51 protein-coding genes and 1 pseudogene (2 of these 52 cut by a window edge) are annotated in these 55,586 nt (G+C 68.3%); 31 read left to right on the top strand and 21 right to left on the bottom strand.

Annotated elements, in window-relative coordinates; all coding sequences use genetic code 11:
• The 5 genes in view from ACZ5PO_RS35345 to ACZ5PO_RS35325 are tightly spaced (at most 52 nt apart) and all read left to right on the top strand, a layout consistent with a single transcriptional unit that may run on beyond the window.
• Positions 1 to 1,189: the 3' portion of an amino acid ABC transporter substrate-binding protein gene (locus ACZ5PO_RS35345; protein ID WP_464187405.1), read on the top strand. Its footprint begins 11 nt before the window's first position; 1,189 of the gene's 1,200 nt are visible here — the last part of the coding sequence; the start codon falls outside the window, past its left edge; the stop codon is at positions 1,187 to 1,189.
• Between the two features lie 52 nt (positions 1,190 to 1,241).
• A complete protein-coding gene (locus ACZ5PO_RS35340) occupies positions 1,242 to 2,099 on the top strand; it encodes a branched-chain amino acid ABC transporter permease (RefSeq protein ID WP_464187404.1) in 858 nt (285 codons plus the stop codon).
• Positions 2,096 to 3,079: a branched-chain amino acid ABC transporter permease gene (locus tag ACZ5PO_RS35335; RefSeq protein ID WP_464187403.1), complete on the top strand. Its 984-nt coding sequence runs from the start codon at positions 2,096 to 2,098 to the stop codon at positions 3,077 to 3,079. The genes ACZ5PO_RS35340 and ACZ5PO_RS35335 overlap by 4 nt, the downstream gene beginning before the upstream one ends.
• On the top strand, positions 3,076 to 3,831 hold the full coding sequence (locus ACZ5PO_RS35330; RefSeq protein WP_464187402.1) for an ABC transporter ATP-binding protein: 756 nt from the start codon (positions 3,076 to 3,078) through the stop codon (positions 3,829 to 3,831). Before ACZ5PO_RS35335 ends, ACZ5PO_RS35330 begins: the two co-directional genes overlap by 4 nt.
• A 40-nt stretch (positions 3,832 to 3,871) precedes the next feature.
• Positions 3,872 to 4,339 carry a CoxG family protein gene (locus ACZ5PO_RS35325; RefSeq protein ID WP_464187401.1) on the top strand — a complete coding sequence of 156 codons (468 nt, stop codon included), beginning with the start codon at positions 3,872 to 3,874 and terminating at the stop codon, positions 4,337 to 4,339.
• Positions 4,340 to 4,369: 30 nt separating this feature from the next.
• On the opposite strand, the gene ACZ5PO_RS35320 is transcribed toward ACZ5PO_RS35325, so the two are convergent.
• Positions 4,370 to 5,260 (bottom strand): LysR substrate-binding domain-containing protein, encoded by an 891-nt coding sequence (locus ACZ5PO_RS35320; protein ID WP_464187400.1) that lies wholly within the window; start codon positions 5,258 to 5,260, stop codon positions 4,370 to 4,372.
• Positions 5,261 to 5,358: 98 nt separating this feature from the next.
• Between ACZ5PO_RS35320 and ACZ5PO_RS35315 the strand changes: the two genes are divergently transcribed.
• Complete coding sequence (locus tag ACZ5PO_RS35315) at positions 5,359 to 6,552, top strand: MFS transporter (RefSeq protein WP_464187399.1); 1,194 nt, start codon at positions 5,359 to 5,361, stop codon at positions 6,550 to 6,552.
• A gap of 12 nt (positions 6,553 to 6,564) precedes the next feature.
• On the opposite strand, the gene tcuB is transcribed toward ACZ5PO_RS35315, so the two are convergent.
• Entirely contained in the window at positions 6,565 to 7,716 is a 1,152-nt protein-coding gene (gene tcuB, locus ACZ5PO_RS35310; RefSeq protein WP_464187398.1) for a tricarballylate utilization 4Fe-4S protein TcuB, read from the bottom strand.
• Positions 7,717 to 7,811: 95 nt separating this feature from the next.
• On the opposite strand from tcuB, the gene ACZ5PO_RS35305 reads away from it, so the two are divergent.
• On the top strand, positions 7,812 to 8,516 hold the full coding sequence (locus tag ACZ5PO_RS35305; protein ID WP_464187396.1) for a GntR family transcriptional regulator: 705 nt from the start codon (positions 7,812 to 7,814) through the stop codon (positions 8,514 to 8,516).
• Positions 8,517 to 8,535: 19 nt separating this feature from the next.
• Here the strand turns inward: ACZ5PO_RS35305 and tcuA are convergent, their stop codons facing one another.
• From tcuA to ACZ5PO_RS35280, 5 genes are all read right to left on the bottom strand, one after another.
• Positions 8,536 to 9,939: an FAD-dependent tricarballylate dehydrogenase TcuA gene (tcuA, locus tag ACZ5PO_RS35300; protein ID WP_464187395.1), complete on the bottom strand. Its 1,404-nt coding sequence runs from the start codon at positions 9,937 to 9,939 to the stop codon at positions 8,536 to 8,538.
• Between the two features lie 170 nt (positions 9,940 to 10,109).
• A complete protein-coding gene (locus ACZ5PO_RS35295) occupies positions 10,110 to 10,592 on the bottom strand; it encodes a DUF417 family protein (protein ID WP_464187394.1) in 483 nt (160 codons plus the stop codon).
• A gap of 61 nt (positions 10,593 to 10,653) precedes the next feature.
• On the bottom strand, positions 10,654 to 11,730 hold the full coding sequence (gene ribB / locus ACZ5PO_RS35290; protein ID WP_464187393.1) for a 3,4-dihydroxy-2-butanone-4-phosphate synthase: 1,077 nt from the start codon (positions 11,728 to 11,730) through the stop codon (positions 10,654 to 10,656).
• A gap of 114 nt (positions 11,731 to 11,844) precedes the next feature.
• On the bottom strand, positions 11,845 to 12,951 hold the full coding sequence (gene aroC / locus ACZ5PO_RS35285) for a chorismate synthase (protein ID WP_464187392.1): 1,107 nt from the start codon (positions 12,949 to 12,951) through the stop codon (positions 11,845 to 11,847).
• Positions 12,952 to 12,994: 43 nt separating this feature from the next.
• Complete coding sequence (locus tag ACZ5PO_RS35280; RefSeq protein ID WP_464187391.1) at positions 12,995 to 13,930, bottom strand: LysR family transcriptional regulator; 936 nt, start codon at positions 13,928 to 13,930, stop codon at positions 12,995 to 12,997.
• A gap of 128 nt (positions 13,931 to 14,058) precedes the next feature.
• On the opposite strand from ACZ5PO_RS35280, the gene ACZ5PO_RS35275 reads away from it, so the two are divergent.
• The gene (locus ACZ5PO_RS35275; protein ID WP_464187390.1) at positions 14,059 to 15,270 is read left to right on the top strand and encodes an ABC transporter substrate-binding protein; all 1,212 of its coding nucleotides are present in this window, start codon (positions 14,059 to 14,061) and stop codon (positions 15,268 to 15,270) included.
• Between the two features lie 230 nt (positions 15,271 to 15,500).
• On the opposite strand, the gene ACZ5PO_RS35270 is transcribed toward ACZ5PO_RS35275, so the two are convergent.
• From ACZ5PO_RS35270 to fabI, 4 genes are all read right to left on the bottom strand, one after another.
• Complete coding sequence (locus ACZ5PO_RS35270) at positions 15,501 to 15,779, bottom strand: hypothetical protein (RefSeq protein ID WP_464187388.1); 279 nt, start codon at positions 15,777 to 15,779, stop codon at positions 15,501 to 15,503.
• Positions 15,780 to 15,964: 185 nt separating this feature from the next.
• Complete coding sequence (locus tag ACZ5PO_RS35265) at positions 15,965 to 20,047, bottom strand: Pls/PosA family non-ribosomal peptide synthetase (RefSeq protein WP_464187387.1); 4,083 nt, start codon at positions 20,045 to 20,047, stop codon at positions 15,965 to 15,967.
• A gap of 576 nt (positions 20,048 to 20,623) precedes the next feature.
• Positions 20,624 to 21,244 (bottom strand): histidine phosphatase family protein, encoded by a 621-nt coding sequence (locus ACZ5PO_RS35260; RefSeq protein WP_464187386.1) that lies wholly within the window; start codon positions 21,242 to 21,244, stop codon positions 20,624 to 20,626.
• Positions 21,241 to 22,071, bottom strand: a complete 831-nt coding sequence (fabI, locus tag ACZ5PO_RS35255; RefSeq protein ID WP_464187385.1) for an enoyl-ACP reductase FabI — start codon at positions 22,069 to 22,071, stop codon at positions 21,241 to 21,243. The genes ACZ5PO_RS35260 and fabI overlap by 4 nt, the downstream gene beginning before the upstream one ends.
• A gap of 190 nt (positions 22,072 to 22,261) precedes the next feature.
• Here fabI and ACZ5PO_RS35250 point away from each other — a divergent pair, with 190 nt between their 5' ends.
• From ACZ5PO_RS35250 to ACZ5PO_RS35235, 4 genes and pseudogenes are all read left to right on the top strand, one after another.
• Entirely contained in the window at positions 22,262 to 24,190 is a 1,929-nt protein-coding gene (locus ACZ5PO_RS35250; protein ID WP_464187384.1) for a potassium transporter Kup, read from the top strand.
• A gap of 162 nt (positions 24,191 to 24,352) precedes the next feature.
• Positions 24,353 to 24,592: a ribbon-helix-helix domain-containing protein gene (locus ACZ5PO_RS35245; protein WP_464187383.1), complete on the top strand. Its 240-nt coding sequence runs from the start codon at positions 24,353 to 24,355 to the stop codon at positions 24,590 to 24,592.
• Positions 24,589 to 24,923 (top strand): annotated as a pseudogene (locus tag ACZ5PO_RS35240) (type II toxin-antitoxin system RelE/ParE family toxin). The gene ACZ5PO_RS35245 and the pseudogene ACZ5PO_RS35240 overlap by 4 nt, the downstream one beginning before the upstream one ends.
• Positions 24,924 to 25,336: 413 nt before the next feature.
• The gene (locus ACZ5PO_RS35235; RefSeq protein ID WP_464187382.1) at positions 25,337 to 25,570 is read left to right on the top strand and encodes a hypothetical protein; all 234 of its coding nucleotides are present in this window, start codon (positions 25,337 to 25,339) and stop codon (positions 25,568 to 25,570) included.
• Between the two features lie 18 nt (positions 25,571 to 25,588).
• Here the strand turns inward: ACZ5PO_RS35235 and ACZ5PO_RS35230 are convergent, their stop codons facing one another.
• The 6 genes from ACZ5PO_RS35230 to pdxH form a co-directional block, all read right to left on the bottom strand.
• Complete coding sequence (locus ACZ5PO_RS35230) at positions 25,589 to 26,002, bottom strand: hypothetical protein (RefSeq protein ID WP_464187381.1); 414 nt, start codon at positions 26,000 to 26,002, stop codon at positions 25,589 to 25,591.
• Positions 26,003 to 26,337: 335 nt separating this feature from the next.
• Positions 26,338 to 26,592 carry a hypothetical protein gene (locus ACZ5PO_RS35225; RefSeq protein ID WP_464187380.1) on the bottom strand — a complete coding sequence of 85 codons (255 nt, stop codon included), beginning with the start codon at positions 26,590 to 26,592 and terminating at the stop codon, positions 26,338 to 26,340.
• A 173-nt stretch (positions 26,593 to 26,765) separates the two neighbouring features.
• Entirely contained in the window at positions 26,766 to 27,281 is a 516-nt protein-coding gene (locus ACZ5PO_RS35220) for a TIGR02301 family protein (RefSeq protein ID WP_464187378.1), read from the bottom strand.
• A complete protein-coding gene (locus ACZ5PO_RS35215) occupies positions 27,278 to 27,760 on the bottom strand; it encodes an NUDIX hydrolase (RefSeq protein ID WP_464187377.1) in 483 nt (160 codons plus the stop codon). The genes ACZ5PO_RS35220 and ACZ5PO_RS35215 overlap by 4 nt, the downstream gene beginning before the upstream one ends.
• Complete coding sequence (locus ACZ5PO_RS35210) at positions 27,760 to 28,512, bottom strand: SDR family NAD(P)-dependent oxidoreductase (protein WP_464187376.1); 753 nt, start codon at positions 28,510 to 28,512, stop codon at positions 27,760 to 27,762. The genes ACZ5PO_RS35215 and ACZ5PO_RS35210 overlap by 1 nt, the downstream gene beginning before the upstream one ends.
• 269 nt (positions 28,513 to 28,781) lie before the next feature.
• On the bottom strand, positions 28,782 to 29,405 hold the full coding sequence (gene pdxH / locus ACZ5PO_RS35205) for a pyridoxamine 5'-phosphate oxidase (RefSeq protein ID WP_464197160.1): 624 nt from the start codon (positions 29,403 to 29,405) through the stop codon (positions 28,782 to 28,784).
• A gap of 35 nt (positions 29,406 to 29,440) precedes the next feature.
• On the opposite strand from pdxH, the gene ACZ5PO_RS35200 reads away from it, so the two are divergent.
• Positions 29,441 to 29,926, top strand: a complete 486-nt coding sequence (locus ACZ5PO_RS35200) for an RT0821/Lpp0805 family surface protein (protein ID WP_464187375.1) — start codon at positions 29,441 to 29,443, stop codon at positions 29,924 to 29,926.
• Positions 29,927 to 30,487: 561 nt separating this feature from the next.
• Positions 30,488 to 31,396 (top strand): DnaJ C-terminal domain-containing protein, encoded by a 909-nt coding sequence (locus ACZ5PO_RS35195; RefSeq protein WP_464187374.1) that lies wholly within the window; start codon positions 30,488 to 30,490, stop codon positions 31,394 to 31,396.
• 62 nt (positions 31,397 to 31,458) lie between these two features.
• Here the strand turns inward: ACZ5PO_RS35195 and ACZ5PO_RS35190 are convergent, their stop codons facing one another.
• Positions 31,459 to 32,007 (bottom strand): hypothetical protein, encoded by a 549-nt coding sequence (locus tag ACZ5PO_RS35190; protein ID WP_464187373.1) that lies wholly within the window; start codon positions 32,005 to 32,007, stop codon positions 31,459 to 31,461.
• 337 nt (positions 32,008 to 32,344) lie between these two features.
• Here ACZ5PO_RS35190 and ACZ5PO_RS35185 point away from each other — a divergent pair, with 337 nt between their 5' ends.
• On the top strand, positions 32,345 to 33,970 hold the full coding sequence (locus ACZ5PO_RS35185; protein ID WP_464187372.1) for an AMP-binding protein: 1,626 nt from the start codon (positions 32,345 to 32,347) through the stop codon (positions 33,968 to 33,970).
• 62 nt (positions 33,971 to 34,032) lie between these two features.
• On the top strand, positions 34,033 to 34,884 hold the full coding sequence (locus tag ACZ5PO_RS35180) for an SMP-30/gluconolactonase/LRE family protein (RefSeq protein WP_464187371.1): 852 nt from the start codon (positions 34,033 to 34,035) through the stop codon (positions 34,882 to 34,884).
• Here the strand turns inward: ACZ5PO_RS35180 and ACZ5PO_RS35175 are convergent, their stop codons facing one another.
• Positions 34,885 to 35,835, bottom strand: a complete 951-nt coding sequence (locus ACZ5PO_RS35175) for a LysR family transcriptional regulator (RefSeq protein ID WP_464187370.1) — start codon at positions 35,833 to 35,835, stop codon at positions 34,885 to 34,887.
• Between the two features lie 134 nt (positions 35,836 to 35,969).
• On the opposite strand from ACZ5PO_RS35175, the gene ACZ5PO_RS35170 reads away from it, so the two are divergent.
• From ACZ5PO_RS35170 to ACZ5PO_RS35130, 9 genes are all read left to right on the top strand, one after another.
• Positions 35,970 to 36,848 carry an MBL fold metallo-hydrolase gene (locus tag ACZ5PO_RS35170; RefSeq protein ID WP_464187369.1) on the top strand — a complete coding sequence of 293 codons (879 nt, stop codon included), beginning with the start codon at positions 35,970 to 35,972 and terminating at the stop codon, positions 36,846 to 36,848.
• Between the two features lie 47 nt (positions 36,849 to 36,895).
• Positions 36,896 to 38,110, top strand: a complete 1,215-nt coding sequence (locus ACZ5PO_RS35165) for an ABC transporter substrate-binding protein (protein WP_464187368.1) — start codon at positions 36,896 to 36,898, stop codon at positions 38,108 to 38,110.
• A gap of 11 nt (positions 38,111 to 38,121) precedes the next feature.
• Positions 38,122 to 39,150 (top strand): alpha/beta hydrolase, encoded by a 1,029-nt coding sequence (locus ACZ5PO_RS35160; RefSeq protein ID WP_464187367.1) that lies wholly within the window; start codon positions 38,122 to 38,124, stop codon positions 39,148 to 39,150.
• Positions 39,151 to 39,379: 229 nt separating this feature from the next.
• Entirely contained in the window at positions 39,380 to 39,709 is a 330-nt protein-coding gene (locus tag ACZ5PO_RS35155) for a hypothetical protein (protein ID WP_464187366.1), read from the top strand.
• A gap of 242 nt (positions 39,710 to 39,951) precedes the next feature.
• Complete coding sequence (locus ACZ5PO_RS35150; protein ID WP_464187365.1) at positions 39,952 to 40,200, top strand: hypothetical protein; 249 nt, start codon at positions 39,952 to 39,954, stop codon at positions 40,198 to 40,200.
• A gap of 462 nt (positions 40,201 to 40,662) precedes the next feature.
• On the top strand, positions 40,663 to 41,127 hold the full coding sequence (locus tag ACZ5PO_RS35145; RefSeq protein WP_464187364.1) for a hypothetical protein: 465 nt from the start codon (positions 40,663 to 40,665) through the stop codon (positions 41,125 to 41,127).
• Between the two features lie 21 nt (positions 41,128 to 41,148).
• A complete protein-coding gene (locus tag ACZ5PO_RS35140) occupies positions 41,149 to 42,459 on the top strand; it encodes an efflux RND transporter periplasmic adaptor subunit (protein WP_464187363.1) in 1,311 nt (436 codons plus the stop codon).
• 3 nt (positions 42,460 to 42,462) lie between these two features.
• Positions 42,463 to 45,771, top strand: a complete 3,309-nt coding sequence (locus ACZ5PO_RS35135; protein ID WP_464187361.1) for an efflux RND transporter permease subunit — start codon at positions 42,463 to 42,465, stop codon at positions 45,769 to 45,771.
• Between the two features lie 404 nt (positions 45,772 to 46,175).
• The gene (locus ACZ5PO_RS35130) at positions 46,176 to 46,628 is read left to right on the top strand and encodes a hypothetical protein (RefSeq protein ID WP_464187360.1); all 453 of its coding nucleotides are present in this window, start codon (positions 46,176 to 46,178) and stop codon (positions 46,626 to 46,628) included.
• A 75-nt stretch (positions 46,629 to 46,703) separates the two neighbouring features.
• Here the strand turns inward: ACZ5PO_RS35130 and ACZ5PO_RS35125 are convergent, their stop codons facing one another.
• The gene (locus tag ACZ5PO_RS35125) at positions 46,704 to 47,243 is read right to left on the bottom strand and encodes a DUF2867 domain-containing protein (protein ID WP_464187359.1); all 540 of its coding nucleotides are present in this window, start codon (positions 47,241 to 47,243) and stop codon (positions 46,704 to 46,706) included.
• Positions 47,244 to 47,640: 397 nt separating this feature from the next.
• Here ACZ5PO_RS35125 and ACZ5PO_RS35120 point away from each other — a divergent pair, with 397 nt between their 5' ends.
• The 5 genes from ACZ5PO_RS35120 to ACZ5PO_RS35100 all read left to right on the top strand — a co-directional run bounded on the left by ACZ5PO_RS35120 (position 47,641) and on the right by ACZ5PO_RS35100 (position 53,335).
• Positions 47,641 to 48,132, top strand: a complete 492-nt coding sequence (locus ACZ5PO_RS35120; protein ID WP_464187358.1) for a hypothetical protein — start codon at positions 47,641 to 47,643, stop codon at positions 48,130 to 48,132.
• A 343-nt stretch (positions 48,133 to 48,475) separates the two neighbouring features.
• Positions 48,476 to 49,792 (top strand): hemolysin family protein, encoded by a 1,317-nt coding sequence (locus tag ACZ5PO_RS35115; protein WP_464187357.1) that lies wholly within the window; start codon positions 48,476 to 48,478, stop codon positions 49,790 to 49,792.
• 623 nt (positions 49,793 to 50,415) lie between these two features.
• Positions 50,416 to 51,234, top strand: a complete 819-nt coding sequence (locus ACZ5PO_RS35110) for a chromate resistance protein ChrB domain-containing protein (RefSeq protein WP_464187356.1) — start codon at positions 50,416 to 50,418, stop codon at positions 51,232 to 51,234.
• 11 nt (positions 51,235 to 51,245) lie between these two features.
• A complete protein-coding gene (gene chrA, locus ACZ5PO_RS35105; protein ID WP_464187355.1) occupies positions 51,246 to 52,649 on the top strand; it encodes a chromate efflux transporter in 1,404 nt (467 codons plus the stop codon).
• 287 nt (positions 52,650 to 52,936) lie between these two features.
• Positions 52,937 to 53,335, top strand: a complete 399-nt coding sequence (locus ACZ5PO_RS35100) for a hypothetical protein (protein ID WP_464187354.1) — start codon at positions 52,937 to 52,939, stop codon at positions 53,333 to 53,335.
• A 107-nt stretch (positions 53,336 to 53,442) separates the two neighbouring features.
• Here ACZ5PO_RS35100 and ACZ5PO_RS35095 read toward each other — a convergent pair whose 3' ends face one another.
• Complete coding sequence (locus ACZ5PO_RS35095; protein ID WP_464187353.1) at positions 53,443 to 54,990, bottom strand: acyl-CoA synthetase; 1,548 nt, start codon at positions 54,988 to 54,990, stop codon at positions 53,443 to 53,445.
• A 215-nt stretch (positions 54,991 to 55,205) separates the two neighbouring features.
• On the opposite strand from ACZ5PO_RS35095, the gene ACZ5PO_RS35090 reads away from it, so the two are divergent.
• A protein-coding gene (locus ACZ5PO_RS35090; protein WP_464187352.1) for an MOSC domain-containing protein crosses the window boundary here: on the top strand, positions 55,206 to 55,586 show its 5' end (the start). 468 nt of this gene lie beyond the right edge of the window; 381 of the gene's 849 nt are visible here — the first part of the coding sequence; its start codon is at positions 55,206 to 55,208; its stop codon lies beyond the right edge, outside the window.

Below are 55,586 nucleotides of genomic sequence, written 5' to 3'. Positions count from 1 at the left end.
CACGATGTTGATACTGGCCGCCGGCACCGCGCTCATGGCCGCCGCACCCGCCTGGTCGCAGGAGGTCATCCGCTTCGGCGCGCCGCTCGCCCTCACCGGGCCGCTCGCCGACGCCGGCCACAAGTCCAAGCAAGGGTACGATATTTGCGTCGATGCCCTGAACGCCAAGGGCGGCGTCGACGTCGGCGGCAAGAAGATGAAAGTCGAGCTGGTCGAATACGACTACCAGAGCGAGACCAACCGCGCCGTGCAGATCGTCCAGCGCCTGGTCAACGTGGACAAGGTACCGTTCCTGTTCTCGCCCTACGGTTCCGGCGACACCAAGGCGACGGCGGCGGTGGCTGAACGCTACGGCGTGCCGATGGTGGCGGCGGCGGCCGCGACCAAGAGCATCTTCGACCAGAATTTCAAGAACCTGTTCGGCGTGCTCTTCCCGAACGACATGATCACGGAAGCCGAGGTGGCCTACTATAAGAAGCATGCGCCCGACGTGAAGACCGTCGCCGTGCTGGCCCTGAACAGCCTGTTTCCCAAGGGCATCGCCGGCGAGCTCGTCACCAGCGCCAAGAAGGCCGGCCTGGACGTCGTCTACAACAGCATCTACTCGCCCGACACGACGGATTTCTCCAATGTCCTCACGCAGATCAAGGCGCTCAAGCCGGATTGGATCTATGTGACCGGATATACGCAGGATCTGATCCTCGTCCGCCGGCAGATGAACGACCTCGGGCTCGCGGCGAAGATCGTCACCATGACGGCCGGCCCCTCCTATCCCGAATACAAGGATAACCTGAAGGGGCTCGCCGAGAACATCACCACCAATTCATGGTGGCACCAGAACGCCGACTACAAGGACGCCTTCCTGTTCGGCTCGTCGCTCAAGTACAATGAAATGTTCAACCAGAAATACAAGCGCGACGCGACTTATCTGGAAGCCGCGGCGACAGTGTCGTGCGAGGTTCTGGCCATCGCCATCGAGGAGGCCAAGTCGCTCGCCCCCGACGCGGTGCGCAAGGTGCTGCACGAGAAGACATTCGACACCTTCTACGGCCCGATCCACTTCGGCGCGCTCGGCCAGAACGACGTCAACGCCGCCCTGGTCATGCAGATCCAGAACGACAAGCTGCTGGTGCTCGCGCCCGAGAAGCTGAAGCAGGGCGACCTCGCCCTCGGCGTGCCGAAGACGTGAGCGGGCGGTCCGAGATGCCACTGCGCGGCGCAACGGAACTGGAGCGAGCGCCATGATCGGCCAGTACATCGTCAACGGCATCCTGATGGGCGGGCTCTACGCCTGCCTGGCGGTCGGGTTCTCCCTGGTGTGGGGCGTGCTCAACGTCGTGAACATGCTGCATGGCTCGATGGTGGTGCTCGGCGCCTACATCTGCATCGTCTGTGTGCAGCAGCTGGGGTGGCCGCTCTATGCGGTCATTCCGCTCGCCTGCGCGGTCATGTTCGTCTTCGGCTACGCCGTCCAGCGGGGGCTGATCAACCGCGTGGTGGGGCAGCCGATCCTGATGACGCTGACGCTGACGTTCGGCCTGGAGCTGATCGTCAACAACGTTATCATCCAGGTCTTCACCGCCACGCCCCGTTCGCTCATCACCGACCTGGGCGCGGTCGAGTTCCTGGGTGCGCGCATTCCCACGGTGCGCATCGGCGGCATGCTGATGGCGGGGCTGCTGACGCTGCTGCTGTTCTGGCTGCTGCGCCATTCCAAGATGGGCCGTGCCATCGTCGCCGTGCGCATGGATCGCCATGCCGCCGCGCTGATGGGCATCCGCATCCCGCAGATCTATGCCGTCACCTTCGGCATCGGCGCGCTGATGGCGGGCGCCGCCGGCTGCGCCATCGCCCTGGTATACCCGGTGACGCCGATGATGAGCGGCGTCTTCCTGGGCAAAGCCTTTGTGATCTGCGTGCTGGGCGGCCTGGGCAGCGTCGCCGGCGCCATCATCGGCGGCCTGGTGCTCGGCATCGTCGAAGGCATCGGCACGCTGTCGCTCGGCCCGCAATGGGCGAACTCGGTGGGCTTCCTGCTGATGATGGCCGTGATCATCCTGCTGCCCAGCGGCCTGGCCGGGAAGAGGGGCTACGAATGATCGTCGATCGCGCAGCGCTCCTCAAGCTCGTCGTCGGGCTCGCCATCTTTGCCGCCGGCGCCCTGATGGCGCTGCAGCTCGACAACTACCAGCTCCAGGTCGGCACCTCGCTCGCCATGCTGTGCGTGCTCTGCTGGGCCTGGAACCTGGTCGGCGGCTACATGGGCTACCCGTCCCTCGCCACCATCGCCTTCTTCGGCATCGGCGCCTACGTCGACGCGGTGGCCCAGACGCAGGGACTGTCGATCTACTTGGCCTGGCTTTGTGCTGCGCTGGGCGGCGGCGTCATGGCCCTCCTCGTCGGCGTGCCGCTGCTGCGCCTCAAGGGCCATTACTTCGCCATCGGCACCATCGCGATGGTCGAAGTCTGCCGGGAGATCGCCAACAACTGGGAGGCGGTGACCGGTGGCGCGGTCGGGCTGAACCTGCCGCTGCTGCCGGGGAGCCCCGAGCTCGTCGGACGCTTCTTCTTCCTGGCGATGGTCGGGCTGGCGCTGATCGCCTTCCTGGTGACCTTCGTCGTCGACCGCAGCCGGCTCGGCTTCGGCCTGCGCTGCATCCGGCAGAACGAGCAGGCCGCGATCATGGTCGGCGTCAACGTGCTCGGCTACAAGGTGCTGGCCTTCGTGATCTCCGGCATGCTCTGTGCCGCGGCAGGCAGTATCTACGCCTCGATGGTGGCCTTCATCGAGCCCAAGGACGCCTTCAACCTGATCATGACCATCGAGATCCCGGTGATGGTGATGCTGGGCGGCCTGGGCACGCTTTTCGGCCCGCTGGTCGGTGGCGTCTTCTACGTGCTGCTGAAGGAGTTCGTCTGGGCGAACTTCATCAACTGGCACAGTGGACTTCTGGGCATCATCATCGTGGCGGTCATCTACTTCCTGCCCGCCGGCATCTTCGGTACCCGATGGTCGAAGCTGTTGAAGCTGCCGGCTCGACAGGGACGGCGCAGCGAGAGCGCGGGGCAGGCGGTATGAACAGCGACACGCCCATCATGGAGCTCCGCAACGTCTCGCGCGTGTTCGGCGGCATTCGCGCCGTCGACGACGTCAGCCTGACGTTCCGTACGGGCGAGATCGTGGGTCTGATCGGCCCGAACGGCGCCGGTAAGACCACGCTGGTCAATCTCATCTCCGGCTTCCTGCCGGTGAGCAGCGGACGCATCACCTACCAGGGGGAGCCCCTGACCGGGAGGAAGCCGCACCTGATCGCCCGCAGCGGCATCGCCCGCACGTTCCAGATCGTGCAGCCGTTCGTGCAGATGACGGTGCTGGAGAATGTCATGGCCGGCGCCGTCTACGCCGGCCGGCTGAGCATGCGCGAGGCCGAGGGCAAGGCGCGCGAATGCCTCGACTTCACCGGCCTGGCACCGTTCGCCGACTTTCCGGCGTCGGAGCTGGCGCTGGCCAACCGCAAGCGGCTGGAGCTCGCCAAGAGCCTGGCCATGAACCCGCGCATCCTCATGCTGGACGAGGTGAACGCCGGACTGAACTCGTCGGAGATCGACCAGGCCGTCGGCATGATCAAGCGCATCGCGGCCCGCGGCATTACCATCATCGTGATCGAGCACCTGATGCGTGTGGTCTCGGCGCTGGCGCCGCGCGTGGTGGTGCTCCATCACGGCGCGGTGGTGGGCGATGGCCCGACGGCCGATGTCCTGGCTGACCCCAAGGTGGTCGAAGCCTACCTGGGCAATCGCTTCGCCGAGCGGTTCAGGGCGAGCGCCTGAGCGACCGCGCAATTCCCGCTTTTCAGACCGGAGTCGTCCAATGGCTTTCACCATGCAGGGGGAGTTTGCGCTGCCCGCCGACCGTCGGACCGTCTGGGACAAGCTCAACGACCCCGAGGTCCTGAAGGCCTGCATCCCCGGTTGCGAGCGCCTGGAGAAGATCGGCGACGACGCTTTCAGCGCGTCGATCAAGATCAAGGTCGGGCCGGTCAGCGCGACGTTCAAAGGCAGCGTCACGCTGTCGGACATCGACCCGCCCAACGGCTACCGGATCTCCGGCCAGGGGGAGGGCGGGGTCGCCGGCTTCGCCAAAGGCGGCGCGCAGGTGAGCCTCAAGGACGCATCCGACGGAGGGCCGGGCTGCGTGCTCGTCTACGCGGTGGACGCCAACGTCGGCGGCCGCATCGCGCAGCTGGGCGGCCGGCTCATCGACGGTGTGGCCAAGAAGACCGCCGACCAGTTCTTCTCCAACTTCGCAGCCGCGGTGGGCGCCGGTCCGGCAGCCTGACCTCGGCGGTCAGAGGCATGTGCTGGAGCATCAGCCGGCGCCCTCCGTCACCAGCCAGTCGATGAAGGCTGCCAGCGACGAGGTCTTGTCCGCGTCGAAAGGAACCAGCGCGACGTAGCCGGTCCTCGGCACCCGGATGTCGGGGAACGGGGCCACGAGGCGCCTGCTCGCCACGTCGTCGGCGAGCACCGGCAGCGGCCCGACGCCGAGCCCGAGGCCGTCCTTCGTCGCCTGCAGCGTGACGAAGAAGTGGTCGAACATACGCCGGCGCTGGGCCGCCATGTGAGACAGGCCGGCGCGGTCGAGCCAGTCGTCCCAATCGCCCGGCCGTGTCTCCGTGGCGAGCAGCACGTGTCCCGCGACGTCTGCCGGCGCTTGCACCGGACGGTGGTCGAACAAGGCCGGGCTCATGATCAGCGTGTCCGCCTCACCGAGGAAAGACACGGCGCGGTGCTGCGGCCACGCCTCCTGCTCCGCCGATCCCCGCCGCACGGCAACGTCGAAGCCGCCGCGCAGCTCGTCGTGCAGCGTCGTCGTGGTGGTGACCGCCACTTCGACCTCAGGCCGCTCGCCGTGGAAGCGCTCCAGGCGCGGGATGAGCCAGCGCATGGCGAACGTCGATGGGGCGCTGACGCGCAGGATGCGGCGCGGGTCCAGGCGTCCGCAGGCCTCGGCGGCCGCGGTCATGCGGTCGAACGACAGGCTGATCTCGGCGGCGAAAGCGCGTGCCGCCGGCGTCGCCGCCATGCGCCGGCCGGCCCGTACGAACAGGCGCTGGCCAAGCCAGCTCTCCAGGGCGGCGATCTGCCGGCTGACGGCTCCGTGGGTGAGGCCGAGCTCCGCACCGGCGGCGGCGTAGCTGCCGGTGCGGGCTGCGACCTCGAAGATGCGAAGGGCATTGAGGGGTGGGAGGCGGCGCATAGGATCCGTGAGGAAATCAGACAGGTTGCGTGACGCAAGCCACTCTATTCGACAAAAACTCACGATCGTAGGGTTCGTCCACAAGGATGGGCCATCGTATGCACAGCACGGACACGGACGCTTCATTGCTGCCGCAGAGCAGGTCGCTCTCGCCGCAGCGACGCAGTCTCACCGGCGCGTGCGTGGCCCATGCGGTCCACGACGGCTACACGGATCAGCTCTACGTGCTGCTGCCGATCTGGCAGGCGGAGTTCGGCCTGTCCTACGCCGGCCTCGCCGTCGTCCGCGCCCTGTATTTCGGCACCATGGGCGGGCTGCAGGTTCCGGCCGACCGGATAGCCCGCCGGCTCGGCGCCCGCACGGCTTTGGCGCTGGCGACGTTCGTCGCGGCCGCCGGATACCTGGTGGTGGCGCTGCCGGCCGGCTTCGCGGGCTTGTGCGTGGGACTGGTCCTGGCCGGCGTCGGCTCGAGCGTCCAGCACCCGCGGGCATCGCTGCTGGTGACGCAGGCATACGGGGACGCCGCGCGAGCGCCGCTGGGGGTCTACAATTTCGCCGGCGATCTCGGCAAGGCCGTCTTTCCTGCCACGGCGGCGCTGCTCGTGACTTGTGTGGCCTGGAGGTCGGTCGTCGGTCTCATGGCCGGCGTGGGACTGGCGGTCGCCGTCGTCCTGCTGGCCCTCGTGCCGCAGCAGCCCCGCATGGCGCCGCCGGAGCAGGCGCAGGTGTCCGGCGGCCCGGGCGGCGGCGCGGGATTCGGCTTGCTCTTCGCCATCGGCGCGCTCGATACGGCGGTGCGCATGGGCTACCTGCTGTTCCTGCCGTTCCTGCTCCAGGCGCGCGGCGGCGCGGAGGCGACCGTCGGGCTGGGCCTGGCCCTGCTCTTCATCGGCGGAGCGCTCGGCAAGGCGGCCTGCGGCTGGCTCGGGCAGCGTCTGGGTGTCGTGTGGACGGTGATCACCACGGAAGCCGTCACCGCGCTGCTGATCATCGTTACCCTGGCGCTGCCGCTGGCGCCGCTGCTCGTCGTTCTGCCGCTGCTCGGCATTGCGCTGAACGGTACGTCGTCGGTGCTCTACGGGACGGTTCCCGAGTTGGCGCCGAAGGGCGACGTCGGCCGCGGCTTCGCGCTGTTCTACACGGGCGTCATCGGCGCCGGCGGGCTGGCGCCGATCGCCTACGGCGTCATTGCCGATCATGCGAGCCAGGCTCTCGGCGTCGTGGCGTCGGCCCTCACGGCCGTCGCCATCGTCCCCCTCGTCCTGGCGCTACGGCCGATGCTGAGGACGTGAGCGCTCGGACGGTCAGGCCGTGGCCTTGGTCCGGGTGTCGGCCGCGGGCTCTGCGGTCGCCTGCTCGAGCGTCCTGCGCTCCATGGCGTAGCGGACGAGAGCGGCGAAGCGGTAGAGCCCGTGGACGAACTTGCCGTAGGGCATGGTGACGAAGAAGCCGAAGACGAAGCCCAGGTGCACGGCGAGCATGGTGCCCATCGCCGGCGTCGCCCGCAGCACCAGCAGCGCCAGCCCGGTCAGCGAAGTGAAGAACAGCATGGCGAGGAACGCCACATCCATGCCGGCCTTCGATGCGTCGGCCAGCATCGGATCGCGGCGCCATTTGGCGTGCAGCAGGCCCGCCGGGCCGACGAGGAGACCGAGGCCGCCGAGCGTGCCCAGGACGACCGGCAGGTCCCACCACGGATAGGGCGCGGGGCGCCCGAGCAGGTAGGCGTAGAGCGTCGCGACGCTGGTGGCGGCGAAGCACAGCAGGAAGCCGTAGAAGGTGAAGTGGTGGTAGAGGCGCCGCCGGTCGCGCGGGCGCTCGTCCTCGTTCATGCAGCCGACGCCGCCGCCGTCGAGATAGCGCAGCCGGCCGGCATCCTTCATGGCCTGCCACAGCGAGAGGCCGTCCGGCAGGGCGGTGCCGCTTGCTGCCATATCCCGCCAGAAGGCGCGCAGGCCCATGGCCAGGGCGATGATGGCGTAGAGAAAGGCCGCGCCGAAGATGGCGACCATCATGTCGTGCGGCATGATGCGGTAGAAGGCGCCTTCGCCCACATGGCTGGCGAACATCACGTCCGGCCCCCGGATCGCCATGAAGCCGATCAGGTAGGCGGCGACCGCCAGCACGGCAACCAGTGCGATGGCCAGGCCGTTCCTGGCGAAGGCCCCGGCGAAGACGGACGGCCAGACGTATCGTGCGTAGGATTGCGTCCGCACCTGCGCCAGCGTCCTGGGTACGTTGACGTTGAAGGCGTGCGGCGGCGAGAACTGGCAGTCGTAGTAACAGGCGCCGCAGCTGTGGCAGAGGTTGGCGAGGTAGTTCAGGTCGCCGTCGTGGAACGCCCGCCGCATCTCCATGGCGGGGAAGACGGCGCACAGGCCCTCGCAATAGCGGCAGGAGTTGCAGATCGTCATCAGCCGCTCTGCCTCGCGAAGCGCTTCGGTCTGCAGGGCCATCGAAGATTCCTTCATCGGTTTGCGTTGCATGCGTCTGCGTGCAGACGTATGCAGCGATCGACACGGAGCGCCGATCGTTGCCGGGGGAGGGTGAGGTGGTTCAGGACAGGCCGGTCGACATGCCCGCCAGCGGCGGCGAGGCGGCGTGGCCATCGGCGCCCGACGACGCGCTCTCGCGCGCCGAGTGGGCGTATCGATCCCTGCGCGAGGGTATCCGGCTCGGCCATTGGCGCCGCGGCGAGCGGCTGCGGGAGGAGACGGTGGCCAAGGCGCTCGGCGTCAGCCGGACGCCGGTGCGCGAGGCGTTGTTGCGGCTGCAGGCAAGCGGCCTGCTCGAGGTGACGGCCGCCGGCCTCGTCGTGGCGACCATCAGCCGGCCGCAGACGCTCGAGCTCTACGCCATGCGCGAGATCCTGGAGGGGTCGGCGGCGCGCTTTGCCGCGCAGCACGCGTCGCCGAGCGAGATCGCCAGCCTCAGGCAGCTGGGCGCCACGTTCGCCGGCGCCGTGGGCGATCCCGGCCGCCTTGCGGCGGTCAACCGGCAGTTCCATGGCGCCGTACAGGACGCCGCCCACAACCGCTACCTGGTGCGCACCCTCGAGGAGCTGAACGATTCGCTGGCCTTGCTGCCAGGCACGACGTTCCAGCTGCCCGAGCGCGTCGCCGCGGCCATCACCGAGCACCAGGGCATCATCGCGGCGATCGAGAGCCGGGACCCGGATGCGGCCGAGCAGGCGGCGCGCACCCACATCCGCCGCGCCCAGCAGGCGCGCCTGGAGCTGATGCAACGCTTCGGCTGAGGCGCTCCGCCATGCCATCTCAGTTGCGCATGGAGGCTGCAGCGCCTTCGCCGGCGGTCTTGCCGAACACGCTGCCGATGGTCATGCCGATGCCGGCCGCATAGCCGCGCCCGAGCACGTTGCCGGCCATGATCTCGCCGGCGGCGAACATGTTGGCCGCCGGCCGGCCGTCGGTCATGATCATGCGGGCGTCGCGGTTCACGCGCACCCCGAGGTAGGTGAAGGTGATCCCGGGCCGCACCGGATAGGCGTAGAAGGGGGCCGTGTCGATGGCCCGCGCCCAATGGGTCTTCGGCGGCGTCAGTCCGGCGGTGCGGCAATCGTCCAGCACCGTGTGGTCGAAGCTGCCGCCGGGCACGATGGCGCCGTTGAAGCTCTGCACCGTTTCGGTGAGCTTCGCCGGATCGAGCCCCAGCTTTGCCGCTAGCTCGCCGACGCTGTCGGCGGCGATCGGCGGGTAGAGCGACGGCATGAACGAGGTCAGCGATTTGGCGTCGAAGACGATGTAGGCGATCTGGTCGGGCTGGGCGGCGACGAGACGCCCCCAGATGGCGTAGCGCTTGGGCCAGAAGTCCTCGCCCTCGTCGTAGAAGCGCTCGGCATTGCCGTTGACGACGATGCCGAACACGACGCAGTCGAGGCGGGTGATGATGCCGCCGTCGTACTTGGGGGCGCGCGCATCGATCGCCACCGCATGGCACTGGGTCGGGTCGCCCACCTCCTGCACGCCGCGCCCGAGCAGCAGGCGCAGCATCGTACCGCGGTTGTAGGGCGTGCCGCGGATCAGGAAGTTCTCGGCGACTTCACCCCAGTATTGCTTGAGCCACGCGATGTTGGCCTCGAAGCCGCCCGCCGCCGCGACCAGAGCCTTGGCGCGAACCTCGCGAGCGCTGCCGTCGGCCTTCTTCACCTGCGCGGCCAGGAACATGCCGTCCTCGATCTGGAGATCGATCACCTCGGCGTCGTAGGCCACCTCCACCCCGAGATTCTCTGCCGTCAGGTAGAGGGCGTTGAGCATCGAGCGGCCGCCGCCGAGGAAGAACGAGTTCGTCCGCCCGAGGCTGAGCGTGCCGCCGAGCGACGGCTGGAAGCGCACGCCCTGCTCGGTGATCCAGCTCAGCATGTCCTTGGACCGCGCGATCATGAAGCGCGCCAGTTCCTCGTCGGTCTGACCCTGGGTGACCCGCTGCAGGTCGTCCCAGAACTCGTCTTCCGTGTAGGGGCCGGTGAGATGGGCGGTGGCGCTGTCGTGGGCGCAGCGCATGTTGCGCGTGTGGCGGGTATTGCCGCCGCGGTAGAAGCGCGGCGCAGCCTCCAGCACGAGGACCGAGGCGCCGGCGCGGCGCGCACTGATCGCCGCGCACAGGGCCGCGTTGCCGCCGCCGACGACCAGGACATCCCAGTGGCGCTCGGCCTTCGTCATCGTTCACCCTCTGCATCACATGCGAACGCATGCAGTTGTATACAGAGACAGCGCCGAAGTCACCAGGCCATTTCGCCGGCAGGGTCGGCCCGCTGCGCACGGGAGGCTGGACCGAGGCTCGCCGCGATGCCCGTCGGCTAGCAGTACGGTCCGCCATCCCGCGGGAGAGGTCAGGTGCGGCCGGCGGTCTGGCGCTGCAGCGCCTCGCCGAGCACGACGAGGGAGATGCCGAGCAGGGCGACGTCCTTGATGATGAACTGTCCCAAGGCGTTGAGCCACGGGAAGCCGCCTGATTCGGCGTCCCAGATCGGCAACGCCAGAAGGATGGACAGCGTCACGGCGAACGTGCCGGCGCCGAGCGCGCCCGCCGCGATGCCGGCGAGCGGCCAGCGCAGCGAAGCGACGAACAGCGCCGCCGTCGCGACCTCGACCACGCCGAGGAGATACGACGCGCCAGCCGCGCCAAGGAGCGCCGGCAGCCACGCGAGCCACGGCGTGCCGCTCAGCAGCGGCTCGACGCCGTCGATCTCGCTCTGCGTAAACTTCGAGATGCCGATGAGGAAGAGGGGCAGGCAGACGCCGGCGAGCGCTATGCCGCGGCCGACGCGGCGGGCCAGGCGCCCCAGGGTCGCGATCGCGGCATCGGCTGCCATGCGTCACCCCCCATGTCTGCCCGGCCCATGGCGCCCGGCGTCCGGAGGGGCGCCTGGGCCTTTACGATTCCAGATGCTCGGTGCGCACGATCTCGATGCCGAAGCCGGCGAGGCCGACGAAGGCGCGTGGCGTCGACGACAGATGGACGATCGAGGAAACGCCGAGGTCCCTGAGGATCTGGGCGCCGAGGCCGACCTCGCGCCACAGCTGGGAGCGCACCGCTTCCGAGTTCGAGCCGCCTTCGCTCGGCACGGCGATCGGAACGCCGGCCGTGCCGTCGCGCAGATAGACCAGCACGCCACGGCCCTCGCGGGAGAAGCGCTTCAAGGCGCGGTGCACGACGGATGGGCCGAGGACATCGGTGACCACGTGGGCGCGGTGCAGGCGCGCCGGCACTTCCGTGCCGTCGCCGATGTTGCCCATGACGAACGCGAAGTGCTGCACCGGGTCGAACGAGGTCATGTAAGCGTGGCCGACCATCGGGCCCCACTCGGTGTCGACATGGAAGGTGTTGACGCGCTCCACCAGCTTCTCGCGCGCCTGGCGGTAGGCGATGAGGTCGGCGACCGATATGCGCTTCAGCTGGTGCTTCTCGGCAAAGGCTTCGATCTGCGGGCCCTTCATGACGGTGCCGTCGTCATTGGCCAATTCGCAGATGACGCCGACCGGGGGCAGGTTGGCGAGCTTGCACAGGTCGACCGCCGCCTCGGTGTGGCCGGAGCGCATCAGCACGCCGCCGTCGCGGGCAATCAGCGGGAAGACGTGGCCGGGGCGGACGAAGTCGGCCGGCCCCATGTTGTTGTTGGCGAGCGCCCGCACCGTGGAGGCGCGCTGCTCGGCGGAGATGCCCGTGGTGAGCCCGTGCTTGACGTCGACGGTGATGGTGAAGGCGGTGCCGAGCGGGGCGTCGTTGGCCGCCACCATCGGATCGAGCCGGAGCCGGCGCGCTTCTTCCAGGCTCAGCGGCGCGCAGACGATGCCGCAGGTGTTGCGGATGATGAAGGCCATCTTCTCCTGGGTGCACAGGGAGGCGGCGCAGACGAGATCGCCCTCGTTCTCGCGATCGTCGTCATCGGTGACGATGACGATCTCGCCGCGGCCGATGGCTTCGATGGCTTCGGTCACCGTGTGGGACATATGAGATCCAATCCCGATGGACAGCGCGCGTGTGCTCGACATGATGTTCCTGTTCAGCTTTTGCCTGTTTCAGTTCTTGCCTGTTTCAATTCATGGCATCGGCGTTCTGGAACGTCATGGCCAGGTTCGAATAGCGCCAGTTTGGCCCCTATGGCGGAGATAATGATCGGCGAGGACGCAGGCAACCATAGCTTCGCCGACCGGGACGGCGCGCAGCCCCACGCAGGGATCATGGCGGCCCTTGGTCAGGATGTCGGTCTCGTGGCCCTGGCGGTCGACCGTGAGTCGCGGCGTCAGGATCGACGACGTCGGCTTCACGGCAAAGCGGGCGACGATGGCCTGGCCGGTGGAGAGGCCGCCCAGGATGCCGCCGGCGTGGTTGGAGAGGAACAGCGCCTGGCCGTCGTTGCCGCGGCGGAGCTCGTCGGCGTTCTCCTCGCCGCGCAGGGCAGCAGAGGCGAAACCGTCGCCGATCTCGACCCCCTTGACGGCGTTGATGCTCATCAGCGCGGCGGCGATGTCGGCGTCGAGCTTGCCGTAGATCGGCGCGCCGAGGCCCGGGGGCGTGCCCTCGGCGACCACCTCGACCACGGCGCCGATGGACGAGCCGGCCTTGCGGATGCCGTCGAGATAGTCCTCGAGCATCGGCACCATGGCCGCGTCCGGGCAGAACAGGGGATTGCGGCCCACCTCGTCCCAGTCCCACCGGTCGCGGTCGACCGTATGCGGCCCGATCTGCACCACGGCGCCGCGCACGGTCAGGCCCGGCACCACCTTGCGGGCAATGGCGCCGGCCGCCACCCGCATCGCCGTCTCGCGCGCCGAGGCGCGACCGCCGCCGCGGTAGTCGCGCACTCCGTACTTCAGGTCGTAGGTGAAGTCGGCGTGGCCCGGCCGGTACTTGTCCTTGATATCGCCGTAGTCCTTGGAGCGCTGGTCGGTGTTCTCGATGAGGAGCCCGATCGGCGTGCCGGTGGTCACCTGCTGGCCGCTCGCCTCGTCGACGAAGACGCCGGAGAGGATCCTCACCTCGTCCGCCTCGCGCCGCTGGGTGGTGAAGCGCGACTGGCCGGGCTTGCGGCGATCGAGGTCGCGCTGGATCTCCGCCGCTTCGAGCGGAATCAGCGGCGGGCAGCCGTCGACGACGCAGCCGATGGCCGGCCCGTGGCTTTCGCCGAAGGTGGTGACGCGGAAGAGGTGACCGAACGTATTGTGCGACATGACGAGCCTTTAGCCGGTGCATTACGCACTGCCGCCGCCCGGGTCAAACCGGCCGGGCCATGCGCTCGAAGGTCTCGACGGCGGCGAGCAGCTGGCTGCGCAGCCAGACGTTGGCCGGATCGTCGTCCGTCCTCGCGTGCCAGTAGAGATGCATGCCCGAGCTCGCGGTATCGAGCGGGAAGGGCAGGATCTGGTTGTCGGTCCCGGCGTTCAGAACGGTGGCATACTGCTCCGTCAGCGTGAGCAGGTAGTCGGTGGCGGCCACCATGCGGCAGGCGGCGAAGAAGTTGCGGGTCCGCACCTTGATCCGTCGTTCGCGGCCCGCGCCGTGCAGCGCGTAGTCTTCCAGCCCCAGCCCCTTGCGCCGGGCGCTCACCAGGATGTGGCCCTGGGCCAGATAGGCCTCGAGGTCGAGGTCGGGCCCCACCGCGGGATGGCCGCGCCGGGCAACGACGGCGAAGCGGCGCACGGTGAGTGCCGCGCTGCGCAAGTCGCCCGAGACCGGGCGCCAGATGTCGACCACCGCATCGACCGAGCCGGTCGCCAGCTCGGACTTCATCTGGGCGCGATCGACCTTGACCATGGCGATGTCGACCGCCGGCGCCAGTTGCGCGAGCTGCGCCAGGAAGATCGGCATGGCCGTCGCCTCGAACGGCTCGGGCAGGCCCAGGACGAACGTGGTCGCCACCGTCGACGGATCGAAAGCGGTGCTGGAGGCAAAGGTCGTCTCCAGTCGTTCCAGCGCCGCGCGCACCGAATCGATCATCTGCCGGGCGCGCTGGGTCGGCACCATGGCCTGGCCCCGGCGCACAAACAGCGGGTCGTCGAACATCTCCCGCAGCCGTGTCAGCGCGTGGCTGATCGCCGGCTGCGACAGGTTGAGCCGCCGGCTGGCAGGCGTCACCCCGCCTTCGGTGAAGATCGCATCGAAGATGACGAACAGGTTGAGATCGACGCGCGACAGATGCACAGGATGCATGACCTTCGATGCGGACAAAGCATTTGCGCCGTTATAATCACGCCGCTAGCGTCCAGCAAGAACGATAGTAGATCCGGCCAATTCGAGCGTAAACCGGCGGAAGATCGAAGTATATCATGGAGGAAAACATGTCCCTCGACCGTCGGCGGCTGTTCGCCGTCGCGCTCCTCGGCGGCCTCGCCTCGACCCCGTCCGGCGCGTCGCAGGCGGCCGAGCCGGGCGTCTCCGCAGGCGAGATCGTCGTCGGCCAGACCATGCCCTACAGCGGCCCCGCGTCGGCCTACGGCACCGAGGGCAAGACCCAGGCCGCCTACTTCGACATGATCAACGAGCAGGGCGGCGTCAACGGGCGCAAAATCCGCCTGATTTCGCTCGACGACGCCTACAGCCCGCCCAAGACGATGGAACAGGTGCGCCGCCTGGTGGAGAGCGACCAGGCGTTCGTGCTGTTCAGCCCGCTCGGCACCGCCTCGAACATGGCGATCCGCAAATATCTCAACGCGCAGAAGGTGCCGCAGGTGTTCGTCAACAGCGGCCTCGGCACCTTCGGCGATCCCAAGGCGTATCCGTGGACCATCGGCTGGCAGCCGACCTACGAGGCGGAGGGCAAGATCTTCGGCAAATACATTCTCGACAACGCCCCCGATGCCCGCATCGGCGTGCTCTATCAGAACGACGATTTCGGCAAGGCCTATCTCGCCGGGCTCAAGCTGGCGCTCGGCGACAGATACGGGACCATGGTGGTGCGCGAGGAGCCCTATGCCGTCTCCGATCCGACGGTCGATTCCCAGATCGTCAACCTCAACGCCGCCGGTGCCGACACCTTCGTCAACGCCGCGACCCCCAAGTTCGCCGCCCAGGCCATCCGCAAGGCGGGCAGCATCGGCTGGAAGCCGCTGCAGGTCGTCAGCTACGTCTCGGCCTCGATCCCGACCGTGATCCGGCCAGCGGGCGCGGACAACGCGGTCGGCGTCATCACCACCCAGTTCTTTGCCGACCCGGCCGACCCGCACAATGCTGAATCGCCGGGCGCCAAAGAGTACTTCGCCTTCATGGACAAGTATTATCCGTCGGGCAACAAGCTGGAGACGATCAACGTCTTCGCCTACATGATGGCGCAGACCTTCGTGCAGCTCCTGAAGCAGTGCGGCGACGAGCTGACGCGGGAGAACGTCATGCGCCAGGCTGCCAACCTGGACCTCACCCTGCCCATGCTGCTTGACGGCGTGCGCATCAAGACCAGCCCGACCAACTTCCATCCGATCCAGACGCTTCGCCTGGGCAAGTTCGACGGTGAGCGCTTCGTCGTCTTCGGCAAGGCCATCGATGCCGGGTTGTAGGGCAGGGGCGTTCTGGGGAAGGGCATTGCGAGGAGAGCAGCCCAGATCGCGTCGGGATTGCCCGGCGCGCACGGAGCGATGACATTCGCCGGGCGGCAAGCCGCTCTTCATGCCCCCCGGCGGTTCGGGCGTCGCCGGGCAGTTGTGCTGCGGCTGGCGGCCCCGACGAGCCGGCGACCATCGTGGAGGGACGACGTCTTCGCCGCAGACGAACTCTTGGTTGCGCGCGGTCAGCGCCCACGGATCTCGATGCCCCCGGTCGCGTACGGGTTGTTGGCGCTGTCGCGCGAGTAGGGGCTGCCATAGCGGCCGTAGGGATTGTTGATGCTGTCGGGCGAATGGGGGCTGCCGTAGCGCCCATTGGGATTGGCGACGGAGTACGGATCGTACCGGTTCTTATTCAGGTGCCCGAGGAACTTGCCTTCCCTGCTGTAGAGGCTGGGCGAGTCACCGGCCTGGGCGGCGGAGGCCATCACCAGCAGGACGATAGATACGCAGGCAGGCCGCATCGCGGATCCTCCTCTCGGCCCAGGGTAGGGTTAGCCGGGTCGCTGATTTCGCTCAATCAGAGATTGGTGCCGCTGATTTTTCAATCTGTAATTGAATAAAAATGGCCGGGCTCAAGCCCGGCCATGATGCTCGTATCGGGTGACCGCCGCCGGTGGCCGAGCTCGCGCCCGGCTCCGTCGGATGCTCAGGCTGCCGATTTGAGCGGCGGCGGAAGTGCCTCCATCGGCGCATGGGCGACGGGCTCGGCCGGAGCGCCGGCCCACTCGCTGTGGCCCGGGATCGATTCGCCCTTCATGACGATGGTGAGCGGTCCGATGCGGGCGAAATCGCCGACCTTGGTATCGTAGAGCACAGTCGAGCCAGCACCGATGGTGACGCCGTTGCCGATCGTGACCCGGCCGACCTTCATCAGCCGATCCTCGTAGAGGTGCGTCTGCAAGGCGGCGAGGCTGTTGATGGCGACGAAGTCACCCACCTCGACGCAGTCGAACTCGGTGATGTCGGTGGTGTCCATGTAGACGCCCTTGCCGAACTTGGCGCCGAACAGCCTGAGCGTCCACGGCAGGAACGGCGTGCCGCGCAACTGGTCGAGCAGCACCTTGCCGGTCAGGCCCCAGTAGAGCACGGCGGTCGCCTCGGTGCGCAGGGACCAGAACGACCACATCGGCTTCATGGTGGGCTTGTAGGCGCCCATCATCAGCCATTTGAGGCCGATGACCACCAGCGTCATGGCCATCGAGATGGCGACGCTGAGGCCGATGAACTGCGGCGCCAGGACGGCGATGTCGCCGGCCAGGATCGCCGGCGCCAGCAGCTCGACCGCGATGGTGCCGAAGCTGATGAACAGCATTGTCGGCAGCGACAGGTTGAAGGCCTCGAACACCGCGCGGCCGAAGCGGCGCAGCTGTGACGGCTCGTAGGTCCAGTTGGCGGCGACGTCGCCGAACTTCTGGCGTACCGGCAGCTTGATCGGCGGCGAGCCGAACCAGGTATCGCCGGACGACATCGCATCGTTGGCCGGCGGCTTGGACTTGATGCCGATCAGCGCGTCGGCCGGGATGTGGGTGCCGGGCGGCACCACGGCGTCGTTGCCGACGAACACCCGGGCTTCCGTCTTGACCTTCTTCAGGATCATCCAGCCCTGGCGGATGTCCTCGTCGCCGAGCACCACCTCGTCGGCGATGAAGTTCTTCTCGCCGATCTCGACCAGGTCGTAGCGGCCCGACAGGTTGGTCGAGATCTCCGCGTCCTTGCCGATCTTGGCGCCCATCAGCCGGTACCAGCCGCGCATGTAGACGGTGGCGTAGAGCGTCGACAGGGTCTCCAGCGTCACCTCGGTGGCCAGCGAGACGATCCACTTGCGCACGTAGAACCAGCTGTGCACCGAGTAGATGCCCTCCGAGACGCGCGGCAGCACGACCCAGCGGACGGCGGCGATGAAGGCGATGGTGGCGAGCACCAGGCCGAAGGCGGTCGGCCAGGCGAGCACCGGCAGGTAGTAGAGGTAGTTGATGCCGAAGGCGCCGCTCAGGACGTCGTCCAGCCGGTCGAACAGGAAAAAGGCGGGAAAGATCGGCAGCAGACCGAGCGGCGGGATCAGCAGGCCGCCGGCGACGTAGGCGCAGTTCTGCAGCACGCGCCGGACCGGGCCGGCGGTCGGCCGCGGCGGCAGGTCGTCGTCGGCGACCGCGCCGACATGGCGGGCGGGCGAGCCGTCCCACTTCTCGAACGCGCCGATCGCGGTGCCCACGGGGACCGCCGTCAGGTCGGCGAGCTCGGCGCCTTCGCCCAGGCTGACGCCGCGGTCGAGCACGCAGGAGGTGCCGACGTAGGCATCCTTGCCGAGGCTGATCTCGCCGATGACCAGCTCGTTGCCGACCACCTCGGCGGTGGCGAACTTGGCCTTGCCGCCGACGCAGACGCCGTCGCCGATGGTGAGCAGGTCGAAGGCGCCGCACTCGATCTCGGCCAGGATGGTGTCCTTGCCGATGCGCGCGCCCAGGGCCCTGAGGTACCAGACGATCAGCGGCGAGTTCTGCATCCATTTGATGTGCGCCAGCGCCACCAGCCGCGACGTCAGCCACCAGCGGAAGTAGTAGGTGCCCCAGAGCGGGTAGCGGCCCGGTTTGGTGCGGCCGATGATCAGCCATTTGGCGGCGATGGAGATCGCCACGGTGACGATGTTGATGATGAGGTAGAGGCCGAGCAGCGCCACGATCTCGGCACCGATGCCGGACTCACCGCCGGACAGCAGCATGTAGCCGATGAAGACGCCGAGCCATTGCGCCGTCATCAACCCGATGATGAACGGCAGCGCCGCCGCCTGGGCCAGGCCGCACAAGACCCGGCGCAGCAGCGGCGGCGGCGTGAAGGAGAGGTCGCGCGGGCCGTGGCCGGATCCGGTCGCCTCCAGCTTGGCTGCCATGGCACGCAGGGTGCGAGCGCCGTAGACGTCCTGCAGGGTGATGCCGGCGTAGGCGTGGTTTTCGCGCACGGCCGAGACGAACCGGGCGGCGAGCAGCGAGTGGCCGCCGAGGTCCAGGAAGAAATCGGCATCGAAGGGGATGGCCTGGCCGGGGAAGACGCTCTTGGCGGCGGCGAGCAGGGCCGCTTCCGCCGGCGTGCGCGGCTCTTCCTCGGCCACCGCCTCGGCCGCGGTCAGCGACGCGGCCTTGAGCACCTTGCGGTCGATCTTGCCCGAGGTCAGCCGCGGCAGCGTGTCCACCACCTCGAAATGCGCCGGCACCATGTACGACGGCAGCCGGTCGCGCAGCCCCAGGCGGAGCGCCAGCCGGTCGATGGTCTCGCCGGGCTCGGGCACGAGGAAGGCCACCAGCCGGTCGAGGCCGTCGTCCTGGCGCAGCACCACGGCGACGTGGGCGACGTGCGGGAACGCCGCGAGCTTGGCTTCGATTTCGCCGAGCTCGACGCGGAAACCGCGGATCTTGACCTGGTCGTCGATGCGGCCGTGGAAGATGATGTTGCCGACCTCGTCCAGGCTGACGGCGTCGCCGGAGCGGTACAGCACCGGGTCGATCCCGGTCTGGTCCGGGAAGGGGTTGGCGACGAATTTCTGCGCGGTGAGCTCCGGCCGGCCGAGATAGCCGGCGGCGACGCCCGGGCCGCCGATGAGCAACTCGCCCTGCTGGCCGGCGGCCACCAGGTGGAGATCCTCGTCGGCGATGTAGCAGGTGTAGTTGGGGATCGGGCGGCCGATCGTCACCGGCTCGCCGGGGACGACCTCGGCCACGGTGGCGACGACCGTCGCCTCGGTGGGCCCGTAGGTGTTGAAGATGCGGCGGCCGGGCTTGGACCAGCGCCCCACCAGGGGCGCCGGCAAGGCTTCGCCGCCGAGCAGGATGATGCGCAGCGAGGGGATGTCGCGCGGCAGCATGGCGAGCAGGGTCGGCACCGTGTCGAGCACGGTGACGCCGGCCTCGGCCATCAGGTCCGGCAGGCGCTCCACGTCGCCGATCATCTCCGGCGTAGCGACGAAAAGCGTCGCGCCGACCAGATACGGCACCCAGATCTCTTCCATCGACAGGTCGAAGGCGACCGAGGCGCCCTGGAACACCACGTCGTCGGAGGCGAAGCCGTAGACGTCGTTGGCCGACCGCAGGAAGTGGCAGATGTTGCGGTGGCTGATGACGATGCCCTTGGGCGTGCCCGTCGAGCCGGAGGTGTAGATCAGATAGGCCGGGCTGTCGGCGGTCAGGCCGCGCGCACGGGGATTGGGCAGCGCGCCTGCCGGCGCGTCCGCTGCCAGCGTCGCGCTGGTCCACACGGCAACGCCGGTGTCCTTGGCGCGATCGGCCAAGGCCGCGCTGGTGAGGATGCCCTTGGCCTCCGCATCGGCGAGGCAGACGGCGATGCGCTCGACGGGCGCATCCGCGTCGAACGGCAGCCAGGCCGCGCCGGATTTGGTGATGGCGATCTGCGCCATCAGCAGCTCGACGCCACGCGCCATCCACAGCCCGACGATGTGGCCGGGGCCGACGCCCTTGGCGACGAGCCCGCGCGCGATGGCATCGGTCTCCGCCTGCACCTGGGCGTAGGTCCACACCTTGTCGCCGCTGACATAGGCGATGCGGTAGCCGCGGCCCTGCACGGTCGACTGGAAGATCTCACCCAGCACTTCGTCACGGCTCAGATCCGGGCGAACCGGACCATGCAGCACGGGCCCGGTCGGTACGGGTCGGGCGGCGCGGGGAAGGACGATAGAGGGCGCATAGGCGGCGGTGAGCGCCGAGTCGGTCGCTTGCTTCATGGTGTACGCCTCACTCGAGCTTGCTCGGCATGGCGCTCCGCAACGCGGCCGCGCCGAGGCAGCTCGGATACGTGAGTGGTCGGGAGCACTGTGCCTCGGCCACTCTGGAGCAACGACGGCCGCAGGCGCTTCCCCGGGGCCGGAGAAGTCGTCGCAACGGCAGCATCGTGGATTGCTCCGTTCGCCCCCGTCCGATGCCGCTCGCCTTTGCGGACGCGACGTCACCGGAATTCTTGCGGCAACGCCATGGATCGAGGCTGCAGACGGCACGGCCGCTGCGCCGGGATCATGGGCTCCCGTCGCGCTTCAAATGCGCCCGGATCACTGAACCGTTGATGAACAAAGCCGTCAGCAAGTCGCCGGAGGCGGCACTAAGCTCTTATATTGCATCGCAGAATCGATGGGCGGTGCGACACGATGGACGGCGCGTGTGCGCGGCGTGTGCGCGCACCTAGCGCGGCCGGCGCGCCTGTCGAGCCGTCCTTCCGGAGTAGGTCGCCCGCCCGAAGCGCACGCTCGCGCCATCCATCAAAAATGCCGATGCTCCAATTTGGGGAGGCACTCCCAAGACATGCGCTACGGGGCCTCGCTCCAGCGCAGCCGGCCCCCGGCGAAGACGAGGATCCGGCCCTGCCAGATGTCGAGCTTGGCCGCCGTCGCCGTGGGCACGCCGCCGAGCACGGCGGCGAGGGCGCGGGCGACGCCGCCGTGGGAGACGATGACGGTGTCGCGGGTCAATTGCTGCACGAAGAGGCTCACCCGCGCGGCGAGACCGGCGTAGCTTTCGCCTCCGGGTGGTGCGAACTCCCAGATGCGCGCTTGCCGCTCGCCGTGCAGACGTGGCTCCCTGGCGCGGACCTCACGCCAGGTCAGCCCCTCCCAGGCGCCGAAGGAGAGCTCCATCAGCCGGTCGTCGACGGCGTAGGCCCGGGGATCGAGCCCGATCGTGTCGCGCAACCCTTCCATGGTCGCGCGGGTCCGGCGCAGCGGGCTCGACACATAGGCGAGCCCTGCGGGCTCGGCGGCGAGCGCCTGCAGCACCCGTCCGCTGGCCTCCGCCTGGCGCCGGCCCTTGGCATTGAGCTCGGTGTCGCGCTGGCCTTGCAGCCGGCCCTCGGCGTTCCAATCGGTCTCGCCGTGGCGCACGAAATAGAGGGTCGGCCCAGCCGCCCCGGCGCCGGCCTCGGGCCCGCTCACTCCTTGCTGAGCACGATGTCGGGCGCGTCGGGGTTCTTCATGCCCACGACGTGATAGCCCGCATCCACATGGTGCACCTCACCGGTGACGCCGCGCGACATGTCGGAGAGCAGGTAGGCTGCGGCTTCGCCCACCTCGTCGGCGGTCACCGAGCGCCGCAGCGGCGAGTTGTACTCGTTCCACTTGAGGATGTAGCGGAAGTCGCCGATGCCGGAGGCGGCCAGCGTCTTCACCGGGCCGGCCGAGATGGCGTTGACGCGAATGCTCTGCGGCCCGAGGTCGGCCGCGAGGTAGCGCACGCTCGCCTCGAGCGCGGCCTTGGCGACGCCCATGACGTTGTAGTGGGGCATCCACTTCTCGGCGCCGTAGTAGGTCAGCGTCAGGATCGAGCCGCCGCCGCGCATCAGCCGCTCCGCCCGCTGCGCCACCGCCGTCAGCGAGTAGCAGGAGATCAGCATCGTGCGGGAGAAGTTCTGCTCTGTCGTCTCCAGGTAGCGCCCGGTGAGCTGGTCCTTGTCCGAGAAGGCGATGGCGTGCACCAGGAAGTCGAGCCCACCCCACAGCTTTTCGACCTCGGCGAAGACCGCGTCGATGGTCGGCCCGTCGGTAACGTCGCAATGGCCGGCGACGCTGGCGCCCAGCTCCGCCGCCAGGGGCTCCACCCGCTTCTTCAGCGCATCGCCCTGGTAGGTCAGCGCGATCTCCGCCCCATGCTGGCGCACCGCCTTGGCTATGCCCCAGGCGATCGAACGATTGTTCGCCACCCCCATGATGAGGCCGCGCTTACCGGCCATGAGGGAGGATTTGTGCGCGACGCTCTCTGCCATGATGCGACCGGGGCCTTGTGATCGTCGGAACGTACAGCCGACGCGGAGGATGCGGGCATCATTAGCTGAGGCGATGGGGGGACGGAAGCCCGCATCGGCGCTGCCCGAGCTGGCCAACCGTGTTCGCGCTTGCGCTCACGCCACCCCTTATATACCCCCGGGGCCTTCAGCCTCGTGCGAGAAGAACAGCATGCCAGCGGCCACCGCCCAACCGGCGGACCCACAGTCGGCGGGGGATGGCGATCACTCCGCCCCGGTCGCCAAGCCGGGGTTTTGGACCCTCGTCGTCGGCAGCGCCGGCGTCGTCTACGGCGACATCGGAACGAGCCCGCTCTACGCCTTCCGTGAGGCGGTGACGGCGGCGCGTGGCGGGACGGCGCCCGTGTCGGAGGCGGTGCTCGGCGTGCTGTCGCTGATTCTGTGGGCGCTCATCCTCATCGTCACGGTCAAATACGTCATCATCCTGCTGCGGGCCGACAACAACGGCGAGGGCGGCACGCTCTCGCTGATGGCCCTGGCCCAGCGGGCGCTGGGCGCGACGCGCGGGCACGTGGTGGCGGCGCTCGGCATGCTCGGCGCGGCATTGTTCTACGGCGATGCCATCATCACCCCGGCGATCTCGGTGCTGTCGGCGGTCGAGGGGGTCAAGCTGGTGACGCCGGTGCTCGACCCCTACGTGCTGCAGATCACCATCGCCATCCTGTGCGCGCTGTTCCTGGTGCAGAGCCGCGGCACGGCGCTGGTCGCCGCGTTCTTCGGCCCGGTCATGCTGCTGTGGTTCGCCGTGCTCGCCTTCGGCGGGCTGATCCACATCGCGGATGAGCCGGGCGTCTTCGCCGCCTTCGACCCGCGCCACGCGGTGTCGTTCCTCCTCGCCAACGGGCACATCGGCCTGCTCACGCTCGGCGCCGTCTTCCTGGCCGTGACCGGCGCGGAAGCGCTCTATGCCGACCTCGGCCATTTCGGCCGCGGCCCGATCCAATTCACCTGGCTCGTGGTGGCGCTGCCGTCGCTGGCGCTCAACTACCTCGGCCAGGGCGCGCTCATCCTGGCCCACCCGGACCGGCTGGAGAATCCGTTCTTCTTTCTCTATCCGGCCTGGGCGCTGGTGCCCGTCGTGGTGCTGGCGACGGTGGCGACCGTCATCGCCAGCCAGGCGGTGATCACCGGCGCCTTCTCGCTCAGCCGCCAGGCCATCCAGCTCGGCCTGCTGCCGCGGCTCGAGATCCGCTACACGTCGGAGGCGCACGCCGGGCAGATCTACCTGCCGCGCATCAACTTCCTGCTGCTCGTCGGCGTTCTGCTCGCGGTCGTCATGTTCCGCTCGTCAAGCGCGCTGGCCTCCGCCTACGGCATCGCCGTGACCGGCACCATGGTGGTGACGGCGCTCATGGCCTTCGTCGTCATCTGGAAGATCTGGCGCTGGCCGATGTGGGCCGCGGCGCTCGTCGTGGCGCCGTTCCTCGTCATCGACACCACGTTCCTGTTCGCCAATCTGCTCAAGGTGTTCGAGGGCGGCCTGTTCCCGATCATGCTGGGCGGCGCGATCATGCTGCTGATGATCAGCTGGCGGCGCGGCACGCGCATGGTGCTGCAGAAGACCCGCCGCACGGAAATGCCGATCGCCGAGCTGCTCGACGTGCTGGCCAAGAGCAACCCGCACCGCGTGCGCGGCACGGCGGTCTTCCTCACCAGCGACCCGGCCTTCGCGCCGACGGCGCTCCTGCACAATCTCAAGCACAACAAGGTGATGCACGAGAAGAACGTCATCCTGACGGTGACCACGGACGACCGCCCGCGCGTGCCCGACGCGGAGCGCGTCTCCATCGAGCCGATCAGGGATGGCTTCAGCCGCGTGCGCATGGCCTTTGGCTATGCGGAAACGCCCAACGTGCCGCGGGGGCTCGCCATCGCCCGCAGCCTCGGATGGCGCTACGATATCATGGCGACGTCGTTCTTCGTCTCGCGCCGCTCGCTCAAGGCGGGGCCGACCACGAAGATGCCCCTGTGGCAGACGCGGATCTTCCTGCTGCTCGCCCGCAACGCGAGCGATGCCACCGACTTCTTCCAGATTCCCACCGGCCGCGTGGTCGAGGTGGGGACACAGGTCACGATCTGAGCGCTGCCGTCCGAACGGCGTCGGATTGCCAAAAATTTGCCAAAGCACCTAGAGTGGCAGCTCCGATGGAAGCGGAACTGCCACTCTAGCTCTTTGTTTCAGCATCGGAATTATCCCAAAACCGGCGTCCACTTTTGGGTCCGATGCTCTAGATGGTGTGGCATGAGCACGATGAACATCTCGCTGCCGGACGCGCTCAAATCGTTTGTGGATGAGCAGGCCGCCAGCCGCGGCTACAGCACCAGCAGCGAGTATGTGCGCGAACTGATCCGCAGAGATCAGGAGCGTCAGGATCTGCGCAAGCTGCTCCTCGACGGCGCGTCGTCGTTGCCGACGCCCCCAGCCGATGCGGCCTATTTCGACGGCTTGCGCGACCGTGTGCGCAGCCGCAACTCGGAATGAGATCAAAGCCGCTCATCCCACGCGAGCAGGCCCGCCACGACGTCGAAGCTGCGCTCGATTCCTACGCACAGGATGCCGGCCGCGCACCGCCTTGGATTTCGTCGACATGGTCGAACAGGCCTTTCTCGCTATCGCCGGCAATCCGGCCGCAGGCTCGCCGAGGTTCGCCCGTGAGCTGAACCTGGAGGGCCTCCGCAGCCGATCGCTGAAGCGGTTTCCTTCCCTCGTCTTTTATGTCGAGCGCGACGATCACATCGATGTATGGCGGGTGCTCCACGCCCGTCGGGATGTTCCGGCGTCACTTCAGGACCCGGAGCCCATAGGCGCCTGACCTGCGAGGGCGCCAGCGGCGCACGCAGGCGATCGAAAGCCGGCAAGTCCCGCATGTGCCGCAGCGCACGCCGCTGCTTTCCCGCTTGCGCCACGGTGCGTGGGTGATCGGCGCCCGTCGCCCACTTGACCGTGTGGCGGCAACGGGAACGTTCGGTCTCGGGCGCCGGACGCGATGACTTCGCCAAGGCTCCGATGTTGCGCTGCAGTATTTGTCGACCGCGTCGGAGGTTCTCTGAAACATCCGTTAATCATTTGTTATCCAACGCGGGCGACATGCGGCAGCTATGGCCAGCTCGCCTCGAAATTTACTCAATCAGGCCTTTTGAACGGCCGGATTCAACGCCACGTTATAAGGCCGCTCCGGGCAGACGCGCCGGTGCGCGAGGCGACAGAGGAAGGATTGTATTCGCCATGACGACCCCCAAGACGACTTGGTTGACGGAGACTGCGCCCAACGCCGGTCCCCGTCGACGCGACCGCTCCGGCCTGACCTTCCGCGCCATCGGCATTCCCGCCGTGGCCGGTGCCCTGACGGCGTCCGCCAAGAGCGCGGGCGCGCGGCCGATGGCGCCAAGCGATGTCGGCCATCCTCACGATGAGCAGGCGGACGAAGACCGGGTGGCCGGCCGGGGCGCGCACGACTGATCGGCGCGCGCGGCGGCTTCAATCGCCGGTGAGGAAGTAGTGCCAGGTGCCGTCCGGACCGATGCCGAGGCGCCATGAGCTGTAGCGGCCCGTGGCGAGAGATGCCTTGAATTCGGCGGCGCGCAGGATGCGGTACACCTCGACGCGCTGCTCGGCGTCGAGCTTGTCGAGCGGGTAGGCCGCAAACCAGGGCCAGACGTACATCTCCTCGGCCGTGCCCGGCTTCAGGTGGACATAGGGCGCCTCGATCACATCGAGCAGAATTCCCATGGTCTCACGGCCATCGCCGTCGCCGGAGCGCGTCTTGAGCCCGGCGATCGGGTCGCCGGTCTGGCCCTTGCTGAGCAGCGGCGGCATCTCGTTGCGCTCCAGCGCCAGCCGAAGCTTCTCGGCATCCCCGCTCTTGGCCGCCTCGATGATCGCCTCGCGCATGCGGGCGACCAGCGGAGGTAGCTTGGACGCATCGGATTGGACCTCGGGCAGCGGCTGCCCGGTCGCTTTGGCGGGCGCGTCGACGGCGCGCGCCGGCTTGGCGGCGGATGGGGCGGCCTTGGACGATGAGGCCGTCTCGCCCGAAGCGGCTTGGGCCGGAGCGCTTTGGGCCGACGCCGGCGCAGATCCGGCGAACGCCAGGAGGGTGGCCAGCAGGATGGCAGATCGGGCGGACGCCCGGCTTCCGCTGCGCCGCCCCGGCAGATGATCAAGGAATGATGGCCGCTGCGGGCCAAGGGCCGGCACCGCCCTAAGCGAGCGCTCGAGCCCCCGCGTCAGTGCCGCGGCCCGGTGGAGAAGCCGCCCCCGCGCAGGCGCTCGGGCAGCGTCTCGGCAAAGCGGGCGACCGCCTCTTCGCCGTAGGCGTAGACGAGCTCGCGAAACGCCGTGAACAACGCCGCATGCGCCACACAATCGCCATCCAGCCCATCGAGCTGTGCCTCGGCGAAGGCCTCGGACAGATACGTCAGCGCCGCCCGCTTCTCGTCGGTCGATTCCATCAGATCATAAGAAAGCTGATTGTCGTTCATGGTCCGCGCCTGGCCCGACGAAACTGGGTCGCCCGCTTAGAATAGCGCCTAGCCCGAGGGGCGCTATGCGGTTCTTGCCGAAGAGTTAATCCAGGCGCAAAGGCTTGGCAAACGCGGCCGGCGGCTGCCGGCCGCGGGGCTGGCGCCGGGCGGTGTCGACCGAGCCTGCCGTTTCAGCCGCCGTAGCGCGAGGCGATGGAGCGCTGCAGCGTCTGTCCTTCCGTCAGATAACGTTCGATAGCCTTGCCGGCCGAAGGCGTACACTGGCGATAGGTGAGGGCGAAACCTTGAAAGCCCTTGTTGAAGGCGCCGGCGAGCCGGTCCCGGCGCTCCTGGGTCTGAGCCTCGACGTCGACCAGATTTTTCATGCGGGTGCGCCACTCGGCCGCATCCGGCGCCTTGCACAGGGCGCGCAGGAAGGCCAATGACCCCATCACCTCGGCGAGTCGCGTCAGATCGCGATCGTAGGGAACCTGCGGTTCCTTCGTCTCCTGTGGCTTGACGTCGCCCGGCTTGCTCTCCGTGGGCTTGGTGTCGGCGGGCTTGGCCTCCGTGGGCTTGGCGGCGGTCGCCTTCGGGTCGGTCCGGGTGGTCCGCGGGCTCGACTGGCCGCTCCCGGACCGCTGCTGCGCCAGGGCGACGGGCGGCACGGCCAGCATGAGCGCGGCTGCCAGAAGCACCTTGATCACGCCACCAGCTCCACGGCGCGGGCGGCGATCTCGGCCAGCCGGTCGGTGGTGGGGAGCGCGGCAATCTCAGCCGGTGTCGCCCAGGCGACCTCGGCGGCCTCCGCGCTGGTGACGGGCTCGCCGTCCCGCCAGCGGGCGGCGAAGGCGACGATGACGAAGTGCCGCCGCACCCGGCTGCCGCCCGGGCCGGCCGCATCCCATTCGATGTGCTCGACATGGCCGGCGACACCGCCGATCTCGGCACCGATGCCGACCTCCTCCATGAGCTCGCGCAGGGCCGCGTCGGCCAGGTGCTCGCCCACCTCGACCAGGCCGCCGGGCAGGCTCCACACCTGGGCCATGGGCGGACGGGCGCGCCGGGCGATGAGCACGCGGCCGTGGCGGACCACGGCGCAGCTTGCCGCCAGGATAGGCCGTGCCGGGTAGAGCCGGTCGTCGGCGGCCGCGGCTGGCGCGGCAGGCTGCGGCGCCGCCGGCATCACACGTGCTGGCCGCCGTTGATGTGGATCTCGGCGCCGTTCACGTACGAGCTCGCCTCGGTGCAGAGGAAATAGATCGCCTTTGCCACCTCGTCGGGCTGGCCCAGCCGGCGCAGCGGGATCTGGCCGATCATCTTCTCGGTGCCGGGCGACAGGATCGAGGTATCGATCTCGCCGGGCGAGATGGCGTTGACACGCACCCCGAGCGGGCCGAAGTCCGCCGCCATCTCGCGGGTGAGCGAGGCCAGAGCCGCCTTGGAGGTGGCATAGGCGGCGCCGGCAAAAGGGTGCACGCGCGAGCCGGCGATCGAGCTGACGTTGACGACGGAGCCCTTGACGCGGACCAGTTCGTCGACGAGGCCGCGCGCCAGCATGATCGGCGCGAAAAAGTTCACCTGGAACACGTGCTGCCAATCGGCGAGCGGGGTGTCGATGGTGTTGAGCCGCGCCCCGCCCGCTCCCTTGGGCGAAATGCCGGCGTTGTTGACCAGCGCGTTGAGACCGCCTTCCGTGGCCAGGCGCTGCTTGATCTCGGCTATGGCGGTGGTGGTGCTCGCCGGATCGCTGAGGTCCACCTGGATGTGGTCCTCCGGCCCCATGTCCCACGGACATTCCTCCGGGAAGGCATGGCGCGAGCAGGTGATGACGCGAAAGCCTGCTGCCGAGAACCGCTTCACCGTCGCATGGCCGATGCCGCGGCTGGCCCCGGTCAGCAGCAGCACGCGGCGGGTGGAATTGGATGAGGTCGACACGGATCGAAAATCCTCGGACGGCTAGGGTGGCGAAGCCGAAATTCGCATCACCTCGGGGGCGGCGCTGGGGGCGATCCCCGAATTCCTCAGCCACGCCGGCAATTCGATGATTCCAGCGTGGTTTAACGGACTTGAAGCTCCCGAACGCGGAGGCGACGTGGGAGCAGGAGCTTCAAATCCACCACGCCGGGGACCCTACGCCACGAGCGCCGCAGCGTCCATGCGCACGGCACCGCAGGTGGTTGTCGGATCAGCGGGCCTGCGATCCGTCAGGGAAACAGCCGTTGACGCGCCCACGGCGCATCCGGCGCGGCGCGCGAGAAGGCGACACGGTCGTGCAAGCGGAACGGTCGGTCGTGCCAGAACTCGATGCTCGCGGGCAGCAACCGGTAGCCGCTCCAGTGCGGCGGGCGCGGCACGTCGCCGCCCTCGGGGAAGCGGCGCTCCATCTCCGCGACGCGCCGGACCAGCGTTTCGCGGGAATCGAGCGGCTGCGACTGGTCGCTCGCCCACGCGGCGATGCGGCTGCCCCACGGCCGCGTGGCGTAATAAGCGTCGGCTTCCGCGTCGCTGACACGCTCGACGGGGCCGCGCACCCGCACCTGGCGTCGGAGCGACTTCCAGTGGAAGGCAAGGGCCGCCTTGCCGCCGCCGTCGAGCTCGCGGCCCTTGACGCTCAGCGTATTGGTGAAGAACGAGAAGCCGCGCGCGTCGACCGCCTTCAGCAGCACGATGCGCACGTTGGGCAGGCCATCGGCATCGACCGTGGCCAACGCCATGGCGTTGGCATCGTTGATCTCGCTCGCAGCAGCTTCCGCGAACCAGGCGGCGAACAGCGCCAGCGGGTCCTCGGCAAGTGTGAAGTCACCTGACGTTAACCGGTCCACAGCAATGTCCCTGTCGTCGGATGGAGACGGAGACCACGCGAGTGCAGCTTGTCGCGCGGCGGCAGAGATATAGATCGTCCTGCGCCGCGCGCGAAGGGGCAAGACGCGCCGCGTCGGTGCTGGCCTGCGTGCTGGTCGCCGGCCTCACCGGCGGTTGCGCCCTGTCGTTCCCCATCATGCCGCTGGCCAGCGACGATATGCCGACCGGCTCGATCAAGCCTGCGGTGGACCCGTCGCCGCTGTCGCCGCGGCTGACGGCCGAGGATTGGCGCCGGGCCAAGAGCTCTCTGGCGGTGGCGCTCGACCCGGTCGGCAACGGCTCGCGGGCCGTCTGGGACAACCCGGCCACCGGTCTTTCCGGTTCGTTCACGCCCGCGGGCGCCCCTTACGTCAAGGCCGACCAGGTCTGTCGTGCCTTCCAGGCCGAGCTCGCCGGCGGTGGCGACGATGACGCCCTGGAAGGCGTCGCCTGCCGCATTTCGGCCGAGGAGTGGACGCTCAAGTCGGTGAAGCCGCGCAAGGCTTGAACAGCGTCAACGCGGCTCGACCGGCGCTCGCCGTGCTTTCGCTTGATGCGCCGCCTGCGCGGCCCGGACGCGGGAGCGCGCGTCCGGTCGCCCTGACCTGGCGCGATGCATGGCTCACGACGCGCTCGCGCCCCAGTTCCCGCAGCCACCATCATCGAGGCGGTGCAGGCAAGGCGTCAGGCCGCGGGTGGTGCCATGCCGCAGCGCACGCCGATCAAATGCTTTCCGGCCAGAAGATCTATGCGGGAAAGCCCGTCTACGCGACTATGTTTGATAAGGCGCCCAAATTCACGGGCGACTGCATGTTCTATTGGACCGGTCCAAGCAGTTGATGGTGGTTGTCGGGTCGAGGATCGGCGCCGAAGGGCTGAATAGGGATATCTGTGGTAAGAGCGCCCGGCCTTGCGCTGCCGGGAATGGCGCGCACATCGCCGATTTTTCGCCTACACATAGATCGGACAGCCGCGGAATCGGGTGGGACGGAGCGTTGCAGAAACGCAACAGATCGCCCATATGCATCCGGCCGCCGTTCGCCCCGGCGGAATGAGGAGCCTTTCGACAATGCGTGACCCTTACGAGGTGCTTGGCGTCTCGCGGCAAGCGAGCAGCGACGAGGTGAAGAAGGCCTTCCGCAAGCAGGCCAAGACCTGGCACCCGGACACGAACAAGGATCCCAAGGCGAAGGAGCGCTTCGCCGAGATCAACGCGGCCTATGAGGTCATCGGCGACACGGAGAAGCGTGGCCAGTTCGACCGTGGCGAGATCGACGCGGAGGGCAAGCCGCGCTTCCAGGGCTTCGAGGGATTTCGGCCGGGCGGCGGCGGGGGGGCTGGCGCCGGCGGCTTCGAAGGGTTCGCGTTCAACTTCGGCCGCGGCGCGCGGGTCGATCCGGCGGACATCTTCGGCGACGTGTTCGGCGACGCGGGAGGCGGCACCCGTACCGGGCGGCGCACGCGGGCAGCCCCACGAGGCGCCGACGTGGAGGCCGAGATCACGATCAGCCTGAAGGAAGCGGTCCAGGGCGGTCATCGCCGCCTGGTGCTGCCGAACGGCCGTGAGGTGGAGATGACGGTCCCGGTCGGCGTGACCGACGGCAAGGTCATGCGGCTGAAGGGGCTCGGCGAGCCGAGCCCCTTCGGGGGCGAGCACGGCGATGCCCACCTCACCATCCGCATCGCGCCGCACGAGCACTTCACCGTCGACGGCAAGGTGCTGCGGGCCAGGCTGCCGGTGGCCCTGGAGGATGCCGTGCTCGGCGGCAAGGTGCGCGTGCCGACGCTCGACGGCGAGGTCGAGATGACCATCCCGCCGACGACCAACAGCGGCCGCAGCCTGCGGCTGCGCGGCAAGGGCCTGCCGGCCAAGGACGGCCCCGGCGACCTGATCGTGACCGTGGAAATCATGCTGCCGCCGGGCCCCGATCCGGAGCTTGAGGAACTGATGCGCAAGCGCCGCGCCGCAAAGGCCTGAAGGCCGGTCCCAGCCTGGCCGATGGCGGCAGGCTCGGGCCGCCCATCGGGGAGCGCGCCTGGCTACCAGGCGCCTCCGCCCGCGCTGCTGGCTGAGGTCGCCGACGGCGCTTCGCGGTCGGCGAGCAGCCGCTTCTTGCGGAACAGGCTCCAGGCCTTCGCCAGACGCTCGGCGAACGTGTCATAGCCCTCGTGCGCGAGGACGACCTTTGGCCACCGATGGCCATAGATGTGAAGCGTCAGGTACAGCTTGCGGCTGCCGATGAACTGGCCCCATCGCAGCTTGTCGCCTTCGCGGAACTCCAGCCTGATCTTGCCGCGGCCGTCGATCTTGAAATCCATCGGCCCCGCGAACGGCGTCTGGTCGATCGACGGCTCCGCCAGGACCGGCCAGGGCGACCGCCACGCCACCGTGTAGTGCGAGACGTAGATCGGAAACGGGCTCAGGTTCATCACGGTGATTTCGTCAGGCTCGTTTTCGAGGATGGTCAGCGACGCGTCCGCGACGAGCCGCAGCCGATCCCTGATGAATGCCTCCCACACCTTGAGCATCGCCAGTCCAGCCGAGAGCAGGAATCCAAGCGATGCGAGCCATGGCGTCAGCTCGATCATGCAAAGCCTCCCCTTGCCAACATGTCATCTTGGCGGTGTTCAGGTTTACGTTGGGTAAGGAAAGTTGGTTGACGGGATATGACTTGCGTCGGGCGTCACGTGCGGCCTGTCGTGCGTCTCGCCTGGCTCGTTCGGCGAAATCGTCCTACAACGCCGTGGCAGGGACGGAGATGAACTCCGCGAGCACGGGCAGGGAGCGCGACGATGGGACGGAAAAACGCCGGCGGGAACGGCGAGCTGTCGCGACGCGCCTTGCTCTCGGGGGCGTCCGGGCGCGGCCCGCGTGCCATGGGGGCCCTGCGCGAGCGGGCTCCGGGGTTCTGAGGGGAAGGCGCCAATGAGTCGCGAGCCGGCAGACAATCCGCCCGTCGCGCTGCCGCCGCTCGGCGAGCGCAACGTGGCCGCGGTGCTGAGGGGGGCGGCGGCACGGCACCCCGACAAGCCGGCGGTGCGCGATCCCGAGCGGGCGCTGAGCTATGCGGCGCTCTACCAGGAGGCGCTGGCGCTCGGCGGCGGCTTCGACCGCCTGGGCGTCGGCCGGCAGGAGCCGGTGCTGCTGATGCTGGACAACCACCTCGACTACGTCGGCAGCTGGCTCGCCCTGAGCCTCACCGCCCGGGTCGAGGTGCCCGTCAACACCGCCTACCGGGGCTCGATCCTCGCCCATGTGGTCAACAATTGCGGGGCCAAGGTCCTCGTCGTCGAGGCGCACTACCTGGAGCGCATCGCCGCCATCGCCGAGCAGCTCGACACGCTCGCGCTCGTCGTCGTCCGCGGCGAGGTGGGCCCGCTTTCGCTGCCGGCGCGACTGCGCACCGTCCGCTTCGCCGATCTCCGGGACGGGCCGCCGGCGGAGCCGGCCGAGCTTGCGCCCTCCGACCTCATCGGCATCATGTACACGTCGGGAACGACCGGGCTGTCGAAGGGCGTGCGGGTCACCCATGCCCACGCCTACGGCTATGCGGCCCCCAGCCTGTTCGGCGCCGCGGGGCCAGCCGACACGACGCTCGTGCTGCTGCCGCTGTTCCACGTCGGCGGCCAATGGCAGGGCGTGTACAATGCGCTGATCGCGGGCGCGGCGGCCGTCGTCCTGCCGCGCTTCAGCGCCTCCAGCTTCTGGGACGAGGTGCGCCGCTACGGCTGCACCTGGACCATGCTGCTCGGCGCCATGGCCAATATCCTCTATCGCCAGCCGCCGGCGCCCGACGACAGGGACCACTCGCTGAAGCGCATCCTGATGATCCCGGTCATGCCGGAGGTCGAAGCGTTCCGCAGCCGCTTCGGCATGGAGGCGATCGGCACCGGCTTCGGCTCCACCGAGGGCTCGACGATCATGCGGGCGCCGCCCGGCCACGCGGTGCCGGGCGCCGTCGGCTGGCTCCGCTCCGACTTCGAGGCGCGGCTCGTCGACGAGACCGACGCGGAGGTGCCGGAAGGGCGTGCCGGCGAGCTGGTGATCCGGTCGCGAGAGCCATGGTGCCTCATGGACGGCTACCACGGCATGCCGGAGGCGACCGTGGCCGCCTGGCGGAACCTGTGGTTCCACACCGGCGACGTGATGCGCAGGCTTCCGTCGGGCCAGTACCAGTTCGTCGACCGGGCCAAGGACGCCATGCGGCGGCGCGGCGAGAACGTGTCGTCCTTCGAGGTCGAGCGCGAGATCCTCGAGCATCCGGCGGTGCTCGAATGCGCCGTCGTCGCGGTGCCGAGCGAGCTGTCGGAGGACGACATCAAGGCCTGCGTCGTCTGCAAGCCCGGCATGACGGTTCGCCCCGACGAATTGCTGGACTTCCTGCTGCCGCGCATGCCCGACTTCATGGTCCCGCGCTATGTGGAATTCCTCGGCGAGCTGCCCAAGACGCCGACGGAGAAGATCCGCAAGCAGGAGCTGCGCGCGAGCGGCGTCACGGCGGCCACCTGGGACCGGGAGGCGGCCGGCTTCGTGCTGAGACGGCGCTCCTGACGGCGGCCGAGGAGCTTGTGAAGGGCGCCGACAGCGCGCCGGGCTAAACGGGGAGGGTACCCATGCAGCAGGTGGCGACCGGATTCACGCTGGTGGAGGGCCCGGTCTGGGACCCCGCCCACGGGCTCTACTTCAGCGACGTGCTGAACGGGGGCATCCATCTGCTGGATCGTTCCGACCAGGTGTCGGTCGCCGTGCCGAAGCGGCGCGGTGTCGGCGGCATGGCCCTTCACGCCGAGGGCGGGCTCATCGTCGGCGGCCGTGACATCGCCCACGTCGGCTTCGGCGGCGAGCCGGCGACGCCGCTGCTCACGACCGAGGCCATCCCTGGAGCGACCGGATTCAACGATCTGACGACGGACGCCGCCGGCCGTGTCTACGTGGGCTCGCTCGCCTTCCGCGTCTTCGGTGGTGACACGCCCAAGCCGGGGCTGCTGCACGTGATCGACCTCGACGGCACGACGCGCTCGATTTCCGACGGGGTGATGCTGACGAACGGCCTGGGCTTCTCACCGGACGGGCGCCGCCTCTACCACTCGGATGCTGGTTCGGCGCACGTGCGGGTCTACGACGTCAATCCCGACGGCAGCGTCGGGCCGTGGCGCGTCTTCGCCTCCCTGGCGCCCGGAGGCACGCCGGATGGGCTGAAGGTGGCGAACGACGGCTCGGTGTGGGTGGCCGATGCCCACGGCGGACGCGTCGTCGCCTACAATCCCGACGGTACCCACCGGGCCGACCTGCCCGTGCCGCTGCCGATGGTGACCAGCCTCTGCTTCGGCGGCGACGACCTGCGCGACCTCTACGTCGTCACCGGCTCGAACGGCGGCCCGAGCCAGGCCTGCGGGTCGGTGTTCCGTTGCCGGGTGGACGTGCCGGGCCAGCCGTTGCCGAAGGCGCGGGTGCGTATCGAGTGATCACTGGAGGCCGGCGCCCGGCACGGGCGTCTCCTCGGCGAAGCAGGCCCGGATGCGGTCCTTGAGCCAGGCCGTCGCCGGATCGCGGTCGATGCGGGCATGCCAGAGCACGGCCATGGGAAAGCGCTCCAGCGGGAACGGCAGCTCGCTGGTGGCGAGGCCGAACTGCGCGGCGTAGCGCCGGGCGATGCGCGCCGGCAGCGTCGCGACGACCGGCGCCGCCGCCGCCATGCCGGCGAGCGTCAGGATGTGGGGCGAAGCGGCGACCACGTCGAGCTCGATGCCGGCGCGCACCAGCGCTTCCTCCAGGCAGCCGTTGAGGCTGTCCTTCAGCGATACCAGCGCGTGCGCCGACGCCACGTAGTCGGCGAGGCGCAAGGGCAGGGCGAACGGCAGCAGCGCCGGGTTGAAACAGGCGAGGTGGGTCTCCTCGAACATCACCTCGGCGCGGTGCCAGGAGGCCGCCGGCTCGAAGCAGCCGACGGCGAGATCGATCGTGCCATCGTCCAGCATGCTCATCGCGTGCAGCCGGTCGGCGTTGCGTGCGAGCACCCGGATGCCCGGTGCGGCGGTGCGGATCGTGCCGATGAGCGGCGGCAACAGCAGCGCCTCCAGATGCTCGGAGACGCCGATGCGGACCGTGCGATCCTCGCGCGCCGCATCGAAGCTGTCGCGTGCCAGCAGTGCCTCCTGCGCCTGCTCGAGCGTCCGGCGGACCGATGAGGCCAGCGCCAGGGCGCGCGGCGTCGGCTCCATGCGCTGCCCCGAGCGGACCAGCAGCTCGTCCTGCAGCAGCACCCGCAACGTCGACAGGGAATGGCTCATGGCCGGCTGCCGCACCTTCAGCCGGGCGGCAGCGCGGGTGACGCTGCGCTCCTGCATCAGCGCGTCGAAGGCGAGCAGCAGGTTGAGGTCGAACGAGCGTAGATTGAAATGGTCGATGTAGGTCATTAGCCAGTTCGATTTGATCGATGGTTCGGGCCGAGCTTAGCTGCTCCCGGCGCCGGCTCAAGCAGCGTCGGCAAGACGCGGCCGCGCTCATGGGCACGGCGCTCATGGGCACGGCACAGCCGCTGGAGAGGCGCATGGTCACCGCAATCACCCGCACCATCGGCGACGTCACCGTGACTCGCGTCGAGGAGAGCTTCGGCCCGGGCTTCGCGCCCGACCTGCTGTTTCCCGATTGGGACCCCGCCGTGGTCGACGAGCACCGCGCCTGGATGGTGCCCGGCTGCTACGACGAAACGGCGGGGCGGTTCATCGCCAGCGTTCACTCCTGGGTGCTGCGCACCGCCCGCCACACCATCGTCATCGATACCTGCGCCGGCAACCACAAGCATCGCCCGGCGGTGCCGCGCTTCCACCAGCAGGATCAGCCGTTCCTGACGCGGCTCGCGGCCGCCGGCGTGGCGCCCGAGGCGGTGGACTACGTGCTGTGCACGCACCTGCACGTCGACCATGTCGGCTGGAACACCCGGCTCGACAACGGCCGCTGGGTCCCGACCTTTCCCAACGCCCGCTACGTCTTCTCCAAGGCCGAGCAGGAGCATTGGGCAGCGGGCGCCGGCAGCGAGGGCGTGCATGCCGGCGTCTATGAGGACAGCGTGCTGCCGGTGGTCGCGGCCGGTCTCGCCGAGGCGGTCGACGGCGCGGCCGAGGTGGGGGGCGGGCTGCTGCTGGAGCCGACGCCCGGCCACAGCCCCGGCCACGTGGCGGTGCGGCTCCTCTCCCGTGGCGAGGAGGCGGTGTTCAGCGGCGACATCATGCACCAGCCGATCCAGGTCTACCGGCCGGAGTGGAACAGCCGCTTCTGCGCCGATGCCGCGGCGGCGCGGGCCTCGCGCCGCTGGCTGCTCGATCACTGCGCCTCGTGCCGGGCAACGCTGTTCCCCGCCCATTTCCCGGGCACGCATGTGGGCCGCGTCAACCGCCGGGGCGAGCGCTTCACCTGGGAGTTCACCTGAGAGCGGCGTTCCTGCGCTGCTAAGGCCGCCAACCTGAAAGGCACCCGATGCTGAAGCTCATGCAGGCCGCGCTCGTCGGCGCGGCGACGCTCGTCCCTTGTCCGGCGCCGGCCGGCGAGGCCGGCATCTCGGACGGCGTGGTGCGCATCGGCGTGCTGACCGACATGAGCGGCCCGTTCTCGCAGAACACCGGCGAAGGCTCGGTGGAGGCGGCGCGCATGGCGGTCGACGACTACGGCGGCAAGGTCCGCGGCAAGCCCGTCGAGGTCGTCTTCGCCGACCATCAGAACAAGCCGGACATCGGCTCCGGGCGGGCACGCGAGTGGTTCGACCGCGACGGCGTCGATGCGGTGTTCGACCTGGTCAACAGCTCGGTGGCACTGGCGGTGATGAAGGTCGCCCGGGAGAAGAACCGCATCACCGTCGTGCTCGGCTCCGGCTCGACCCGCATCACCGGCGAGGATTGCACCGCGACCAGCGCGCAATGGACCTACAACAGCTACGCCACCGCCAACACCGCGGCGCGCGCCCTGATCGCCGAGGGGCGCGATACCTGGTTCTTCATCACCGCCGACTACGCCTTCGGCCATTCGACCGAGCGCGACGCCACGGCGGTGATCGAGGCGGCCGGCGGCAAGGTCGTCGGCGCCGTGCGCCACCCGGTGAACACCACCGATTTCGCCTCCTACCTGCTGCAGGCGCAGGCCTCCGGCGCCCAGGTGGTGGTGCTGGCCAATGCGGCGGCCGACACGGTGAATGCGGTGAAGCAGGCGGCCGAGTTCGGCCTGACCGGCCGCCAGAGCCTGCTCGGCCTCGCCATGGTGATCAATGACGTCGACGCCATCGGGCTGCCGTCCGCCCAGGGCATGTACCTCACCGAGGGCTTCTACTGGGACCAGAGCCAGGCGGCGCGCGATTTCGGTCGACGCTTCCTCGCCAAGATGAACAAGATGCCCAACATGGCGCACGCAGCGGCGTACTCGGCGGCGACGCACTACCTGAAGGCGATCGACGCGCTCGGCACCGACGAGGCCGGCGTGGTCATGGCCCGGATGAAGGCGACTCCGGTGAACGACCTCTTCACCAGCAACGGCACGCTGCGGCCGGACGGGCTGATGGTGCACGATATGTACCTGTTCCAGGTCAAGGCACCGGCGGAATCGAAATACCCCTGGGACGATCTCGTCGTGCGCCGCAAGGTGGCGGGGGAGGAGGCCTACGGCCCCCTGTCCGCCAGCCGCTGCCCCCTGCTGAAGCCGTGACGGAGACCGGCATGACGCAACCGTCGGCCGCCCGCGTGGCGCTCGTCGCCCGCATCGCTGCGGCGGAGCTCGTCACCACCGACGCCATGATCGCGAGCGACACCGCCGGGATCGAGCTCTTCGTCCGCAACAAGCGTCCGGCCGGGCTGACCCGTTTTGCACCGGGGCGGACGCTGCTGATGGTGCACGGCTCGACCTATCCGGCGGAGACGGCCTTCGACCTCAGGCTTGCCGGGCTGTCGATGATGGAGGCGGTGGCCGCCGAAGGGTTCGACGTGTGGCTGGTCGACGTGCGCGGCTACGGTCGCTCGACGCGGCCGCCGGAGATGGACGCTCCCGCCGCGGCGAACGCGCCCGTCGTGCGGACCGAGACGGCGGTGCGGGACGTCGGCGCCGCCGTCGATCACATCCGCGCCGTCCGTGGCCTGGACCGGCTCAATCTGCTCGGCTGGTCGTGGGGGACGACGCTGATGGGCGCCTTCACGGCGGCCCACCCCGACGTCGTCGCCAAGCTGGTGCTGCTGGCCCCGCAATGGCTGCGCACGACGCCGAGCCTGTCGGACCAGGGTGGCCCGCTCGGCGCCTATCGGACGGTCAACATGGCCGATGCCCGGGCGCGCTGGCTGCGCGGCGTGCCGGCGGACAAACAGGCGGCGGTGCTGCCGGCCGGCTGGTTCGAGGCATGGGCGGCCGCGACGCTCGCCACGGACCCGTGGGGCGCGGCGCAGGATCCGCCGATGGTGCGCGCGCCCAACGGCACCGTGCAGGACAGCCGCGACTTCTGGGGCGTCGGCATCCCCATCTATGATCCGGGCCGCATCGCCTGCCCGGTGCTGGTGGTGCACGGCGAGTGGGACCAGGACCTGCCGCTCGACATGGCGCGGGCCTACTTCGCTTTGCTCACCGGCGCGCCCTATCGCCGCTGGATCGAGATCGCCGAGGGCACTCATTCGTTGCTGATGGAAGCCAACCGCCTCCAGCTCTTCGCCGCCGTGACCGGCTTTCTCGGCGAGGATTTTGCGCCGGAAGGGGCGGCCTAGCGAGTGCCGCACGGCTCAAGCGAGCCGGCGAAGGCCGGTGGACGGAGAACCGTTCTTAACGCTGCATTAACGTAGCACGCCGATTGATGCCGACGGGCGGTTCACGCGGCGTCGACCTTTGCCGACCGGACGCCCCCGCCGCTTTGTCCGAGGATGGCCCGTTGCGGTCGCGCAGCCATCAACAGGCCAGGCGCTGGTCACCTGAATCTCTTGACTCTTTGTTCTCTATTTGTTCTTGTTCGTCATGGGACAGGGCAACGCCGCATGCGGATCACTTCAGCTGGCGCGGGACTGGCCGCATCAGGTGGCGTTGCCGTCGGTGCCGGTGGCGGCGCGCCATCCGGAGATCGTGGCGTTCTGCCGCCCATTGTCGATTGCGCCGCGGACCCATTCGGTCCGGCACGCCGACTGCGACTACACCGTCTTCTGCTTTTCCGATGCTGCCGACGCGGCCCGGTTCCGGGAGCGATGGGGCGGCGAGCCCTTCGACCCGCGCGACAAGGGCAAGGGCAACGAGTGGTTCAAATGGCACAAGGGGACCGCCGGCGGCCCGGCGTGATATCATCCAGATGGCTGAGATCATTATCTATTTCACCGCTGCGGCGCGGCTCAGGCGAACCCCGTGGCGGCTTCCACACAAGGCGGCCTGGCGCCCGGACGGTGTGACCGGCGTCGGAACCATGACGGCCCTGTCCGAGTTGCCCTCGCCCCGGGAGCGCTGCCGCGTGCTCGCATTTCCTGATGCGGATCGCGGTCGTCGATCCATGTGAACCGCGCTCCGCCGGGAAGAAGGAGTACCTTATGAAGCTTATGTCGATGATAGGGGCTGTCGCACTGCTGTCGGCGGTGAGCATGGGCACGGCGCGAGCCGCGCCGCTCAGCCCCGCCGGCGGGGCCATCCAAGGCCAGGACACGCTGGTTCAGCAGGTCCAGTATGGTGGGCGCTATCACCACAACCGCCACTATCATCACCGCAGGGCCTACGGGCATCGCCATCACTATCGCCATCATCGCTATCACCAGGGGCGGCACCATCACCACTGGCGCTGATCTAGCCGGTGCGGAGTTCTCCATAAATCCGTGATGTCGAAGTGGCCGCCGCGGCGACGTGGCGGCCACCGCCGTCGACCTGTCCGGCCAGCCGCGGGCCGCTGGTTCGAGCGGAGGACGAGGAGATGAGGCCATGAAAACAGGGGATGAATACCAGAGTACTTGAGTCAGTGCCATTTCAGCTGGTGTTGACGTCTGATCAGAGCGCTCTATTGGTTTCTACAAGAGCCGAAAGCTGGTAGGCTCGGTCAAATATTTGCTGGGAGCCTTGGTTTTCTCGGAGGGGCTTTCGAGCGTCGCCCCGCCACTCCGCTACGTCCCGTCGGGCGCCTCTCTAACGGTCGGCTGCACCGACTGCGGCAACGCCGACGCGCCCGCGCCGCTAGCATGGGGGAGGGAGGCCTGCTATCTTTTCCCAGCATCAGGGGCTGCTTCGTGGACGCACCGAGAGCACAGCACGAGATGGGGACAGTCGAGCGCGCCGCCGGTTGGCGCCGCATCGTCGCGACCGTCGTCGCCTTGCTGATGCTCGTCAGTTTCTCGAGCCCGTTGTTGCTGGCTCACGTCCACGAAGGTTCGGCCGACGATGCGGGTCCAGCCCTGGCGCTCGTGATCGACGACCAGGACGTATCTTCGAGCGAAGAGCACGGTCACGCGTTCGTCAGCCACGGCGCCCACTGCCCGGCCTATCCCCAGCCTTGTACCGCCTCGGATGTTCATCTCCCGAGAGCTGCGGTTGCAACCCGCTTTGGGTTCGTGAGCGACCCCGCCGTGTTGGGGCTCGCCTTGTCGCCGCTTCCCAGACCCCCCGCGCCTAGTCACGGCTCCGGCTCAGGCCCCGGCGACGGGAGCAGCGGTCCGCTGCGCCCGGCGCCGCGCATGAGCGCCCGCACGGCGAACGGCACGACGCCGTTCGTCAGTCAGTGACGTTTCGCGGATCGGCGAGAGATGTTCATTCGAGTTTCTGCCATCGCCCTGGCTGTCGCCGGCGGCGTCTTCCTCAGCATGTGTGCGCCAATCTTGCCCGGTGGGGCGGGAGGCGCACAGTCGGCCGAAAGCCTGGCGGCGCCGCCGGCCATGCCGAAAGGCAACGGGCCCGCGGGTGTTCCCGGGGCTCCCTCAGCTCGAGCGGCCGATCAGGCTCCGCTGGGCGCCGGCGACGCGCCGCCAGCGCGTGCGCAGGCCACCGAGAGCGACGGGAGGCATGCCATCGTCCTCTCGGCCGAGCAGATTGCAGGTGCCAAGATCGACGTGGCTTCTGCGCGAGGCGGCACATTGGTGCGGTCGGTGGCTGTCCCGGGCACGATCATCCCGAATGCCGACAGCATCGCGCGCGTCGCCTCCAAGGTCGTCGGGATCGTCTCGGAGATGCGCAAGCGTGTGGGCGATCCGGTCTCAAAAGGCGAGATCCTCGCCGTCCTCGAGAGCCGCGAAGTCGCCGATGCCAAGAGCGACTATCTCGCCGCGCAAGTGAATTTCGATCTCCAAAAGACGCTCTTCGAACGCGACAAGGCGCTGCGCGACAAAGGCATCTCGGCCGAGCAGCAGTATCTGCGCGCGCGCACCACCTATATTGAAGCTCAACTCCGGCTCGACGTGGCCCGGCAGAAGCTTGCGGCTCTCGATGTTGACGAGCGCGAGACGGAAAATTTGGCCAAGCAACCGATCTCGACGCTACGGCTCAAGGAGATCAGGTCGCCGATCGCCGGAAAGATCGTCGAGCGCCGCGTTGACCTGGGCGCGCCCGTCGGTGGCGACAAGAACGAGAACGAGCTGTTCGTCGTCGCCGACCTGTCGACCGTTTGGGTGGAGCTTGCGGTCCCGGCCGGCAGTCTGGGTGAGGTCAAGGAGGGCCAGCCTGTCGCGGTGAAGGGAGGCACGAGCGACAAGATCGCAACGGGCCGGATCGTCTTCGTCAGCCCTCTGCTCGACAACACGACGCGCTCCGCACGGGTCATCACCGCTCTCGACAACAAAGATCTTGCCTGGCGGCCCGGATCCTTCGTCACCGCCGAGATCAATATCGAGGAGCATGCCGTGCGGCTGCTCGTGCCGCATTCAGCGATCCAGACCGTCGATGGATCGCCAGCCGTCTTCGTCCGGACCCCGGACGGCTTCGAGGTGCGCGCGATCGTCACCGGTGGCCGCGACGCAGCAGGACGCGAAGTTGTGTCCGGGCTGCGGCCGGGCGAGCAGATCGCCATCAGCAATACGTTCGTTCTCAAAGCAGAGAACGGCAAAGCGAGCGCCGAGGATTGAGCCATGATTGCGCGCATCCTTGCCGTCTCGGTGCACCAGCGCTGGGTCGTGGTGCTCTTCACCGTCGTTGCCGCGGCGCTCGGCGTCTGGTCGCTGACACGGTTGCCCGTTGATGCCGTGCCCGACATCACGAACAATCAGGTCCAGATCAACGGCATCGCCCCGGCATTGTCGCCGCTCGAGATCGAGAAGCAGGTCACCTTTCCCATCGAGACGATTCTGGCCGGCACGCCGGGGCTCGAGTCCACGCGCTCGTTCTCGCGCAACGGCTTTGCGCAGATCACGGCTGTCTTCAGCGACAAGACGGATGTCTACTTCGCACGGCAGCAGATCAGCGAACGGCTGGTGGAGGCAAAACAGAGCCTGCCGCCGGATTCGGAGGTCAAGCTCGGGCCTATTTCGACAGGGCTGGGCGAGGTCTACTGGTGGGCCGTGGAATACAAGCCGCGGAGCCGCTCGGCGGCAAGGGACGGACAACCCGGCTGGCAGAGCGACGGCAGCTATCTGACGCCCGAAGGGCAGCGCCTGAGCGATGATTTCCAGCAAACGGTTTATCTTCGAACCGTCCAGGACTGGATCATCCGCCCGCAGATGAAGTCGGTCCCCGGGATCGCCGGGGCCGACGCGATCGGCGGCTACGTCAAGCAATATCAGATCCAGCCCGACCCGGCGAAGCTGATCGGGCTGGGGGTGTCGCTCGGTGACATCATCGACGCGGTGCAGGCCAACAACACCAGTCGCGGCGCGGGGTTCGTCGAGCACAATGGCGAGGGCGTCATTGTCCGGTCGGACGGCCGCATCGGCACGATCGAAGAGATCGGCGACGTCGTGGTGGCCACGCGCAACGGCATTCCCCTTCGGGTGAAGGACGTGGCGCATGTCGCGATCGGCAAGGAGCTGAGAACCGGCAGCGCGAGCGAGAACGGACAGGAGGTCGTTCTCGGCACGGCTCTGATGCTCATCGGCGGCAACAGCCGCACCGTCGCGGCGGCAGCCGACGAGAAGCTCCAGCAGATCAACAAGCTGCTGCCTCCCGATATCCAGGCCAAGACCGTCCTGAACCGGATCCAGCTCGTCGATGCCACGGTCAAGACCGTGGCGAAGAATCTGACGGAGGGGGCGGTCCTCGTCGTTCTCGTCCTCTTCCTGATGCTCGGCAATGTCCGCGCCGCCCTCGTCACAGCCCTGGTCATCCCGGTCGCCATGCTGCTGACCGCGACGGGGATGCTGGGCGGACGGATCAGCGCCAACCTCATGAGCCTTGGCGCGCTGGACTTCGGCCTGATCGTCGATGGCGCCGTGATCATCGCCGAGAACAGCCTGCGGCACCTGGCGGAGCGGCAGCATGCGTTGGGGCGCGTCCTGTCGACCGACGAACGGCTCGAAACGATCGTCTCGTCAGCGGAGGAGATGATCAAGCCCTCGGTCTACGGACAGGCGATCATCATGCTCGTCTACGTCCCTCTGCTCACCTTCACCGGTGTGGAGGGCAAGATGTTCGAGCCTATGGCGCTCACCGTCATCATCGCACTGTTGTCCGCCTTCCTGCTCTCCATCACCTTCGTTCCTGCGCTCACCGCAATCTGTATCACCGGGAAGGTTCAGGAGAAGGACAACGTCTTGGTCCGGAGCATGCGGGCGGTCTACGCCCCTGCGCTCGGCCGCGTCATTCGCGCCCCGCTGCCCGTGATCGCCGTGGGCCTCGTGCTGTTCGGCGGGGCCGCATGGCTGTTCCTGCAGCTCGGGCAGGAGTTCACGCCGACCCTCGACGAGAAGAACATCGTCATGGAGGCCCGGCGCATTCCGAGCTCGTCGCTGACGCAATCGCAGGCGATGCAGCTGGACATCGAGCGCGTCGTCAGCACGTTCCCGCAGGTCGCGTTCGTCTTCTCGCGAACGGGCACGCCGGATATCGCGGCCGATCCGATGCCGCCCAACGCCTCCGACGCCTATGTCATCCTCAAGCCGCAGGACGAGTGGCCGGACCCGTCGCTGTCCAAGCAGGAGCTGATCGCGCAGATCGAAGCGAAAGCGCGGAAGCTGCCGGGCAACGCCCTCGGCTTTTCCCAGCCGATCCAGATGCGCTTCAACGAGCTCATTGCCGGCGTGCGCGACGACATCGCCATCAAGGTGTTCGGCGAGGAGTTCGAGCCGATGGTGGCGGCGGCCAACCAGATCGCGGCGATCCTCCGCGGCACGGCGGGCGCCGCGGACGTCAAGGTCGAGGAGGCGGCGGGCTTGCCGGTGCTCGACATCAAGATCGACAAGGGCGAAATCGCCCGGCGCGGCCTGACTCTGGCGGCGGTCCAGGACGTCATCGGGACCGCCATCGGCGGGCGGCAGGCGGGCCTGGTGTTCGAAGGCGACCGGCGCTTCCAGATCGTCGTCCGCTTGCCGGACGCGATCCGCGAGAACTTCGACGCGCTGAAGAACTTGCCGGTCCCGGTATCCGGCAACGGCAGCAACACCATCGTTCCCTTGCAGCAGGTCGCCTCGTTTCGCCTGACGGAAGGGCCGAACCAGATCAGCCGTGAAAACGGTCGCCGCCGTGTCGTCGTCACGGCCAACGCGCGCGGGCGGGACATCGGCTCGCTGGTCGCGGAGGCACAGGCGAAGATCTCCGCGCAGGTGAAGCTGCCGCCGGGCTACGTCATCACCTGGGGCGGCCAGTTCGAGAATCTGGCTGCGGCCCGGCAACGACTCATGATCGTCGTGCCCGCCTGTTTCGCGCTGATCTTCCTGCTTCTGCTCGGCGCGCTCGGGTCGGCGCGCGACGCCCTTCTGGTGTTCAGCGCCATTCCGCTCGCCCTGACCGGCGGCATCCTGGCGCTGTGGCTCCGCGACATGCCGTTCTCGGTGTCGGCTGCGGTCGGCTTCATCGCCCTGTCGGGTGTCGCTGTGCTCAATGGCCTGGTGATGCTGACCAGCATCAAGCATCTCGAAGAAGAGGGACTCCCCGTCGACAGAGCGGTCTTCCAGGGGGCGCTGACCCGACTGCGGCCGGTTGCGATGACGGCACTCGTCGCATCGCTCGGCTTCGTTCCCATGGCCCTGGCGACCGGAACCGGCGCGGAGGTGCAGAAGCCACTCGCCACCGTCGTCGTCGGTGGTCTCATCAGCGCGACGCTGCTGACGCTGCTCGTCTTGCCCGCTCTCTACAGCCGCTTTTCGGGGGCGCGACGGTCGCGTTCCCGGCATCCGCCCGCCGCGCCGGAGCACAGCGGCGGCTGGGCCGGGCGGGCCGTCGCGGCCTCCCTGATACCCGCTGCGGCCAGCCTGACGCAGAACCCATCGGAACGGTCTGCACAATAAGGCTGCCGCTTCCACCATGACCTCCCTAACCCACTGATCGTGGGATGTATTCCGTTCGACGCGAACACCACTCTAGCCCGGTGAACAGATGACCATAGCAAAGGCTCTTCTCTTACTTGCGCAGCTGGCAGATCCTGACGCCGCCGGTGGCCAGCCCGACATCGTCTTCGTCATGACGTCCGAGGGGCCGCTGATCAGGACAGAGCGCGGGGTGTGCATCGACGGCCCCCATCACCCCCATCGGATCCGAAAGCTGCCGGGCTCGCCGGTGCACTCGGGGCGGGGCCTCGATCCGCTCCACGACAGCTATGTTCACTGCTCCGAGGAGACATCCAGAACGCACGGCGGGACACGAAGCCCGCTCGATCGGAGGCCGTAGTTTGCGACGGATTCACCTCGGCGCGGTGGTCGGCCTCGTCCTAATGGTGGCGCTTGGCGCCACCGCGACCGACGCATCCGGCAGAAATCTGTCGTCTCTTGCGAGAACGCTCTACGGGCCGTTCACCGCGGAACAGGGGGTCATGGTCTGCAATGCACTGGATCCCACCCTTCTCGCCGAAGTCGAGCCGAATAGCGGAGATTTTCGGAGCTATATCGCCCACATCAAGGGCGAGGTCATCGCGGGGCTGAGCGAGGCGGAGGCGATCCGCGTGCTTCGAGAGGCGGCAGGCGTCGCCCGTTCAGACATCGCTCGTGAGCTGGCGAAGATGAGCGCCGGCGATGCTGGCGCTCAGGCGGCAGCCCTCGCGGCGTGGTGCTCGGCCACGGTCCCCGCCTTGATGCGCCAGATCGTTTCGTCCCATGACGACGATTCCGCGCGATTCCACCGCGAGATCCATGTCGCCAAGGGCAATTGATCTGAACCGGCAAGCTTTGGCCTCGGCCCGCGCGCAACGGCGGCTGGGCGCCATCGCCTCCGGCACCACCGCCACCTACTTGGCCGGCCAGCCGCGGACGGACGCGCGCTGCAGGTTCGAGCGGACGATGAGCACGTGAAACGGCCGGATGGCGGCCAGGTAGATGCGGCCCAGCTGGTTGTGACAATGGACGACGGTGATAGCGACCAGCTCGGCCGGCGTCTCGCCGCGCTCGGGGCGCCGCAGCACCGAGGCGCGAAAGTCGAGGTGCCGGTCGTCCTCGCCGACGATCAGTTCGTCGTCCAGCCGCGCGAGCACCGGAAAGAAATCGATCCGCTCCGTGCCTTGCCGGCGGGCGTGCTGGCGGATCTGGCGCGAGGTCTTGACCCCGACCGTACCCATCACCGCGTCGCGCACGCCGAGCAGGCCGCGAACCCAGCCCGGCGGGTGACTGAGCACGGCTCTTGCCAAGCTGTCGATATCGGAGGTGGCCGCGGGCGGCAGGCGGATAGCGAAGGCGTCGACGAGGTCGGCGCCGTCGTACAGCGGCGTGAGGGCGCTGTCGCGCGGCAGCGGCACCGATCGAACCTGCCAGCGGTGGTCCCGGACGAGCATCGTGCGCCCCCGACGGATGTGAGCCGCGGCACCCGTTGCACATGATGGCAGGAGCCCGCAAGGGCCGTGCGGAATAGGCATCCGGATGCGGGGCATCGGCTCAAGGACGAATGGATCGCACTCGAAAATTCGCTCCGCCTGCCGGCATCTCCGGCCTGCGACATACCGGCATACTCCGGCCTCGCCTTCGCTTTGGGTGGCCGCGGCTAGAGCGCTTGCTGCTCGGGCGGAACCAGCTGAGCAGAGAGAAGTGCCCCAGATTCAAAGACTTGGAGCATGTCCACCCGATCAGATCAGTCCATCTGATCGGGACTTGCTCCAGGGGCGCGGTAATTTCTCCTGGTGCGATCAGGCCGCGCCGCGGCCGCGGCCGACGGCCGCGATGCCGAAGAGCGGCTTGACCGCGCCCGCGCCGCACCGCCAAATTGCGGTGGTGAACGAGGAGAGGATGACAGCCCATTTCGCGAGTGCCGTGGTCGTCGTCTGCCTGACGGTCGCTTTCAGCAGCCCGGCGCGTGCGTCGCAAGTCTTCGATTGGTGGGCCGATCTTTGGGACAAGGCGACCGATGTCCTCGAGCGTCGGCCGGGACTCGATCTCCTGTTTGATGACGACAAGTCCGAGGATCCGACGCCCGGGCGGGACGCCTCGGGCCGGCTGACCATTCGTGTGGTCAAGGCGCCGGCGAAGCAGGGGGCCTGTGTCCTGGAGGAGGGCAGTCCGGTCAGTTGCCGAGCCATGGCGACGCTCGCCTGTCGCCGGGAAGGCTACCAGACCGGACGCCCCCTGGAGGTCATGGCCTTCACGTCCTGCCGTGGGGTCATTGCCAATCTGACAAACGGCGGCGAGTGCAAGCTGAAGCGTCGCGTCAACACGGCGGTGTGCTGGTAGAGCGCATGCCTCGTCGGCGGCCGAGCCGTGCCGCACGAGGGGAAGCACGCGAAGCGGCCGGCGAAAAGTTTAAGGCGGCTTATATTCATTGCCTGTTCGATCATTTTCATTACCATCGGCGAAATGATGGAATGTTGATGATCATCGGCTGATCCGATCTACGGCGGTGTATTTGGTCGGCCGATTGGGCTTGCACTCCGTGTTGAAGCTCAAGTTGCCGCGCCGGACGTCGATATCTCCCTCAGGAGCGGGTCCTCTTGACCTTTCCCTGGTCGCCGCTATCTAGTCTTGGTCGTTGTTCTCTGGAGGGGGCTCAGTCGCGAAGAGGCTGGCCTGGTCAGCTTTGCTGGATCTCGCGATCGCCGTGTTTCTCATCGCCCTGAACGGCGTCTTTTCCCTGTCCGAGCTCGCCATCGTCTCTGCGCGCAAGGTGCGCCTCAAGGCCCTTGCCGACAGCGGCAGGTCAGGCGCCGCCGCCGCCCTGGCGCTGGCCGAAGACCCCGGCCGCTTCCTGTCCACGGTGCAGATCGGCATCACGCTGATCGGTATCCTGGCCGGCGCCTTCTCCGGCGCCGCCCTCGGTCAGCGGCTGACCGACATCGTGATCGGATACGGTGTTTCGCCGAACATGGCGGAGCCGATCGGCTATGGCGTGGTCATCGGCGCGATCACCTATCTGTCGGTGGTCGTCGGCGAGCTCGTTCCCAAGAACCTGGCGCTACGCAATGCGGAGGGCATCGCCTGCCTCGTGGCGCCGCTCATGTCGATGGTCTCACGCATCGGCGCCCCTCTGGTCTGGCTTCTCGATGCGTCGACGCGGCTGATCTTTCGGCTCCTCGGGACCTCCACGGAGCCCGCGTCCGCGATCACCGACGAGGAAATCCGCACGCTGATGGCGGAGGCCGAGACCGCCGGTGTCATCGAAGTGGACGAGCGAAAGATGATCTCCGGCGTGCTGCGCCTCGGCGACCGGCCGATCCGCGCCGTGATGACGCCGCGCACCGACGTCGATTGGCTCGATCTGACCGACGACGAAGCCGAGCTCAGAGCGCAACTGATCGCGACCCAGCACTCCCGCCTGCCGGCCTGTGAGGGGGACCCCGACCACATGATCGGCGTGCTGCAGGTGCGCGAGCTGCTGCCGGCCCTGCTCAAGGGGGAGACGCCGAGCATTCGTGCCCACGTGCGTCCCGCGCCGGTGGTTCCCGACAGCCTCGATGCCCTGGATGCGCTGAAGACGTTGCAGGGCGCGGAGGTGCCGGTGGCGCTCGTCCACGACGAGTACGGTCACTTCGAGGGGATTGCCACGCCGGCGGACATCCTGGACGCGATCGCCGGTGCGTTCCGCTCCGACGAAGGGCAGGAGGAGCCCGAGATCGTGGCGCGGCCGGACGGCTCCTACCTGCTCGCCGGCTGGATGCCGGCGGACGAAATGGCTGAGCAGCTCAGAATCAGCCTGCCGGTCAAGCGCAGCTACGAGACGGTGGCCGGGCTGGTGATCAGCGAGCTCCGGCACCTGCCACAGACCGGCGAGTGCGTGGATATCCATGGCTGGCAGTTCGAGGTCGTCGATCTCGACGGTCGCCGAATCGACAAGATCCTGGCGACGCCGCGCCGTATGGTCGACCAGAGCAGGTCCCGATCAGACGAGGTCGTCTGATCGGATAGACATGCTCCAGATCTTGAAATCTGGAGCATTTCTTTGGCGATCGCGGTGATTCCACCCGATCGCCATGCAGCGGCGTGCCGGATTCGCCGAAAGACGTTGGCCGCCTTCAAGTTCCGCCGCTCGTGATGTGGCGATCGCGCAACGCGCCGGCCCAAAGGTGCACGGCAGGCGGACTGGAGCACTTGGCGGAGTTGCCATTCCCGGCAATTTGGATTCAATCTAGGGACGACGCCAGAATACTGGCGCAGGTCTCAGGGGTCTGGGGTTTGCCGCGAGAGCTGCACACAATTGCAGCTCTCGCCGGCGCCTCACACGTCGGCTCTCAGCCGAGCGGTGATCGGCGCCTGTTCGGGCGCTCGCCAGTGCTGTCCGTATCACGACGAGGGGTCGGCGGCGCTGTCCGGGCGCCGGCCACCCAGTTGTGATCCCGTTCGGGCGCCCTGCCTGCTGATCTGCCGGGCGGTGCTCCGCTCGGATGTCGCAACCATCGACCTTGCGGGCTTGTGGCCGAGGCGCCCTTTCGGATAGATTGGGGTCAAGGGGTTACTCGCGATTACCCCGTGAGGCGGCAGCCCAAAGATCGCGTCCATGTCCCGCAACAGGGATGGACGCTCATGCCGTCGAATACGGAAATTACGCACGCGCAGCTCGCCCGCCTTGTCGGCCTGCCGACAACGCCGACGATCATTGATGTCCGCTCGCCGGACGACTTCGACGCGGACCCGCGGCTGCTGCCGACGGCGCACCGTCGTGACGCCCAGTCGGTCGCGAGCTGGGCGCCGGAGCTCGCCGACCGCCGCGCGGTCGTCGTCTGCCGGACGGGGCGCGAGCTCAGCCAAGGCGTCGCCGCCTGGCTGCGCGTCGAGGGGATCGAAGCCGAGACCCTGGAGGGGGGCTTCGAGGCTTGGCGCGCCGCCGGTGGCGCGCTGCTGAAGACCGACAAGCTGCCGCGGCGGGATGCGGCCGGGCGCACCGTATGGGTTACCCGCGCGAGGCCCAAGGTCGACCGTATCGCCTGCCCATGGCTGATCCGCCGCTTTGTCGATCCGGATGCGGTGTTCCTGTTCGTGGCCGCCGCCGACGTGACGGCGGTGGCGGAGCGCTTCGACGCGACGCCGTTCGACATCGACGGCGTGTTCTGGAGCCACCGTGGCGAGCGCTGCACTTTCGACACCATGGTCGATGAGTTCGGCCTTGCGTCCGGCGCGCTCGTTCGTTTGGCGACCATCGTGCGCGCCGCCGATACGGCGCGGCTCGATCTCGTGCCGCAGGCGGCCGGCTTCCTCGCCGTCTCGCTCGGTCTCTCCCGCATGTTCCGCGACGACCTCGAGCAGCTCGATGCCGGCATGCTGCTCTACGACGCCTTCTATCGCTGGTGCCGCGACGCGACCGAGGAGACGCACAATTGGCCCTCCGATCGGAAGCCGGCGTGATGGAGGCCGCCATGTCGATCAGCGCAAGCACGGATGCCGCGCCCGCCAGCCCGCCGGCCGCTCCGACACTCGCCGAAGCCACGAAGGTTTGGGCAAGGATCGGCCTGCTCAGCTTCGGCGGGCCGGCCGGCCAGATCGCACTGATGCACAAGGAGCTCGTCGAGGAGCGCCGCTGGATCGGCGAGACCCGCTTCCTGCACGCGCTCAACTACTGCATGCTCCTGCCCGGGCCCGAGGCCCAGCAGCTGGCCATCTACATCGGCTGGCTGTTGCACAAGACCAAAGGCGGGCTCGTCGCCGGCATCTTGTTCGTGTTGCCGGGCGCTATCGCCATCATGGCGCTGAGCTGGATCTATGCGATCTTCGGCAACGTCGGCGCTGTCCAGGCGCTCTTCTTCGGCCTGAAGGCCGCCGTCCTCGCCATCGTGCTCGAGGCCGTGACCCGCGTCGGCAAGCGGGCGCTCAGGAACAACGTCATGGTGGCGCTGGCGGCTGCCGCGTTCGTGGCGATCTTCTTCTTCCAGGTGCCGTTTCCGGTGATCGTCCTGTGCGCCGCCGCCATCGGCTACGTCGGCGGACGTGCCGGGTTGAAGCCGTTCCTGGCAGCGAGCGGGCATGGGCAAGTCGACGGCAAGCATGTTGCCGATGTAGACACGGCCCTCGGCGAGGGCATCCCGGCGCATGCGCGCCCCCCTCTCGGCTGGTCGCTCAAGATTGCCGCCGCATTCCTGGCCCTGTGGCTCGTCCCCGTGCTCGCCCTGGTGGTGCTGTTGGGGACAGGCAATGTCTTCAGCGACATTGCCGTGTTCTTCTCCAAGATGGCGGTCGTCACCTTCGGCGGCGCCTACGCTGTCCTTGCTTATGTCGCGCAGCAGGCGGTGGAGACCTACGGCTGGCTCAGGCCGGGTGAGATGCTGGATGGGCTCGGCATGGCCGAAACGACGCCCGGCCCGCTGATCATGGTCACGCAGTTCGTCGGCTTCCTCGGGGCGTTTCGTGCGCCGGGCAACCTCGATCCCCTTCTCGCCGGCACGCTCGGTGGGCTGCTGACGACGTGGGTGACCTTCACACCGTGCTTCCTGTGGATTTTCCTCGGCGCCCCCTATGTCGAGACCCTGCGCAACAACAAGGCGCTCTCGGCCGCCCTGTCCACCATCACGGCCGCCGTTGTCGGCGTGATCCTGAATCTAGCGGTGTGGTTCGCCCTTCACGTGCTGTTCGGCGAGCTGCGCGAGGTGCGTGCGTTTGGCATCTTACTCGAGGTTCCGGTGCTGTCGAGCTTGAACGTGGCTTCGCTGATACTGACGGCCGCGGCGCTTGTCGCGGTGTTCCGGTTCAAGATCGGCACGCTGCAGGTGCTGGCGACATGCTCGCTCCTGGGGCTCCTTTCCGGGCTGCTGACCGGACATGTCTAGAGCGCGACCGCGGCCGTGCGGCTCTGGTAGAGCATGATCCCAAAAGCGAACACCGGCTTTTGGATAAGATCATGCTCAAGACAAAGACTTGGAGCGGGATGATTCGAAGATAGATCATCCCGCTCTAGTTTAGCGGGCGTTATCGCGCGGCGAAGCGCCGCGCTCAGCGCCGGAACCATGTGGGTGCGAGAAGAGTTGCTACCGCCCCGGAGTGTTCGCGTGCTCGCATTTCCGCGCGCGGACGGCGAGCGGTGACGTGCGCTCCGACAAGAGGGAGGAGCACGCCCATGAAGCTTTTGTCGCTGATCGGAGCTGTCGCGCTGCTCGCGACCGTCGGCATCGGCGCGGCCGGGGCCGCGCCGCTCGGCATCGCCGGAGCAGCCATTCCGGGCCAGAACGAGCTGATCCAGCCTGTCCGGCACGGGTGGCATCACCACCACTTTCATCGCGGCTGGGCGTACGGCCATCGCCACCATTGGCGCCATCATTACTGGCGCCATCGTTACTGGTGGCACCACCGCCATCATTATTGGTGGCACCCCCGGTATCACTACGGGTGGTATTATCCCCGTTATTATTGGTGGCATCCCCGGCATCACTACGGATGGTATCATCGCCGTCATTACTGGTGGCATCCCCGCCACCATTACGGCTGGCATCATCACCATCGCTATTACTGGCGCTGAGCGGGGTGTGAGCTTGCGTTGAACCGGTGAGCCGCGGTGGCCGCGTCGGCGGCCACCGCCATGGGGTTGCTCGCCAGCGGCCGGCCGCGTGGCGTTGACCGCTGACGTTAGATCGCGCGGCCGGCGCCCTCCCAGAACGGCTCGCGCAGCTTGCGCTTGAAGATCTTGCCGGAATCCTCGCGCGGCAGGCCGGTCCGGAACTCGATGCGCCGCGGCAGCTTGTATCCGGCCACGACGCTGCGCAGGTAGCCACTCACGTCGGCCTCGGTCAGGCCGGCGCCGGGCTGCGCCTCGATGATGGCGCAGACGCTCTCGCCGAACTCCTCGTCGGGGATGCCGAACACGGCGCAGTCGGCGACCCCGGGCATGGCGTGCAACTGCGCCTCGATCTCGGCCGGGTAGATGTTGACGCCGCCGGAGATGATCATGTCGTTGGCGCGGTCGCACAGGTAGAGGAAGCCGTCGGCGTCGAAATAGCCGACGTCGCCCGGCGCGATCATGCCGTCGCGGTCGGCCTTGCGGCGCTTGGCGTCGTCGCCGTGATAGGTGAAGTCGCCCATGCCGTGCACGCGTGCGGCGACCTCGCCGATCTCGCCCGTGCCCAGCGGTTGGCCGTCGGCGCCGAGGATGCGGATTTCGGTCCCCGGCATCAGCGGCCGTCCGACGGTGCCGGGGTGGTCGAGCCATTCCTGCGACGAGCAGAAGGTGATGTTCCCCATCTCGGTCGAGCCGTAGTACTCGTTGATGACCGGGCCCCACCATTCGATCATGGCCCGCTTGACCGCCGGCGAGCAGGGGGCCGCGGCATGGGCGACGAAGCGCAGCGACGAGAGGTCATAGCGCTTGCGCTCCTCCTCCGGGAGCTTCAGCAGCCGGTTGAACATGATCGGCACCATGTTGAGGTGGGTGATGTGATGCCGCTCGATCAGCGCCAGCAGCTCCAGCGGATCGAAGCGCGGGGTGATGACGATGTTGGCGCCGAGCTTGTAGGAGAAATTGGCGTTGGCATTGGGGGCCGAGTGATAGATCGGCCCGACCACGGCCATGGTGATGTCCTCGGGCCTGTCCAGGTAGTCGGCGAAGCCGTACGAGATCGCCAGCATCCGCGTGCGCACCGCGGCCTCGTCGGCGCTGGCCCGCGGCCGGCGCACGCCCTTGGGCCGGCCCGTCGTGCCCGACGTGTAGATGATGGTGCTCGGCATGTCGGCCGGCGGCTCGTCCCGGGCCGGAAAGCCCTCGCGCCACACGTTCCAGTCGGTGTCGCCCGGCTCGACGCGGGCGCGCTCCGCGCTGATGCCGTAGGCGCGGGTGATGGCCTCCTCGACGGGAACGACCAGGACGGCGACGCCGGCGGGGATCGCCTCGCGCAGGCCGCGCAGCAGATCGGCGTGGATGACCAGGACCTTGGCCTCGCAGTCCTGGAGCAGGTAGCGGAACTCGTCGACCGTGTAGTGCCAGTTGACGGCAACGGGGTAGGCGCCGATCTGGCCGGCACCCATGCTGACCTCGAAGAAGGCGACGTCGTTGCGCAGGCACAGCGCCACCCCGTCGCCGGGGCCGACGCCCAGGCCGCGCAGGCCCGCCGCCGCCTGGGAGATACGGCGGTCGACCTCGGATTTGTCCAGGACCTGCGTCGCGGTGGTGACCGTGCTCATCTTGTCTCGCTCCCTTGTTCCGCGCACCATCTTCGGGCGGCTCGCGCCGTTCTACCTGTTTTGCCGCCTTCGGACAGGAGCTTGCCGGAGATACCAGCCTGGAGGCATCCGCAACGGTGCGGGCGGTAGCAGCCGGCTGAGGTGCGCGACTGCTTCCGCGAGGGCAGCTGATGGCATGGCGCTTGCGTTCCAGCGCCGGCAGTTCGGGGGATATGATGCAGGCAGGCCACGTGTCGGCGCTCCGGCGCTATCCGGTCAAATCGCTGCTGGGGGAGGCCGTGCCATCGGCGCTCCTGGCCGGCGCGGGCATGGCCGGCGATCGCGCCTTTGCCTTCGTCGACGTCGAGACCGGCAAGGTGGCGAGCGCCAAGCGGCCGAAGCTCTGGCGCGGTCTGCTGGCCTTCCAGGGTGCGACGGGCGCCGACGGCACCGTCGGCGTGCGCTTTCCCGATGGCCAATGGCTGAGCATCACGGACGCGGAGCTCGACGAGGCCATGTCGCAGGCGCTTGGCCGCGCGGTGCGGCTCGAGCAGCGCGCCACGGCCGGCCTGGCGCTGGACCGGGCCGTGCCCGAGGACGTCCTGGCGGCGGGGGAG

This window comes from Chelatococcus sp. KU-N122, from assembly GCF_055391085.1.
This window is presented reverse-complemented; position numbering and strand designations above follow the sequence as displayed.

What these genes read in the sequence shown, in the direction of transcription:
- tcuB (WP_464187398.1), bottom strand. Translation starts at nt 7,716, where the DNA reads ATGGCCCTGCAGACCGAAGCGCTTCGCGAGGCAGAGCGGCTGATGACG.
- ACZ5PO_RS35280 (WP_464187391.1), bottom strand. Translation starts at nt 13,930, where the DNA reads ATGCATCCTGTGCATCTGTCGCGCGTCGATCTCAACCTGTTCGTCATC.
- ACZ5PO_RS35245 (WP_464187383.1), top strand. Translation starts at nt 24,353, where the DNA reads ATGAGCACGATGAACATCTCGCTGCCGGACGCGCTCAAATCGTTTGTG.
- ACZ5PO_RS35320 (WP_464187400.1), bottom strand. Translation starts at nt 5,260, where the DNA reads ATGCGCCGCCTCCCACCCCTCAATGCCCTTCGCATCTTCGAGGTCGCA.
- ACZ5PO_RS35190 (WP_464187373.1), bottom strand. Translation starts at nt 32,007, where the DNA reads ATGATCGAGCTGACGCCATGGCTCGCATCGCTTGGATTCCTGCTCTCG.
- ACZ5PO_RS35180 (WP_464187371.1), top strand. Translation starts at nt 34,033, where the DNA reads ATGCAGCAGGTGGCGACCGGATTCACGCTGGTGGAGGGCCCGGTCTGG.
- ACZ5PO_RS35145 (WP_464187364.1), top strand. Translation starts at nt 40,663, where the DNA reads ATGGGGACAGTCGAGCGCGCCGCCGGTTGGCGCCGCATCGTCGCGACC.
- ACZ5PO_RS35270 (WP_464187388.1), bottom strand. Translation starts at nt 15,779, where the DNA reads ATGCGGCCTGCCTGCGTATCTATCGTCCTGCTGGTGATGGCCTCCGCC.
- ACZ5PO_RS35265 (WP_464187387.1), bottom strand. Translation starts at nt 20,047, where the DNA reads ATGAAGCAAGCGACCGACTCGGCGCTCACCGCCGCCTATGCGCCCTCT.
- aroC (WP_464187392.1), bottom strand. Translation starts at nt 12,951, where the DNA reads ATGTCGCACAATACGTTCGGTCACCTCTTCCGCGTCACCACCTTCGGC.
- ACZ5PO_RS35125 (WP_464187359.1), bottom strand. Translation starts at nt 47,243, where the DNA reads ATGCTCGTCCGGGACCACCGCTGGCAGGTTCGATCGGTGCCGCTGCCG.
- ACZ5PO_RS35170 (WP_464187369.1), top strand. Translation starts at nt 35,970, where the DNA reads ATGGTCACCGCAATCACCCGCACCATCGGCGACGTCACCGTGACTCGC.
- ACZ5PO_RS35315 (WP_464187399.1), top strand. Translation starts at nt 5,359, where the DNA reads ATGCACAGCACGGACACGGACGCTTCATTGCTGCCGCAGAGCAGGTCG.
- ACZ5PO_RS35095 (WP_464187353.1), bottom strand. Translation starts at nt 54,990, where the DNA reads ATGAGCACGGTCACCACCGCGACGCAGGTCCTGGACAAATCCGAGGTC.
- ACZ5PO_RS35160 (WP_464187367.1), top strand. Translation starts at nt 38,122, where the DNA reads ATGACGCAACCGTCGGCCGCCCGCGTGGCGCTCGTCGCCCGCATCGCT.
- tcuA (WP_464187395.1), bottom strand. Translation starts at nt 9,939, where the DNA reads ATGACGAAGGCCGAGCGCCACTGGGATGTCCTGGTCGTCGGCGGCGGC.
- ACZ5PO_RS35340 (WP_464187404.1), top strand. Translation starts at nt 1,242, where the DNA reads ATGATCGGCCAGTACATCGTCAACGGCATCCTGATGGGCGGGCTCTAC.
- ACZ5PO_RS35225 (WP_464187380.1), bottom strand. Translation starts at nt 26,592, where the DNA reads ATGAACGACAATCAGCTTTCTTATGATCTGATGGAATCGACCGACGAG.
- ACZ5PO_RS35185 (WP_464187372.1), top strand. Translation starts at nt 32,345, where the DNA reads ATGAGTCGCGAGCCGGCAGACAATCCGCCCGTCGCGCTGCCGCCGCTC.
- ACZ5PO_RS35140 (WP_464187363.1), top strand. Translation starts at nt 41,149, where the DNA reads ATGTTCATTCGAGTTTCTGCCATCGCCCTGGCTGTCGCCGGCGGCGTC.
- ACZ5PO_RS35135 (WP_464187361.1), top strand. Translation starts at nt 42,463, where the DNA reads ATGATTGCGCGCATCCTTGCCGTCTCGGTGCACCAGCGCTGGGTCGTG.
- ACZ5PO_RS35230 (WP_464187381.1), bottom strand. Translation starts at nt 26,002, where the DNA reads ATGCGCGAGGCGATCATCGAGGCGGCCAAGAGCGGGGATGCCGAGAAG.
- ACZ5PO_RS35330 (WP_464187402.1), top strand. Translation starts at nt 3,076, where the DNA reads ATGAACAGCGACACGCCCATCATGGAGCTCCGCAACGTCTCGCGCGTG.
- ACZ5PO_RS35335 (WP_464187403.1), top strand. Translation starts at nt 2,096, where the DNA reads ATGATCGTCGATCGCGCAGCGCTCCTCAAGCTCGTCGTCGGGCTCGCC.
- ACZ5PO_RS35235 (WP_464187382.1), top strand. Translation starts at nt 25,337, where the DNA reads ATGACGACCCCCAAGACGACTTGGTTGACGGAGACTGCGCCCAACGCC.
- chrA (WP_464187355.1), top strand. Translation starts at nt 51,246, where the DNA reads ATGTCGATCAGCGCAAGCACGGATGCCGCGCCCGCCAGCCCGCCGGCC.
- ACZ5PO_RS35275 (WP_464187390.1), top strand. Translation starts at nt 14,059, where the DNA reads ATGTCCCTCGACCGTCGGCGGCTGTTCGCCGTCGCGCTCCTCGGCGGC.
- ACZ5PO_RS35325 (WP_464187401.1), top strand. Translation starts at nt 3,872, where the DNA reads ATGGCTTTCACCATGCAGGGGGAGTTTGCGCTGCCCGCCGACCGTCGG.
- ACZ5PO_RS35250 (WP_464187384.1), top strand. Translation starts at nt 22,262, where the DNA reads ATGCCAGCGGCCACCGCCCAACCGGCGGACCCACAGTCGGCGGGGGAT.
- ribB (WP_464187393.1), bottom strand. Translation starts at nt 11,730, where the DNA reads ATGTCCCACACGGTGACCGAAGCCATCGAAGCCATCGGCCGCGGCGAG.
- ACZ5PO_RS35295 (WP_464187394.1), bottom strand. Translation starts at nt 10,592, where the DNA reads ATGGCAGCCGATGCCGCGATCGCGACCCTGGGGCGCCTGGCCCGCCGC.
- ACZ5PO_RS35195 (WP_464187374.1), top strand. Translation starts at nt 30,488, where the DNA reads ATGCGTGACCCTTACGAGGTGCTTGGCGTCTCGCGGCAAGCGAGCAGC.
- ACZ5PO_RS35165 (WP_464187368.1), top strand. Translation starts at nt 36,896, where the DNA reads ATGCTGAAGCTCATGCAGGCCGCGCTCGTCGGCGCGGCGACGCTCGTC.
- fabI (WP_464187385.1), bottom strand. Translation starts at nt 22,071, where the DNA reads ATGGCAGAGAGCGTCGCGCACAAATCCTCCCTCATGGCCGGTAAGCGC.
- ACZ5PO_RS35175 (WP_464187370.1), bottom strand. Translation starts at nt 35,835, where the DNA reads ATGACCTACATCGACCATTTCAATCTACGCTCGTTCGACCTCAACCTG.
- ACZ5PO_RS35100 (WP_464187354.1), top strand. Translation starts at nt 52,937, where the DNA reads ATGAAGCTTTTGTCGCTGATCGGAGCTGTCGCGCTGCTCGCGACCGTC.
- ACZ5PO_RS35110 (WP_464187356.1), top strand. Translation starts at nt 50,416, where the DNA reads ATGCCGTCGAATACGGAAATTACGCACGCGCAGCTCGCCCGCCTTGTC.
- ACZ5PO_RS35215 (WP_464187377.1), bottom strand. Translation starts at nt 27,760, where the DNA reads ATGCCGGCGGCGCCGCAGCCTGCCGCGCCAGCCGCGGCCGCCGACGAC.
- ACZ5PO_RS35150 (WP_464187365.1), top strand. Translation starts at nt 39,952, where the DNA reads ATGAAGCTTATGTCGATGATAGGGGCTGTCGCACTGCTGTCGGCGGTG.